Below are 57,059 nucleotides of genomic sequence, written 5' to 3' on the forward strand. Positions count from 1 at the left end.
CATGGCTGCTTTCACGGAGAAGCGAAAGCCCCACTTCTCGAACCGTTGACGCGAGTAAATCGGTGATGGGGCCGCACCCAGCGTTGACGTTCAGAAAAAGCTGCATTATAAGCCGCACCAACTCGGGCGGCCTGTGGCTGCCTATTTGTTTTGCGCTGTGCGGAATGCCGCATCCGCTTCACCATTGATACAAAAGAGAGGCACCATGGCCAACACCTCCTCGGCCAAGAAGGCAACGCGCAAGATCGCTCGTCGCGCGGCAATGAACAAGAACCGTCGTTCGCGCGTGCGCACTTATGTTCGTCAGGTCGAAGAGGCGCTTGCTGCCGGTGATAAGGCAGCGGCTCAGGCCGCCTTCCAGGCAGCGCAGCCCGAATTGATGCGCGCTGCCACCAAGGGCGTGCTGCACAGGAACACGGCATCCCGCAAAGTCTCGCGATTGGCTCAACGACTCAAGTCTCTTTCGGCCTGACACGTTACCCATCGTCGATTTTTGGAACCCGGCCGCCTGCGACCGGGTTTTTTCGTTTGCCGGCAACAGCTTGGAAAGTTCGACCGTCTCGGACTTCTGCCTGGCCGAGAAAATTTCGTCGGCATATCGTTTTTGACTTATATTTCGGATTCTCGAATCAGCTTACCGTTGACATAAATAACCGTTGTTTCCCAACGGCTTATGGGAGGTCATCCACAGGATATTCACACTACAGGCGGAACACCGAGAGCAATCGTCTGTCAAGCAAAATATTAAAAAAAATTCTCTGCCCAACGGTCAATTACAGAGCTGCCGGAAAAGGGTTTGAATCACAAAGGCTTTGCCAAACAAGACGTGCGATGCGTCCCATTTTGAGGCATAGTTGGTAACCAGATTCGTTAAAAATCGGTTAGTCTCACCCTTGCTCTTTCCACAGCGATTTCGGTAGTGTCCCTCCATCGAAGGGACGGGCGTTAGACCCTTAACCTACCACAAATCGGCAAAGCTGGGGCCGCGGAAGCAATTCCGCGCATGTGGCAGGTTTGTCCTCTCGATATGAGTAGGGGAAGCGTAGCTGTTCACAGTTGACGAGACGTGCGCCGGCAATTTTTGCCGGGCAGGATTTTTTGTCGCTTCTTTCAGAGTGGGCCGAAAAGGCGCCAAAAAGGCAACGGCGATTGACCAGCGGCGGCGATCGTTACGGGACGAACCGACCGGATACAGTCACCGTATCCGGCCGGGACAGCAGGAGGCATGAGCGAGAATGCAAAGCAGCATAGACAAGGACCCCAGCGGCGAACGCCCTTTTTCCGGTGACATGAACGGAGCAAATGCGATGGCATTGGGGGACGCCGACGCCAGATTCGAACGTGTTCGAACGCAATTGAGAGCTAGGCTCGGCGGTGAGGTCTATTCAAGTTGGTTTGGCCGCATGAAACTCGCCGAAGCCTCGAAGGGCATCGTGCGCATGTCGGTGCCGACCGCGTTCCTGCGCTCCTGGATCAACGGACACTATCTCGATCACATTGCCGAACTCTGGAAGCAAGAAGATCCAGATATTCTTCGCGTCGAGATCATCGTCCGCACGGCAACGCGTCATATGCGCAGCGCGACTGAAGTCGCGCCTGCGGGCAAGCCAATAACGCGTCAAGCACACACCGCTCTTGCTTCGGGAACGCTCGGCGTAGGGAAGATACTGGATCGTCCCTCCTCGCCTCGTGCCACCAATGGTGGCGAAGAGGCGCGTCAAAGCGTGCTCGGCTCCCCCCTGGATTCTCGCTATACGTTCTCATCCTTCATCGAAGGGCCGTCCAACCGGGTTGCTTTCGCCGCAGCACGGGCAGTGGCGGAATCGCAGTCAAGCGCCGTGCGCTTCAACCCGCTTTTTCTTCATGCCACAGTCGGGCTCGGCAAGACGCATCTCTTGCAGGCCATTGCAGCGGAGTCACTCAAGCAGAACCCGAAATCGCGCGTCGTCTATCTGACCGCCGAATATTTCATGTGGCGGTTCGCAACGGCGATCCGCGACAACAACGCGCTGACTCTCAAGGAGCAACTGCGCGACATCGACCTGCTGATCATCGACGACATGCAATTCCTGCAAGGCAAGTCAATTCAGCACGAGTTCTGCCACCTGATCAACATGCTGCTCGACAGCGCCAAGCAGGTGGTTGTGGCAGCGGATCGTCCGCCGTCTGAACTGGAGTCGCTTGAACCGCGCGTGCGCTCGCGCCTGAATGGCGGTGTCGCGCTGGGAATGTCGGCACCTGACTTTACGATGCGGCTCGAAATGCTGAAGCTGAGACTGGCGAACGCTCGGGCTGATGATGCCTCGCTCGACATTTCGGACGAGATACTGACCCACATCGCTCAGGCCGTCACAGGCAGTGGCCGTGAACTGGAAGGCGCATTCAACCAGATTCTGTTTCGCCATTCCTTCGAGCCACAGATTACTGTTGACCGCATTGATGAGATTCTTGGCCACATTTATAGATCGGGTGAGCCGAAGCGGGTCCGCATCGAGGACATTCAGCGCATCGTAGCACGCCACTATAATGTGTCGAAGACAGAACTTTTATCCAACCGGCGTACCCGGACTATCGTCAAACCGCGTCAGGTGGCGATGTATCTTTCCAAGATTATGACGCCCCGTTCGTTACCCGAAATCGGCCGGCGTTTCGGTGGACGTGATCACACGACCGTACTGCACGCCGTCCGCAAAATCGAAGGTCTTTCAGGTGCCGACAATACACTGGCACAAGAATTGGAGCTGCTGCGCAGGCTGATCAACGATCAGGCATGAGGGGCATCGGGAATGGGCTATGTCACGCCCGGATTTATCCCCAGTCTCCCACTTTCAATCATTCCGAACCGGCTGCGCGGGCTTGCTTTTCAAGGGGTTTTCCTGTCAGTTTGAATGGAACTCCGAGCATCTTCGGACCTTTCGCGGGATCCTGGTTCCGGAGACCCGCCCTTCATTCTAGCGAGCCTTCAAAGTTATGCGTGTCATCCTCGAACGGTCCAATCTTCTAAAGTCCCTCAATCACGTTCACCGGGTAGTCGAGAGGCGCAATACCATTCCGATCCTGTCGAACGTGTTGCTGGTCGCCGATGGCGCCAGCCTCGAAATGAAGGCCACCGACCTTGACCTCGAGGTCACGGAAGCCACGCCAGCGAAGGTCGAGCAGGGCGGCGCGACAACGGTTCCGGCGCATCTCCTGTATGACATCGTCCGCAAACTGGCCGATGGCGCCGAGGTGATGCTGAAGACCGACGAAGACGGAAACGCCATGACGGTGGCTTCCGGCCGATCGAGCTTCCGCCTGCAATGCCTGCCGCAATCGGATTTCCCCGAGCTTTCTGCGGGCTCGTTCTCACATATCTTTCGGCTGGATTCCACGGCGCTGAAAGGATTAATTGAAAAGACCCAGTTCGCCATTTCCACCGAGGAAACGCGCTACTATCTCAACGGTATCTTCCTGCACACGCACGAAGAAGGGGGCCGGCTCAAGCTGCGATCAGTCGCAACTGACGGCCATCGCTTGGCACGGGCAGAAATAGAAGCGCCAGCGGGGTCGGAAGGCATGCCTGGGATCATTATACCGCGCAAAACGGTCAGCGAATTGCAGAAACTGGTTGATGACCCCGACATTGCTGTGACAACCGAACTTTCCGATACTAAGATCCGCTTCACCATCGGGCCAGTTGTCCTGACCTCAAAACTGATCGATGGCACCTTCCCCGATTATCAGCGCGTCATTCCGACCGGCAACGACAAGCAGTTGGTCCTCGACAGACAAAGCTTCGCCGCGGCCGTTGACCGTGTTTCCACCATCTCGTCCGAGCGCGGGAGGGCAGTTAAGATGTCGATCGCCGACGGCCAAGTGACGCTCGCTGTCAATAACCCCGATTCCGGCAGCGCGACGGAAGAGTTGCCGGCCGACTACACGTCCGAACCACTGGAAATCGGCTTCAATGCGCGCTACCTGCTCGATGTAGCTGCCCAACTCGGAGGCAGCGAAGCAAAATTCATGCTTGCCGATGCCGGTGCACCGACCCTGATCCACGACACGGCCGACGAGAATACGCTCTACGTTCTGATGCCGATGCGGGTGTGATCCTGCAACGTAAACGAGTGCTGTGATGTCCGGCCGAGGTGGCAGCACCTATTTTCGTAAGTTAACCATTACGAATTTTCGAAATTACTCGGCATTATCGGTCGACCTCGAACCCGTCGTCATCGTGCTGACCGGCGACAATGGTGCCGGTAAGACCAATTTGCTGGAAGCTGTATCGCTATTCATGCCGGGTCGTGGTTTGCGCCGTGCCTCCTACGGCGAGATGGCACGGGAAGGTGCCACCTGCAATTTTGCCCTGCATGCGCGACTGGATGGGTCAGCGGGAATCGTCGACATCGGGACCGGTGTGTCAATCGGCGGTTCTTTGAGCGATGGCGCGCGAAAGGTGCGCATCAACGGTGCACCCGCTCGCTCGGCCGAAGCAATGTTGGAATGGCTGCGCGTCATGTGGCTGACACCGGCGATGGACGCATTATTTACCGGCCCCGCCAGTGATCGCCGGCGCTTCCTCGATCGGCTGGTGCTTGCAATCGACGCCAGCCACGGTCAGCGCGCTCTTGCTTATGAAAAGGCGATGCGAGGGCGTAACCGCTTGCTTGCGGATAATTCTCGCAACAACGCCTGGTTCGACGCAATCGAGACCCAGATGGCCGAGACCGGCGTGGCAATCGCCGCGGCAAGGGTCGAACTGGTCCGCTTGCTTGCGGGAATGATAGAGCGGCTACCCGGAGACGGCCTCTTCCCGCAGGCCGATATCGGGCTGTCGGGAGCGCTGGAAATGGAAATCGGCGCACGCCCCGCTGTCGAGGTCGAGGAAAAATTCCGCAATGCACTGGCCACCGGTCGAGAACGTGACCGGGCCGCCGGTCGCACGCTTGATGGTCCCCATCGTTCCGATCTTGTGGTTCGGCACCGTCCCAAGGCGATGCCAGCGGAACTCTGTTCGACCGGCGAGCAAAAGGCGCTTCTGGTCGGCATCATGCTTTCGCATGCGCGACTGACAGGCGAAATGTCGGGAATGACGCCCATCCTTCTGCTCGACGAGATCGCGGCACATCTGGACGCAGGTCGGCGTGCGGCCCTTTTCTCGATCCTCGACGATTTGAAATGCCAGGCTTTCATGACCGGTACCGATGCGACGTTATTTTCCAGCCTGACTGGCCGCGCGCAGTTTTTGACCGTCAATCACGGAACGATCAGTCCCACGGATAACCCCTGACAAAAATGCGGCGGCGCACTAAGCTGAAGCCATGACAAGCATGATTTTCACCGATGAAGAATTGGAACGCTATGCACGCCATATCGTGCTGCCTGAACTCGGGGGCGCGGGTCAACAGAAGTTGAAACACGCGCGGGTTCTGGTGATTGGCGCTGGTGGTCTCGGCGCACCAGTGCTGGCCTATCTGGCTGCTGCCGGTATCGGAACGCTCGGCATTATCGACGATGATTTGGTTTCTCTTTCCAATCTGCAGCGCCAAATAATCCACGACACAGCGTCCGTCGGCGTGACGAAAGGGGAAAGCGCCAAGATGGCAATCGGCAGGATCAATCCTCATGCATCGGTCGAATTGCATAGCTTTCACCTGACAGCCGAGAATGCCCCTGCCCTGGTGCGTCGCTACGATCTGGTGATTGACGGTTCGGACAATTTCGAAACGCGCTATGCGGTGGCCGACGCCTGCGCGGCAGAGAAAAAGCCACTGGTGCATGCCGCCGTCGGGCGCTTCGATGGTTCTGTTACGGTACTGAAACCTTTCGAGACGGACGACAAGGGAAAACCAAATCCTTCCTATCGTGACCTCTTCCCCGAGCAACCACCACCAGACCTCATTCCCTCTTGCGCACAGGCTGGCATACTCGGCGCGCTGACAGGCGTCATAGGCACATTGCAAGCGATGGAAGCTATCAAGCTGATTACCGGCATCGGCAAACCGTTGATCGGGCGACTCCTGCTCTATGACGCGCTCGGAGCTCGTTTCGACACAATTCGCTATGCACGGTCAGAGCGGGATTAGAAGTGGCGCTACGACTCAGCCAACAAGAGCAAGCGACCGCTGCGGGGAGCAACGGTGAAGGCGCGGCAATGGCTATGCGGATCGTCGCCGAAAGCGCGCGACTGCTCGGTGCATCCAGATTGATTCCGATTGCCTCGGCGCATATCGATGGCGCGCTTTATCATGGCGATTCCGGTACGCTATTTGCCGAAAAGCTGGTCGAGGGTAAAGCCAAAGTCGCGATCCGTTCGACACTCAATGTCGGCGCGCTGGATCTGACAGGCTGCGTAAGGATCCGGTTGGAGAAACCGCAGCGCGACATGGCGCGGCGCATGATGGAGGCCTATCGGAAACTCGGCTGTGAGACGAGTTGGACCTGTGCGCCGTATCAGGCCGGCCACCGCCCAGCCTTTGGAACCGATGTCGCATGGGGCGAGTCCAACGCCGTCGTGTTTTGCAATTCAGTGCTTGGCGCACGCACAAATCGCTATGGCGATTTTCTCGATATCGCTTGTGCGATTGCCGGCCGAGCGCCGGATTATGGACTGCATCGGCCGGAAAGCCGGCGAGCGCGACTGATATTCGATGTCACCGCGCTGCCTGCCTCTTTTCTGGCTTCGGAGGCTGCCTGGCCAATATTAGGAAGTCTGTACGGACGGGAAGTCGGCGATGCCATTGGCGTCGTCACCGGTGTGACATGTCATCCGGGTGAAGACGCATTGAAAGCCTTCGGTGCGGCAGCAGCCTCCTCCGGAGCGGTTGGCCTCTTTCATATCGCCGGCGTGACGCCGGAATCGCCGGACAGCGAAACTGCGTTAGGTGGTGCGGAGCCGGAAACAATTGTCCGCGTGACGCCGCAACTGGCGGCTGCCGCGCGTGCGCGACTGTCAACGGCCGAACATCCGAAGACCGTGGATGCCGTCGCTGTCGGCAGCCCCCATCTTTCCTCGAATGAATTCGCGGCGTTGGAACACCTGATAGCGGAGCGACATCTGGCCGTGCCGCTTTATGCCTGCACGGGGCGTCATGTACTCGGCAGGTTGGAAAGCACGGGCCGCCGCAAAGCACTGGAGGCGGCAGGTGTCGTTATCGTTGCCGATACCTGTGTGGTGGTCACGCCCATCCTGCCCGATATGGCAGGCGGCGTGCTGATGACCAATTCCGGAAAATTTGCTCACTACGCACCCGGCAACACCGGCTATTCGGTGCTCTATGGCTCACTGGCCGACTGCGTGGAAAGTGCGGTCGCTGGCAAGCCGATCTTCATGGACATCGTCGCATGAGCTTGCAAGCCGAAGTCTTAGTAGACGGTAAATGCGGGCAAGGAGCGGCTCTGACGCTGACTCAGCCAATCAGCTTCTGGGGTGGAGTTGACGCCAAAAGCGGGCGGATCGTCGATGTCCGTCATCCGCAACATGGCCAATCCGTCGCCGGCCGCGTCTTGTTCCTGCCTGGAACCATCGGCTCATCCTCGGCCTCCGCAGTGCTGCTGGAACTGGTTCATAACGGCCACGCGCCTGCTGCCATTGTACTGCACGAGCTTGACGCAATCCTGCTTCTCGGGCTGATCGTAGCGCGCGAAATGGGTTGGCGAACGCCGATGGCCCTACGCCTGGACAAAAGCCGGTTCGGACACTTCAGTGGCCGAAACGTCCAGGTCTCGCCGCAGGCGCGGCTATCCGTCTGTGCCGAAGGTATTACACCTTAAGCGGCAGCACCCGGTCAGGCGGGCGATGGCCGTCGAAGAAAGTACGTATATTGATGATCACCTTCTCGCCCATGTCGATCCGGCCCTCAAGAGTGGCCGACCCCATATGCGGCAGAAGAACCATTTTGCCTTTTGCCGCAAGTTTCAGGAGCCTCTGATTGAGCGCCGGCTCGTTCTCATAGACGTCGAGCCCGGCGCCGGCAATCTTGCCTTCCTGAATGAGTTTGGTCAGTGCATCTTCGTCGATGAGGTCGCCGCGCGCCGTATTGACGATGTAGGCGGTCGGCTGGAGCAGTGCGAGCCGACGTCCCGACAACAGATGGAATGTGGCCGGCGTGGATGGGCAATTGACGGAGATGATGTCCATTCTAGCGAGCATCTGGTCGAGGCTTTCCCAATAGGTCGCCTCCAATTCGTCCTCGAGCGATTGCAGCACGCGATGGCGATTATGATAGTGAATGGAAAGGCCGAAAGCCTTGGCACGCCGCGCGACGGCCGTTCCAATGCGCCCCATGCCGACAATGCCGAGACGCTTACCCCAAATACGCCGTCCCAGCATCCATGTCGGCGACCAGCCTGCCCATTTCCTTTCACCCGGCAGCACATTGGCGCCTTCAGCCAGCCGGCGCGGCACGGCCAGGATCAGTGCCATGGTCATGTCGGCGGTATCTTCAGTCAGCACATTGGGCGTATTGGTGACCGTAATCCCCTTTTTGGCGGCGGCCCCGACGTCGATCTTGTCAACGCCATTGCTGAAACTGGCAATCAGTTTGAGATTTTCGCCGGCCTGCGCGATGAGGGCCGCGTCGATTGTGTCGGTAATAGTCGGCACCAGCACATCCGCCTCCCTGACGGCAGCAACCAGTTCGGGCTGCGTCATCGGGCGATCCTCGACGTTGAGGCGTGCGTCGAACAGTTCGCGCATTCGCGTTTCGACCGGATCCGGCAGTTTGCGCGTGATGACAACGAGTGGCTTCTTCTTGCCGGCCATTTTATCCTCGCGCCCCCTGCCCGTTGAGACCTCTTTAACCAAGACGCGCCAAACTGGAAAGCGGTCATGGCCCTTATGATTCATCTAGCAAGTGGCGCGACCGAAAACAAAGAAAAAGGGTGCGGTACCTGGTGCCGGCACCGATTGAAAGAAGGATCGAAAGTGGCTGGTCTTATGTCGCTTCGGCTTGCATTCGGCGCAGCATTGCTCAGCGTGGCGCTCATGTCTCAGCAGGCTCTCGCCCAAAACGCGGCAGCACCGGCGCAGACGATCCGGTTGGGGCCGAGCGGCCTTCCCCTGCCCCGTTTTGTCAGTTTGAAATCAGAACGCGTCAATTCGCGTATCGGACCTGGCGTGAACTATTCCGTGAACTGGATGTACGTCAAGGAAGGCCTGCCGATGGAGATCATCCAGGAATATTACACCTGGCGGCGCGTGCGCGATGCTGAAGGCTCCGAAGGCTGGATCACCCAATCGCTGCTTTCGGGCAAGCGCACGGGCATCGTTGCGCCGTGGCAGCGCGGCAAAAGCGCACGCATAAATCTCTATTCAGATGCAAGCAAGGAGTCGCGCGTAGTCGCAATAGCCGAGCCAGGGGTGATTGGCGCAATCAAGTCCTGCACAGGCCAGTGGTGCGAAATGACGCTCGGCGGTCAGACAGGCTGGATCGAGCAGTCGCAAATCTGGGGCGCTTATCCGGGCGAGAAAATCAAGGATTGAAGAGGATCAACTGCCGCGCTTTGGGCGTAACCTTATCACGACGTCGATATTGGCAATTTCCATCCCCTCGGGCGGAATCGGCAAGTTGTCGACCGTGACAGGCCCACCGTCGATGTCGAAGACTCGATTTTCGCCCTCGATATAGAAATGGTGATGATCGGACGTATTGGTGTCGAAATAGGTCTTGGACCCCTCCACAGCCAAGATACGCAGTAGCCCCACATCCGTGAACTGGTGCAAGGCATTATAAACGGTCGCCAGTGAAACCGGTACGCCGGCAGCCAACGCCTCTTCATGCAGTTCTTCCGCAGAAAGATGACGATCGCCCTTGGCGAACAGAAGCTCGGCCAACGCTACCCGCTGCCGGGTCGGCCTCAAGCCGGCCTCGCGAACACGCTTGTCCACAGCGATCGTTTCCTCAAATTCTTGCGAACCCATCAATCCAGCAAATTCTGTCTGCCTGCACGGTGCCAATCAGGCGTATAGCATAGGTGAGATATATTCTGCCAACGGCCCGCGATCAATAGCGTGCATTGACCCGGACATTCGGTCGCGTTAGGTCGGAGCAACAAAACCCGACCCAAAAAAGGCTGTATTAGCCGGGTCAAACACGATAATTGAACGAGACGGGCGTCGGCCGCCCGCACCACGACGGGGACAATGCTGATGGCGGATCCGAAATCCAGCTATGGTTATGAGGACTTGCTCGCCTGTGCTCGCGGCGAACTGTTCGGGCCCGGCAACGCCCAACTGCCAGCCCCGCCGATGCTGATGTTCGACCGCATCACCAAGATCAGCGAAACAGGCGGCGAGTTTGACAAGGGTTTCATCCGTGCCGAATTCGATATCAAACCGGATCTGTGGTTCTTCGCCTGCCATTTTATCGGCAACCCGATCATGCCCGGCTGTCTTGGCCTGGACGCCATGTGGCAACTTACAGGATTCTTCCTCGCCTGGCTGGGTGAATCCGGCAAGGGCATGGCGCTGTCCACTGGCGAGGTAAAGTTCAAGGGAATGGTCACGCCGTCCGTCAAGAAGGTCGAGTATGGCATCGATTTCAAGCGCGTCATGCGTGGACGACTGGTACTCGGCATAGCTGACGGCTGGCTCAAGGCCGATGGCGAACCTATTTACAAGGCAACCGACCTGAAGGTCGGTCTGTCGAAGCAGGAAGCCGAGACAGCCTGACCGGCACCCCACAGTTGAGGAGCAGCCTATGAGACGCGTCGTTGTCACGGGACTGGGCATCGTGTCATCCATCGGCAATGATGCCGACGAAGTCCGTCAATCGCTGCACGATGCCAGATCCGGCATCAGCTTTTCTGAATCTTTTGCCGAACATGGCTTTCGCTCGCAGGTATGGGGAGCGCCGACGCTTGATCCAACGGAATTGGTAGATCGCCGCGCCATGCGCTTCCTGTCGCGCGGCGGTGCATGGAATCACGTTGCCATGGCCCAGGCTATTGCCGATGCCAGACTTGACGATGACGAAATTACCAATGAACGCACCGGCATCATCATGGGCTCCGGCGGCCCGTCAACCCGCGTCATTGTGGAAGCAGCCGAAACGACATTGAAGAACGGTTCGCCGAAACGCATCGGCCCCTTTGCCGTGCCGAAAGCAATGTCGTCCACCGCCTCAGCGACGCTGGCGACATGGTTTAAGATCCACGGTGTCAATTATTCGATCTCATCAGCCTGCTCGACCTCGGCACATTGCATCGGCAATGCCGCCGAACTGATCCAGTGGGGCAAGCAGGATGTGATGTTCGCCGGCGGCCATGAAGACTTGGACTGGACCATGTCCGACCTTTTCGATGCCATGGGCGCAATGTCGTCCAAGTTCAACGATCGGGCGGCGTCCGCTTCCCGCGCCTATGACGCAACGCGCGATGGTTTTGTCATTGCCGGCGGCGCCGGCGTCCTCATCTTGGAAGAACTGGAGCGCGCCAAGGCGCGGGGCGCCAAGATTTACGCCGAGATCGTTGGCTACGGAGCCACCTCGGACGGCTATGACATGGTCGCTCCTTCCGGTGAAGGGGCGGTGCGCTGCATGAGACAGGCGACCTCCACCGTTTCTGCACCTATCGACTATATCAACACGCACGGCACCTCCACGCCTGTGGGTGATGCCAAGGAAATGGGAGCTATCCGTGAGGTATTCGGCGACAAGATGCCATACATCACCTCGACAAAGTCTCTCACGGGGCATTCACTCGGAGCGGCCGGCGTTCAGGAATCGATCTATTCGATCCTGATGATGCAAGCAGGCTTCATCGGCGAAAGCGCGCATATCGCTGAACTCGACCCGGAATTTGAAGGCATGCCGATCGTGCGCAAGCGCATCGATAATGCCAAAATTGACACTGTGCTTTCGAATTCCTTTGGCTTTGGCGGCACCAATGCAACACTCGTTTTCCAGCGCTACAACGGCTGAGGGTTTCTCCTGATGGAAAATCTGATGAAGGGTAAACGCGGGCTGGTCATGGGCGTTGCCAACGACCATTCGATAGCCTGGGGGATCGCAAAAAAATTGTCACAGCATGGCGCCGAGATCGCGCTATCCTACCAAGGGGAGGCGTTCGGCCGCCGCGTCAAACCATTGGCCGAGCAACTCGGCTCCACGCTGGTGGTGCCTTGTGATGTTGAAGACAGCGCATCTGTCGCGGCCACCTTCGAGACCATTGGAAAAAGCTGGGGCGGGCTCGACTTTGTTGTCCATGCCATCGGCTTCTCCGACAAGAACGAGTTGAAGGGCCTCTACGCCGACACGACGCGCGACAACTTCGTGCGAACCATGGTGATCTCCTGCTATTCTTTCACCGAAATTGCCCGACATGCTGCTGGCCTGATGCAGAATGGCGGAGCGATGGTTACGCTGACTTATGCCGGTTCCGTACGGGTCATGCCCAACTATAATGTCATGGGTGTCGCCAAGGCCGGGCTGGAAGCCAGCGTGCGTTATCTCGCCAATGATTACGGCTCGCGCGGCATTCGGGTAAACGGCATTTCTGCCGGCCCCGTGCGCACGCTGGCGGGCGCCGGCATTTCAGACGCGCGCCATATGTTTTCCTACCAGCAGCGAAACTCGCCGCTACGCCGGAACGTCACCATCGATGAAATCGGTGGCTCCGCACTTTATTTGCTGTCGGACCTGTCTTCAGGCGTGACCGGCGAAATCCATTATGTGGATTCCGGCTATCACATCGTCTCCATGCCGACGCTGGATGAACTCAAGGCGCATGACGAACGCGAATAGTTTGGCGTTCTCACCCTCGATCAACGAATAGCAGCGGTCAAAACCTTGAATTTTCCGTCGTTGGCGAGTTCGGAATGGCTGGCGAAGGCCGACGCCAAGGTCGCTTCATAAGGAAGCTGCCGGTTTGCCACCATGAACAGCCGGCCACCGGGTCTCAGTGCCTTGGCCGCTGTGCGAATGATCGCGGCGCCGATCTTAGGCTCGGCTGCCCGACTGCGATGAAAAGGCGGGTTCATGACGATGACATCATAGCGGCGCTCGACCGGCTCGGCCGTAAGATCGATCCAGAAGAAGCCAAGCTCCGCTTTTTCCGCCCCGACATTGACCTTCGCCGCCTCCAGCGATTCGAAATCTGCCTCGTACAGATCGATACCGGTGACGGACGGAAAGCGACCAACAATCTCGGCTGAGAGATAACCCCAGCCGGCGCAGAAATCCGCCACTTGCCCGCCAAGATCGCTCGGCAGCGTTTCGGTCAAGAGTTTCGACCCCACATCGATTTTTTCGAACGAAAACATCCCCGGTGCGGTGCGGAATCGGCCCTCGACCAGCGAACTGGGGTTGTTGGCACGCAGGGCGGCAGCGGCCTGGATGTCAGACGGCCCGCGAAACCAGAACACGCCGCCATGGTATTTCGGTAGATAGCCGTCCAGCACCACATGATTTTCCGCGGCTTTCCGCAAGCTGGCAATGCCGTCATCCTTGCCACCGGCCACGACGATCAAGCCCTCCGGCGCGGTGCGCTCCAGAGCTTCGGCCACGCGCAATTCATTCTGCCCGCGGTGGCGACCGGCAAGCACGAGAGTTCCGGCATAGCCAACGCCGGAAGGCCGCGGCTCGACAGCAAAGCCCGCCGATTGGAGTACGCGGAAAGAAGGCCGGAAACCCTGCACGAGATGAAGTGTCGTGTCGAAGCCCTGAGGCGGACGGAAGCCCGGTTCAGCCCCGAGAAACAGCGTGCGCGCCCCCTTCGCGGGCAATGGAAGCGCCTGCACCTCGAAGGGGTGAAGCAGCGTTCTCAACACATCTGACGCCATGATAGTCGATCAAGCCATTTCTGTCCGCTAACGACAAGTCACCGACGTCGGTTCCGCCGCGCGGTATCCAAATGCCAAAGAAAACGGGCGCGATCCAGGACCGCGCCCGTTTGAAAATTCAGAGACTGATCAAGCCGCGTCTTCGGATTCCGCCTTCTTTTCCTTGGCAATCTCCTTACCCGTCGCCTGATCGACAACCTTCATGGAAAGGCGGACCTTGCCGCGCTCGTCAAAGCCCATCAGCTTGACCCAGACCTTGTCGCCTTCCTTAACCACATCGGAGGTCTTGGCAACACGCTCATTCGCGAGTTGGGAGATATGGACCAGTCCGTCCTTGGGGCCGAAGAAATTAACAAAAGCGCCAAAATCGGCAGTCTTGACGACCGTGCCTTCATAGATCTCGCCGACTTCCGGCTCGGCGACAATGGTATGGATCCACTTCTTCGCCGCCTCGATTTCCTTAGCGTTGGACGAAGCGATCTTGACCGTGCCGTCATCCTCAATGTTGATCTTGGCCCCCGTCTTCTCGACGATCTCGCGGATGACCTTGCCGCCGGAGCCGATCACGTCGCGGATCTTTTCGCTCGGAATGTGCATGACTTCGATGCGCGGCGCGAACTCGCCAAGCTCGGAGCGTGCACCAGAGAGCGCCTTGCCCATCTCGCCGAGAATATGCAGGCGACCATCCTTGGCCTGGCCGAGCGCGATCTTCATAATCTCCTCGGTAATGCCGTCGATCTTGATATCCATCTGCAGTGACGTGATGCCACCCGAGGTGCCGGCGACCTTGAAATCCATATCGCCGAGATGATCCTCGTCGCCAAGGATGTCGGAAAGCACCGCGAAGCGCTCGCCTTCCTTGATCAGGCCCATGGCGATACCGGCGACAGGCTTGGCCAGTGGAACACCGGCATCCATCAGAGCCAGCGAGGTGCCGCAGACAGTCGCCATCGAGGACGACCCGTTGGACTCGGTGATCTCCGAGACGACGCGCAACGTATAGGGAAACTGCTCGGCGGTGGGCAGCATCGGACGGATGGCGCGCCAGGCGAGCTTACCATGGCCGATTTCGCGGCGACCCGGCGAACCCATGCGGCCAGTCTCACCAACCGAGTAGGGTGGGAAGTTATAATGAAGGAGGAACTTCTCCTTATACATGCCAGTCAACGCATCGACATATTGCTCATCTTCGCCTGTGCCGAGGGTCGCAACGACGATTGCCTGCGTCTCACCACGGGTGAACAGCGCCGACCCATGGGTGCGCGGCAAAACGCCGACCTCGGAGTCGATAGCACGGACCGTCTTCAGGTCGCGGCCGTCGATGCGCGAACCAGTATCCAGGATGTTCCAGCGCACCACCTTGGCCTGGAGTCCCTTGAACACGCTTCCGATCTGTTCGGATGTGTATTTCGCGTCTTCGCCTTCCGCAGGCGCGAACGCAGCCTTGACCTTGACCTTCACCGCTTCTACCGCAGCATAGCGGTGCTGCTTGTCGGTGATCTTGTAAGCATCGCGCAGCTCATCTCCGACCACTTTCAGCATCTCAGCTTCGAGCGCGGACGTGTCGGGCGCAGTGAAATCACGCGGATCTTTGGCAGCAACTTCTGCCAGCTTGATGATCGCGTCGATCACCGGTTGGAAACCCTTATGGCCGAACATGACGGCGCCCAGCATCGTCTCTTCGTCCAGTTCCTTGGCTTCCGACTCGACCATCAGAACGGCATCGCTGGTGCCGGCAACGACCAAATCAAGCTTGGACTCCTGCATTTCGTCGACATGCGGATTGAGCACGTACTCACCATTGATGTAGCCGACACGCGCGCCGCCGATCGGGCCCATGAAAGGCACACCCGAAAGTGTCAGCGCGGCCGAGGTGGCAACGATAGACAGGATGTCTGGGTCGTTTTCCAGATCATGCTGGACAACCGTTACGACGATCTGGGTGTCGTTCTTGTAGCCGTCGGCGAAGAGCGGGCGGATAGGGCGATCGATGAGACGCGAGACCAGTGTCTCCTTTTCGCTCGGACGGCCCTCGCGCTTGAAGTAGCCGCCTGGGATCTTGCCGGCGGCGTAGGTCTTTTCCTGGTAGTTGACGGTCAACGGGAAGAAATCGAGACCGGGCTTCGGTTCTTTCATCGAAACGACGGTGGCCAGGACCTTGGTCTCGCCATAAGTTGCCAGCACGGCACCATCAGCCTGCCGTGCGATCTTGCCGGTCTCGAGAATGAGCGGACGACCGCCCCATTCGATTTCAACTTTGTGTTGATTGAACATGTCTTGTCCTTTGTGTGCGGGAAGAGCCGCGCCGCTCTTGGTGGCGCGCTCCTGTCCCTGGCTTGTTGCGGGCAGCCACGGGCAAGACAACGGGAAGCTCAATTTTTGATAAGGCGCGAGGCCCTCGCGCGAGCGTCCTGCAATCCTGCCCCATGACCGTCCATGGGAGGTTCCGCGCGGCCCTTTGCCGCCCTGGAACCGGCGGGCCAGATCGGCCGGCCCAAATGCGAGGCCGGCGGGTCCTTGAAGGAGCCCGCCGGCCATCAAGTCAACGACGCAGGCCGAGTTTCTCGATCAGCGTCTGGTAACGCGCGCTATCCTTGCGATTGAGGTAATCGAGGAGACTGCGGCGCTGGGAAACGAGAGCGAGCAGACCACGCCGGGAATGATTATCCTTCTTGTGGTCCTTGAAGTGCTCGGTCAGGTTCTTGATGCGTTCGGAAAGGATGGCAACCTGCACCTCCGGCGAACCGGTATCACCTTTGGCGGTGGCAAACTCGACCATCAATTCATTCTTGCGTTCGGCAGTAATCGACATCGTGCTTTTCCTTTATTCGTTGGAGGAAACGGGACGCCTTGAGCCAGGATGTCGTCCAGCAAAGGCCACTTCAGATCGCGCGTTTCTGCGCGATGCTGCGGCGCATATAGAGCAATCGGCTGTAAAAAGCCAGCCTGTTTCCGCAGACCGACCGTGTGCCCGGCTCACAGCATTTCCTGTTGAGACAGGCCTTCAGCCATCGTCAACGACTTGTCGCGTGATTTGCTATCCGCCAAATACCCGCCGGGGTTTGAACATACCCTGTTCGATAGCTCCGATAGCCACCAGTTTTCCACGCGACGTGGCGCAGGCGTCCTCAGCTTCAACCGGCGCATCACGCCCACGAACGATGATTGGATTGCCCAGCCTGAGTCGAGTCGCTGCGTCGTCGTTGATCGCCACTTGCGGAAGGCAATCGAGCGCAGCCACGGTATCGATCAGGAATGAATCAATCGCGCTGAAGTCCGGCTTTCCGTCAACCTCGGACGGAGTGTCGGTGCTTGCCTGCTCAGCCACTTGTGCAAAACGCGCAGCGTCCAGTTCGGCCACGGTCACAAAATCCTCGCCGGTAAAAGGATAAACTTCCGTGCGGCGCAACTCGGAGATATGGCCGAAGCAACCAAGGTCGCGGCCCATATCGCGCGCCAATGAGCGCACATAGGTGCCCTTGCCGCATTCGATCTCGAATAGTGTTTGCCCTTCCTTATGCGTGACGATGTCAAGACGACCGATCTCAACCTCGCGCGGCGGAATTTCGACCGCCGCACCGTCACGAGCAAGATCGTAGGCACGTTCACCGGCGATCTTGATAGCGGAGAACTGCGGCGGCGTTTGCATGACGATGCCGGTATATTGCGGCAGAAGCGCCCGAACTTCGGCCTCTGACGGCTGCTTTTCGGAGCTTTTCGTCACTGGGCCTTCAAGATCGTCTGTCGCCCGCTCCTCGCCCCATGCAACGATGAAGCGATAGATCTTGGCGCCATCCTGCACATAAGGAACAGTCTTGGTGGCGTCACCAAGCGCGATCGGCAGCATGCCGGATGCGAGGGGATCGAGCGTCCCCGCATGACCGGCCTTTTCCGCCTGGAACAGCCATTTGACCTTGGAGACAGCGTCGGTGGAGCCCATTCCAACCGGCTTGTCCAGAATGACCCACCCGGAAACAGAGCGGCCCTTTTTCTTACCCCTGCGCGCCACTAACCTTTGTCCTCATCGTCTTTGCCCAGATCGCGTGCCACCTCCGGCGAATGAAGCAGAGCATCGATCTTCTGGAAATTGTCGTAGCTGGTGTCGATCCGGAAGCGGAATTCCGGCATGTATTTCATCTGCCGCAGAGCATCCGAGACGCGCCCCCGAATAAACTTCGCATGGCGGTTGAGCGCATCGACTACCGCCTTGTCATCCAATGCGCCCAACGGGGTAACGAAGGCTGTGGCGATCTTCAAGTCCGGCGACATGCGCACCTCGGATACGGAGATTACTGCATTATCGACGAGGTCATCGCGAATCTCACTGCGCTGGAGCATTTCAGCGAGCGCATGGCGCACTTGTTCCCCAACACGCAGCATGCGCTGGGAAGGGCCGTAATTCCTGGAACTGGGCATAGCCTCATCCTGAAAGAGCGCGCAGCGGGATGGGACCGCTGCGCGTCATACACATTATAGGAGCGGTTGTGACTTTCCGCCAATCACCAGTTACGGTTCATAGCGACCGGCTGACCATCTCGACGCGGAAGCATTCGATGACATCGCCGGCCTGGATGTTTTCATAGTTCTGGAAGGCCATGCCACACTCCTGGCCGACCGGAACCTCCGCAACTTCATCCTTAAAACGCTTGAGCGTCTTCAGCGTGCCTTCATGGATGACAACATCGTCGCGGATCAGACGCACGCCCGCGCCACGCTCCACCTTGCCTTCGGTGACACGGCAGCCAGCGATCTTGCCGACCTTGGTGATGTTGAATACCTCCAGAATCTCCGCATTGCCCAAGAAGGTCTCGCGACGCTCCGGCGACAGCAATCCGGACATCGCCGCCTTAACGTCATCCACGAGATTGTAGATGATGTTGTAGTAGCGGATTTCGACGCCGGCCGCGGCGGCGGCGGCACGAGCCTGCGGGTTGGCACGTACGTTGAAGCCAATCATGGCAGCGCCGGACGTCTCGGCAAGCGAGACATCGCTTTCCGTGATACCGCCAGCGCCCGCATGGACGATACGGGCTCGCACTTCATCGGTGCCAAGCTTATCGAGCGCAGCGACAACCGCTTCGATCGACCCCTGCACATCGCCCTTGATGACCAGCGGGAACTCTTTCAGGCCGCTGTTCTGCAGTTGCGACATCATCTGCTCCAGCGAACCACGTTGGCCAGCGCTGCGAGCCACGGCCTTGTCATGGGCTATGCGCTGACGGTATTCGGTGATCTCGCGAGCACGGGCTTCGTTGTTGACGACGGCGAAGCGGTCGCCCGCATGTGGCGTGCCCTGGAGGCCAAGAATTTCCACTGGCATAGCCGGCGGGGCTTCCTGAACATGCACGCCGTGATCGTCAACGAGAGCACGCACACGGCCCCACTCGTTGCCGGCGACCAGAATGTCACCGGGCATCAGTGTTCCAGTCTGCACCAACACGGTGGCAACAGGGCCTCTACCCTTGTCAAGCTGCGCCTCGATGACCACGCCTTCCGCCGTACGATCCGGATTCGACTTAAGATCAAGGATTTCGGACTGCAGCAAGATCGCTTCGAGAAGTTTGTCGATGCCCTGGCCCGTCTTGGCCGAAACTTCGACGTCGAGTGTTTCACCGCCCATCGTTTCGACGAACACCTCATGCTGCAACAGTTCGGTACGCACCTTCTGCGCATTCGCTGCCGGCTTATCGACCTTGTTGATCGCGACGATCATCGGAACACCCGCCGCCTTGGCGTGGTTGATCGATTCGACAGTCTGCGGCATCACGCTGTCATCGGCTGCCACCACCAGAATGGCGATGTCGGTCGCCTGCGCGCCACGGGCACGCATTGCGGTGAAGGCCGCATGGCCGGGCGTATCGATGAAGGTAATCTTCTGACCATCCTTTTCCACCTGATAGGCACCGATATGCTGGGTGATTCCACCAGCCTCTCCCGATTGCACATTGGCATGGCGGATCGCATCGAGCAGTGAAGTCTTGCCATGATCTACGTGACCCATGATCGTGACCACAGGCGGACGCGATACCAAATCCTCTGGATTGTCCGCGATATTGAACAGACCTTCCTCGATATCGGACTCAGCTACACGCTTGACGGTATGACCGAATTCAGTGGCCACGAGTTCGGCCGTGTCGGCATCGATAATGTCGCCCGGCTTCATCATCTGGCCTTGCTTCATGAAGAACTTGACGACATCAACCGCCCGCTCGGACATGCGCTGGGCAAGTTCCTGAATAGTAATGGTTTCGGGCAATGTTACCTCGCGCATGACCTTCTCGCGGGGCTCATTATACATCGCACGCTTGAATTTTTCCTGGCGCCGACGCATCGACGACAATGAACGGGAGCGTGCATCGCCATCCGACAAGGCCGAATTGAGCGTCAGCTTCCCCCGGCGGCGATCCTCCTCGCCTTTTACCGGTCGTGCGGGACGAGCTTCAGGGATGGCAGCCCGCCGCACTGGAGCACTGGCTCCGGCACGCTTCGGCTTCGCCGTATCCTCCTCATCAGCCACAATATCCCCAGGCTGCGGCGCGCGACGGCGCGCTTCGTCCTCGGCGCGGCGGCGGGCTTCCATCTCTGCCTGGAGCCTGGCTTCTTCCTCGGCTTGGCGGCGGGCTGATTCCTCACGCTCGTGACGACGGCGTTCTTCTTCCTCGGCGCGCCGGCGCGCATCATCGACGGCGCGAGCACGATCCTCGGCTTCACGCGCCTGTGAGCCTTCAAGGGCACGGCGGCGGGCATCCATCTCGCTTCGTGACAGTTCGTTCAGCACCATGCCGCTGCGTTCCGGCGCGGCGGGTGCAGGCTTGCGCACTTCAGGCTGAACAACGGGGGCTGCCTTTGGAGCAGTCGGTGCCGGCTTGGGGGTAAAGACTGATGGCGCCGCCTCCGACTTTTCGCCGGGCAGCGAGAACTTGCGCTTCTTCGTTTCGACCACAACCGACTTGGTGCGGCCGTGCGAGAAATTCTGGCGCACGGTTCCCTGCTCCATGCCGGGACGCTTCAACGTCAAAGTCTTCTTAGGTGTGACGCTCAGCGTCTTATCGTCGCCCGATTTCGTATCGCTCATTCCACATCCTCTGCGGCTTCATCTTCATCGGCAATTGCCGCAAGTCTTGCCAGATCATCCGGGGGACCGCCCCGGTAACGGTCGAGCGCAACCATGCGCTTCTCGACCGCCGAACCCACGTCATCCGCGAGAACGGCAGCATGTATCACATTTGTACCCCCCAATGCCAAACCCAATTCGGCCTCGGAGAAAAGTTTGTAGGCGAGTATCGAAGGCCCGCCGAGATGAACGGTCGCTCTGCGCGCCTGGGCGATCTTGCGTACACCATCGTCCGATGCTTCGAGCGCGTGCAGAACAAGAAGGGCGGAGCCGTCTCGCACGGCAGCTTCAACCTTGGTGGCGCCCAATATGACGGCACCTGCCTTGCGGGCCAGCCCCAACATCCCAAGCACGGACTTGGCGAGCAGGCCGTCAATGAGATTTCCCAAATCGGCCGGTACGGACACCTTCGCCTTGAAGGCACGGTCGAAGAGATTCCTCGCTACCGCTTTTTCAATATGTAGGCGATTGGCCGTCACCCAGCAACCACGGCCGGGGAGCGTTCGTTTGATGTCCGGAACGACCGTCGAATCGGGACCGACGACGAAGCGGATCAGTTCATCCGGCTCGGCGGTCCTTCTGGTAACGATGCAGGTGCGATCGTTCATTTCGTCCAGGCGCGACTTGTATGCGATGGGGCTTCACCTCACGCACCAGCGGCTTCTTCGGCCGGTTCAGCCTCAGTTGCGAGTTCTTCTTCGGTAATCCAGCCTGCCTTGAGCCGAGCGGCCATGACCATCTGCTCGGCATCCAAGCGCGAGACGCCATAATTGGCCAAAACACCCGGATAAACCTTGGTCTCGCCGTCCTTGCGCTCCTTCCAGCCGACAAGATCGTCAACGGCATAGCCGGCAAAGTCTTCGATTGTCTTCACCCCGTCCTCGCCAAGTGTAACCATCATTGCTGTGGTGACACCGGGAATCTCGCGCAGCTCATCCTGAACGCCAAGCTCACCCCGCTTTGCGTCATGCTCCGCTTCGATCCGTTCAAGATATTCGCGGGCGCGCGTCTGGATCTCGCTTGCGGTGTCCTCGTCGAAACCGTCGATGGACGAGATTTCGTCGGCATCCACATAAGCCACTTCCTCGACGCTAGTGAACCCTTCGGAGGCCAGCACCTGACCGACCATCTCGTCAACGTCGAGCGCTTCCATGAACAGGTTGGAGCGTTCGACGAACTCCTTCTGGCGACGTTGCGATTCTTCTTCTTCCGTCAGGATATCAATATCCCAGCCGGTAAGTTGAGAAGCCAGCCGCACGTTCTGCCCGCGGCGACCGATGGCCAGCGACAACTGATCGTCAGGCACCACCACCTCGATACGCTCAGCCTCCTCGTCCAGCACCACCTTGGCCACCTCAGCCGGTTGCAGCGCGTTGACGATGAAGGATGCGGCCGAAGGCGACCACGGAATGATGTCTATCTTCTCGCCCTGCAATTCGCCGACGACGGCCTGCACGCGTGAACCACGCATACCGACACAGGCGCCGACCGGATCGATCGAGCTATCGCGCGAAATCACGGCGATCTTGGCGCGCGAGCCAGGATCGCGCGCTACCGACTTGATCTCGATGATGCCGTCGTAGATTTCCGGCACTTCCATCGTGAACAGCTTGGCCATGAATTGCGGATGGGTACGCGACAGGAATATCTGCGGGCCGCGCTGCTCGCGGCGCACGTCATAGACATAGGCGCGGACACGGTCACCGTATTTGTAGTTCTCGCGAGGAATCAATTCATCGCGGCGGATGATCGCTTCACCACGGCCAAGATCGACGATGACATTACCATACTCGACGCGCTTGACGGTACCATTGACGATCTCGCCAATACGATCCTTGTATTCGTCATATTGCCGATCGCGCTCGGCTTCACGCACCTTCTGCACAATGACCTGCTTGGCAGACTGGGCAGCGATACGGCCGAAATCCATCGGTGGAAGCTGCTCGGCAATGAAATCACCCACCTGGGCATCCGGGTTGCGCTCGCGCGCCGAAGAAAGCGCCATCTGGGTGGCGTAGTCCTCGACAGTTTCCACCACTTCCATCAGCCGTTGCAGCTTCATCTCACCGGTCTGCGGGTTGATGTCGGCGCGAATGTTGGTTTCCTGGCCATAGCGGGAGCGCGCGGCCTTCTGTATCGCGTCGGCCATCGCGTCGATGACGATCTGCTTGTCGATCGACTTTTCGCGCGCGACCGCATCTGCGATTTGCAAGAGTTCCAGCCTGTTGGCGCTTACAACCATTTTCATTTCTCCCGAGCATCTTCACCGGGTTCCCGGCGGCTCAATCAAATTTCCTGTTCGCCCTGCGTCTGTTCATGCGCGCCGTCATCGGGTTCCGCATGCCGCTTCCGCGCATCCTTGCGGGCACGGTTGTCCTTGGAAAGCGCATCGCGGATCAGATCGTCGGTAAGGATCAGCCGCGCCTCGGCAATCGCATCGTAAGGGACGCGCACGACCGGATCTTCACCATACGCGGCCTTGTCGCTTTCGATCACCACGCCATCTTCATCCGCCTCGGCGATCTTGCCACGAAATCGCTTGCGCTCGGAAACGAGCACCGAGGTTTCCAACTTCACCAGATGGCCGGCCCAGTCCGAAAAATCAGACTTTCGGACCAGAGGCCTGTCAATACCGGGCGACGAGACTTCGAGATGATACGCTTTCTCGATTGGATCCTCGACATCCAACGCTGGCGAGACTGCGCGGGAAACCTCCTCGCAATCCTCAACCGTCATGGTGCCGTCGTCGCGCTCGGCCATGATCTGCAATGTCAGGCCATGCTGACCGGACAACCGAACCCTGACAAGACGGAAACCGACACCGCGCAGCACAGGCTGCACAATTGACGCGATGCGCGCATCGATGCCGCTTTCGCGGATGATGCGATCGTCGCCGGTTTTCTCGTCCGTCGTCACTGTCATGCGACCTCGTTTGCGGTGGCCGGTAACAAAAAAGAGCGGGACCGGTTGGACCCACTCTTCGTCATACCGACCAAGAATTTGAGACTCACATAACCCAAAGGCCTCTCGCTTTCAAGCCCAGGCTCTCAAGCGAGTTGCAGTGACGCGCAATGTCGCAACGACATGGCTGCATTGCGTTGACCGCCCTGGCACTTCGCTCCAGCACCCCTAATTATGTTGCATTGCAACATCAAAAGGGAAATATCATGGCCGGTCATCGACAACATTCCAGGCTGGGCGGGTTTCTGGCACTGTTCGGCGACGCGATTGCAGCCGCCTCGGCCGTATCCTGCGGCCGCCAGCCGGATGCCGACAATTTGCGCGGGCTCGGCATCGACGCACGGCAGTTCCGCCGTATTCGCCATTTCTGAGAGAAAATCAGTCCTCGTCGGCGGCAAGCTGCGCAAGGACCTTGCCCTTGCCGCGTGCCCGTAGAACAAGCGGCACAACAACGGCCGCCAAGGCCAACAACAACAATACAACCGCTATCGGCGATGACACCAGCGCCATCGGGTCACCCTGATTGATCGCCATTGCCCGCCTGAGTTGCTGTTCGGCAAGAGGGCCGAGAATGAGGCCGACAACCACGGGGGCTATCGGATAGCCGAAGCGACGCAGGATATATCCCATCAGGCCGAAGGCCAGCAAGATACCGAGTTCGAAGGTGGAGGGATTGGCGCCGATCGTACCCAACGTGGCGAAAACCAGAATGCCGGCATAGAGCCAGGGCTTAGGAACCGATAGGAGCCTCACCCACAGCCCGATCAGCGGCAGATTTAAAACGAGCAGCATCAAATTGGCGACGAGGAGACTGGCGATAAGGCCCCACACCAGTTGCGGGCTGGTGGCAAACAGCAGCGGCCCCGGCTGTAATCCGAATTGCTGAAAACCGGCGAGCATGATGGCGGCGGTCGCCGTCGTCGGCAAACCGAGCGTCAGCAGTGGCACCAGCGTACCGGCAGCGGAAGCGTTGTTCGCAGCCTCCGGACCAGCGACCCCTTCGATTGCGCCATTGCCGAACTCTTCCGGCTTCTTCGTCAGTTGTTTCTCCACCGAATAAGACAGGAACGTTCCGATCTCCGCGCCGCCCGCCGGCATGGCTCCGATTGGAAAACCTATAAATGTGCCCCGCAGCCAAGGCTTCCATGAGCGTGCCCAGTCTTCCCGGCTCATCCAGACCGAACCCTTGACCGGCTCCACCTTGTCCTCACTGCTGTTTCGGGCTGCCGCCACAGACAATGTTTCGCCAATCGCGAACAGCGCCACGGCAAGAGTTGTTACTTCAATGCCGTCGAGCAGGTCGGGAATGCCGAAGGCCAGGCGCGCTTGCCCGGTCTGCAGATCTATGCCGATGAGACCGAGCGCAAGACCGATGAACAACGCTGTAAGCCCCCGTAATGTCGAATCGCCAAAGGCAGCCGACACGGTCATGAAGGCAAGCACCATCAGGGCGAAATACTCGGCCGGACCGAACGATAGTGCAAACTTCACGATGGTAGGTGCAATCAGCGCCAGGCCCATTGTGGCAATCAGGCCGGCGACGAAAGAGCCGATCGCAGCGGTTGCCAGCGCCGGCCCGCCCCGGCCTTTTCGCGCCATCTTGTTGCCCTCCAGCGCAGTCACAATCGATGCACTTTCTCCAGGCGTATTGAGCAGGATCGACGTGGTGGATCCGCCATACATGCCGCCATAATAGATACCGGAAAACATGATCAGCGAGCCCGCAGGATCAAGCTTGTAGGTGACGGGTAAAAGAAGTGCGACCGTAAGTGCCGGGCCGATGCCTGGTAAAACGCCGACCGCCGTGCCGAGTGTGACGCCAATCAGCGCATAGAACAGGTTTTGCAGTTCGAAGGCGACGAGGAATCCATGTCCGAGCAGGGCGAAGGTATCCATCGGAATTCCTAGAAGAGGTTCTCGAGCGGACCGGCCGGAAGCGAGAGTTGGAGTCCCTTCGAGAAGACAACCCAGATGACAAGTGAGATCACGATGCCGAGCGGCACAGTCATCCACAATGGTCCGCGGCCGAAACCGCGCGCCGTAAGCGCGAACAGAACTCCTGTCGCGATCGAGAATCCGGTTGTCTTGAGCAACAGCATCTGGCCGGCCAGACCAGCGACGATCCAAATGATCGGCCCGACATTCTCGGCTTCACGCTCGGGAAACTCCCCGCGCCATGCCTCGACCGCCGTCCAGATGGAAAGGACTAAAAGAACTCCCGCAATGGCGTAGGGGAAGGCATTGGGACCGATACGCGAATAGCTTGCCGAATTCCCACCGGTGGCGGTGCTCCATGCAATCACGACCGCGATAATGGCAAGCACCGCCGCGATAACGAACGCCGCCCCGTCAGGGCGGCGCTCCTTACGCTGTGGCTCTTCCGGAACAGGCTCGACGTTCATTTGACCAAGCCGATATCCTTCAGCACCACGGAGGTGGAGTCGATGTCCTTCTTCAACTCGGCGGAGAAGGCATCGCCGGAAAGAAACGTATCGGCCCAACCCTTGTCAGCAAGAACCTTTTTCCAGGCATCGGATTTGGCCATCTTCTCCATATCGGCGAGAATGGCCGCTTTCTGCTCGTCACTGATGCCGGGTGCCGCAGCGACCATGCGCCAGTTCTGAATGACGACATCGACGCCGCTATCCTTGAACGTGGCTGTGTCGATCCCCTCAATGGGAGCATCGCTCGAAACGCCGATGATGCGAAGTGATCCTGCCTTGATTTGCGATTCAAACTCGCCATAACCGGAGATCCCGGCCGTTACCTGCCCACCAAGAATGGCCGCCAAGGCTTCGCCGCCGCCACTATAAGCGATATAATTGATCTTGGTTGGATCGACGCCAACCGCCTTTGCGATCAGGCCGACGGTTATATGGTCCACGCCGCCGGCCGATCCTCCGGCCCAGGAAACCGCGCCAGGATCGGCTTTCAACTTCTCCACCAGCCCAGCCATATCCTTGATATCGGAATTGGCCGGCACGACGACGACTTCGTATTCACCCGTCAGCCGAGCGATCGGGGTGACCTGCTCGAGCGTTACCGGCGAATTGTTGGTCAGGATAGCGCCCACCATGACATAGCCGCCGACAATCAGTTGCGACGGATCGCCCTTGGCATTGTTGACAAACTGGGCGAGCCCGATCGTGCCGCCAGCGCCGGGCACGTTATAGACCTGCACATTACTGGAGATCTTTTCGTCTTGCAGCACGGTCTGCATGGCACGCGCGGTCTGGTCCCAGCCGCCGCCGGGAGACGCCGGTGCCATGATCTTGTAATCGGCGGCCGAGGCCTGTCCGGCCAGCACGACGACGGCACAGCCAAGAACGAACAATAGTTTACGCATAAATTCTCCTCTCCTGCGGCTCATGCATTGTTGCATTCATTGTTGCATCGATAGCCGCTTAATTTCCACGCATGCTGCCCATTGCCAGGGCATTTTCTCAAACAGATAAGCGTTCCCTGCGACAACTTGTCAACCGTTCAGGAAGTGCCGATGAGGTTCCTTAACCGGCAGGCTGGTTGGGCTTCCTGGTGAATGTCAGATATGCGGGGCGGCGGCCTTCGCGCAAAGCCTTTGCTTCGTAACGCGTTCCGGGCCATCCAGGGTAAGCATCGCGCCAGTCGCTGGCGTCCCTCGCCAGCCAGTCAAAAGCCTCATGCTCGCGGCAGTGGAGAAGCGTCCAGTTTACGTAGGTGTCAATGTCGGACGCGAATCGGAAAACGGCTCCCGGTTTCAAAACACGCGCAAAGCGGTCGAGATTGATCCTGGAAACGAAACGCCGCTTCCAATGCTTCTTCTTCGGCCACGGGTCGGGGTAAAGAAGGTCGATACCGTCGAGCGAGGCTGGCGGCAGCCAGTCAAGTAGTTGCGTCGCATCGTCGTCATAAACGCGCAGATTGGCCAGAGGCTCCTTCTCGGCCGCGGCCATCATCTTGGCCATGCCATTGACGAACGGCTCTACCCCGATAAAGCCGCATGCCGGATTGGCCCGCGCCTCATGGCATAGATGCTCACCACCGCCGAAGCCGATTTCAAGGCGTACGGCTGAAACCGGCGCCTTGAAAAGCTCCGTCAAGTCACGCGGCGATGGGACAGCAAGGTCGAGCCCGTATTGTTCAAGGCCGTGTTCCAATGCCAGCGCCTGGAGGGGGCGCATGGCCTTGCCACGGCGCCGGCCAAAAAACGCTTCACTCGACCGGCTTGGCCGCTCACCAGACATCTGCGTCCTCAAAGCGTGATCAGGCAGCCAGGGTTTCCTTTTGGGAAACCGCTCCCTTCAGCGCCTTGACCAGATCCGTCTTCTCCCAGGAAAACGAACCGTCACGCCCCGGCTTGCGACCGAAATGTCCATAAGAGGACGTCTTGGCATAGATCGGGCGGTTCAGGTCAAGATGCCTGCGGATGCCGCTGGGCGACAGGTCCATCACATCGCGCAACGCCTCCTCCAGCACGGTTTCGTCCACCTTTCCAGTGCCATGCAGATCGACATAGACCGACAGCGGCTGGGCAACGCCGATGGCGTAGGAAAGCTGGATCGTGCAGCGCTCCGCGAGCTTGGCGGCCACGACATTCTTGGCCAGATAGCGGGCCGCATAGGCTGCCGACCGGTCGACCTTGGTCGTGTCCTTGCCGGAAAACGCACCGCCACCATGCGGAGCTGCACCGCCATAGGTGTCGACGATGATCTTGCGCCCGGTGAGACCGGCATCGCCATCGGGGCCGCCGATCTCGAATTTGCCGGTTGGATTGATGTACCAGTTGCAATCGTCAGCGATCCTGAGATCGCCCAACGCCTCTCGAATATAAGGTTCGACAACGCTGCGGACCTTGCGGGAATCCCAGCTTCCATCGAGGTGCTGCGTCGAGAGCACGATCTGCGTGGCCTCGGCGGCCTTGCCGTCGGCATATCTCACCGTGACCTGGCTCTTGGCATCAGGACCGAGCTTGCCCGCCTCGCCTTTGCCTTCATGGCGGGCAGCAGCAAGCAGTTCCAGAATCTTGTGACTGTAATAGATCGGCGCGGGCATCAGGTCCGGCGTTTCGCGGCACGCATAGCCAAACATGATGCCCTGATCGCCGGCGCCCTCTTCGCCCTGACGGTCGGACGCGTTATCGACGCCCTGCCCGATATCCGGCGACTGTCCATGGAGCAGGACATCGATCTTTGCAGTTTTCCAATGAAAACCCGCCTGCTCGTAGCCGATGTCGCGGATAGCCCGCCTCGCGACCGACTTGAATTTCGAAGGATTGACCAGAGGATGTCCAGCCGCATCCTTGAGAATACCGCCTTGCTTGTCTTTCTTCAAAAGCGTGTCCGGCACACGCACTTCACCGGCAATGATCACGCGGTTGGTCGTTGCCAGTGTTTCACAAGCAACACGTACCTTCCAAGGATCCATGCCGGTCTTCCTCGCTTCGCGATAGACCAGATCGACTATCTCGTCGGAAATGCGATCACAGACCTTATCGGGATGGCCTTCAGCTACGGATTCAGATGTGAAGAAGTAATTGTGCCGCGTCACGGGTGTCCCCTCTCGAAAAAATCAGCGCATTGCCGATTGGGCGGCCCGTGTTAGCGGCAGGAGATGCGGGGCGTCAAGCAAACTCGTTCTCTTGAACACCAGCAAGATACAACTGCAGAGCAGCACTCAGAGAGAATCGTCGGAAAGGGTTTTGACGAGATCGATGATCCGCCGCCGAACTTTAGGGTCCGTGATCCTGACGAACGCTCGATTAAGTTGAATACCCTCGGGAGATGCGCAGAAACCGATAATCGATCCCTCGGTATCGCTCTCCGCGAAACCTTGATGGCCGGCAATTTCCTGGCCCGGCGCACCTTCGAAGAAAAACGCGACAGGAGCACCGAGAATGGAAGCGATCGCCTGAAGCCGGCTGGCGCCCACCCGATTGGTGCCCTTTTCGTATTTCTGGATCTGCTGGAAGGTTATGCCAAGGCTCTCTCCCAGTTTCTCCTGGCTCATGCCCAACATATTGCGGCGCAATCTGATGCGGCTGCCAACATGAACATCCGTCGGGTTCGGCTTCTTCTTGTTTTGCTCGACCATATGTTCCTCGCCGAATTCCTTTCGGCTTTCCGGTATTGTGCCTGACGCGGCAAACTATCCCAACCAAATTTGGCTGCATGCCGGCGCAAATATTCGACGACGCATATGATTTCCCAATATATCAATTGTCAATTCGTCCGTAGCTTTCGTCTTACGTTCATGACCCACGCCGCTACGGCGAACAGTAGCATGATCACGAACCCGTTAACGCGCCGTTGGTATGCCGAAACAGTATGCACGCGATCCACCGGCACCGTCGCGTCCAAGACGCCACGGGCGTTGATCGCCAGAGCATCGACGATCCTGCCGCGTGCATCAACGGTGGCCGAAATGCCGTTGTTGGCAGCACGCAACAAAGGTAAGCCGTTCTCGACCGCACGAACCTGCGCCTGCCTCAGATGCTGGTATGGACCGGGTGTATCTCCAAACCATGCATCATTCGTAACATTCACAATAAGCTGTGCTGACGTAACGTCAACAGCTACTAAATCGGGAAAGATCACCTCATAACAGATGAACGGCATGACCCGAACACCACCCGGTGCGATAATGACGTGACGGCTGGCACCGGCCGAAAACATAAGCGGTCCAGCCACGATCTGCTCGAGGCCAATACTCCGCAGAAAGTCTGCGAATGGCAGGTATTCTCCGAAAGGTACAAGGTGGACCTTGTCCACCGCGTCAACGATCTCGCCCCGATCATTAATGGCAACGACAGAGTTATAATAACGAGGCGGCGTTCCGCCATTGGCCGCCTCTTCTTCTCGCACCGCGCCGGCGATCAGCATCTGGCCTTCCCCCAGCATATCGCCCAGCGCGGTCAATGCATCGGGCCGCTCGGTGAACAGGAACGGCACCGAGGTTTCCGGCCACAGGATCAGTTGCGGCTTCTCCTGCCCCGCCTGCGGCGGCTGCGAGGACATGGCTATCATGGTGGCGAAGATGCGATCGCGAACGCTGGCGTTCCACTTTTCGCTGAGATCGACTGAAGGCTGCACAATCCGTACAGAAAGACTTTGCGGCGAAGGTGACGGTTTCTCGGTAAGCCGGATATAGCCATAGGTGAGATCGCCGGCCACCAGCAGGACGAAGACGAGCACTCCGGCGCGCCGATGGATCGGCTGGGCCAATAATGCCGGCAGCGCGAAAACGAAGACGGCGAGCGCGTTCATGCCGATCATGCCGATAACGGAAACGCTCTGCATCAACAGCGGCACCGGCATCGCCGCGTAACCAACCGCATTCCAGGGAAAGCCGGTGAACAGGAATTCGCGCAGCCACTCGGCCAGTGCGAAGCCAAAGGCGATCGCTGCAATGCGCCAGATGCCGTCGCTCCACAGAGCCTTGGCTACCGCAGCAGCGAAGCCGTAGAAGAACGCCAACACGAACGGGATGCCCAGCACGGCAAAAGGCAGCGCCCAGGCAAACTGGTCCGCCTCAACCAGCAAGGCACCGCCGATCCACCACAACCCTGCAAGAAAATAGCCGAAGCCAAACCACCATCCGATTGCGAAAGCCGGCTGCAAACGGCGAAGCCAACCGTCGGACGGATCGCCGGTGGCGCCATCGAGCAGCCAAACGAGAACCGGAAAAGAGACGAAACAGGCAGCGAAGAAATCATACGGCGCCTGGCCGAGGACCGCGAAGGCACCAGCCGCAAAGGCCACCAGGGCGCGCCGCCAGCCCCAAAGCAGAATTATGCGGCCAGAAAGGCGCTCCATCCCGTCCCCACCTTGCGCGAATCAGGCGGAAACCGTTCTAGCAGCATGGAACCTCGCGTCCAAACACTGACGGGTGAAAACTCTTTGCCGTCCGTCAGGATCATAGGTCTATGGCGCGCTCTGCTCCGCCTTGGCCACGCGACGGCGGCCACCCTTCTGCCCTTGAACAATACGCACGCGCTTGACCCGGCGGGGGTCGGCATCGAGCACATGGAACTCATAGCCAGGTATCGCCTGCACCACTTCGCCGCGTGCCGGCACACGACCAAGCGTGTTGAAGATCATGCCGCCGATCGTATCGACAGACTCGCCGTGCTCTCCTGCGGCGAAGTCGTTGCCGATCATTTTCTCGACGTCCTCGATCTCGGCCTTGCCATCGACGATAAAAGCGCCGTCGCCGGTCTGCGTAATCAGCGGTTCGTCATCGTCGTGCTCGTCCTCGATGTCGCCGACGACCATTTCGACGATATCCTCAAGCGAAACCAGTCCGTCGGTGCCGCCATATTCATCGATGACCAGTGCCATCTGGGTACGCATGGCCTGCATGCGCCCCATCAATTCGGACGCGAGCATGGACGGCGGCACAAACAGGACGGGACGGATCAGGCTAAGATCGCCGATCGTGCGGCCAAGATCGACCTGTCCAAGATCCAGAACGTTCGAGACGGGCGCCTTGCGGCTCGCACGCCCCTTCTTCACCCGTGACACGCGCGTGATGTGGCCAAGCAGATCGCGGATATGAACCATGCCGCGCGGATCATCGAGCGTCTCGGCATAGACGGGCATGCGCGAATGGCCGGATTGCTCGAACAGGCCGAGCAAATCGCCCAGATTCGTGCCGATCTCGACCGCTTCGATATCGGCGCGCGGCACCATGACGTCCTCGACGCGCACTTCGCGCAGCCGCAAGATATTGTTGAGCATGGCGCGCTCGCCGGGCGAAAAGGAACCGGCATCGCTGGCCGTCTCGGCCAGGGCATCGGCGATTTCCTCACGCAGATCGGTGCCGTTGCGCTGCCTGAACAGACCCATCAGGCGTTCGAACAGGGAAGAACCGGCGGGCTCGGCATCAGGCACGCCGCCGGCGATGGTACTCGGACTTTGGACGTCTTCCGTTTTTTCGGAAACCGGGAGCAAGTCTCCGGAATCCGGGCGAGCGGCAGTTGCTGGCTTTTCGTTCATTGTCGTCCGACTGATTGTTCCTCGGTGTTACGCGTAGGGATCGGGAATGGCAAGCCTTGCCAGCACGGCGCGCTCTGCCGCTTCCATCGCTTCGGCGTCTGCATCGGTCTCGTGGTCGTAACCCAGAAGATGCAGCAGCCCATGGATCACCAAGTGACTGATATGGTTGCCGAGCGGCTTGTCTTCCAGTGCCGCCTCGCGCGAAACCGTTTCGGCAGCCAGCACTATGTCGCCGAGCATCGGCGGCAACGATCCGCCGCCCGATGCCGGAAATGCAGGGAAGGACAATACATTGGTCGGTTTGTCCTTGCCGCGCCAGGCCGCGTTCAATTCCCTGATATGAGCGTCATCGGTGAAAACGACGCTCAGTTCGCAATCGCCTGTGTATTTTTCGGCGAGTTCCTCGAACGCGGCAACCGCAGCCTTGCCCACCAGTTCATCAAGCGCCGCCTGAGACGGCCAAGCACCCGCCTCGATGGCCAGGTCGATGTCGAGCGAGACAGTTGAAGGCAAAGCGGGCATGGGGCTATTTCGCGTTCCGGCGGGCCGGCCTCAATCCTGCACGCCGAGCCCGCGCGCCACTTTGCCGTCGCGGTCATAGGCTTTGACGATCTCGGCGACCAGGGAATGCCGCACCACATCGCCTTCATTGAAGCGCACCGTCACTATGCCCGGAACGCCGTCGAGAACCCGCAGCGCCTCGACCAGACCCGACCTCGTGTTCTGTGGCAGGTCGATCTGACTGGGATCACCGGTGACGATCATGCGCGAGTTCTCGCCCAGCCGGGTCAGGAACATCTTCATCTGCATCGGCGTGGTGTTCTGCGCCTCATCCAGGATAACGGCGGCATGCGCCAGCGTGCGGCCGCGCATAAACGCGAGCGGCGCAATTTCAATGACGCCCGCGCCAATGGCGCGCTCGACCTTGTCAGCCGGCATCATGTCGTAAAGCGCGTCGTAGAGCGGGCGAAGGTAAGGATCGACCTTGTCCTTCATGTCGCCCGGCAGGAAGCCGAGCCTCTCGCCGGCCTCGACCGCCGGTCGCGACAGGATAATGCGCTCGACCATGCCGCGTTCGAGCAGCATGGCGGCATGGGCAACCGCCAGATAGGTCTTGCCGGTGCCGGCGGGGCCGATGCCGAAAACCAGTTCGGAACGCTCCAGCGCCCGCATATAGGCGTCCTGATTGAGCGAGCGGGCATAGATGGTCTTTTTCCGGGTCGAAATCTGCGCGGCCGAGACCTTGCCCTTGCGCTCCAGTGTCGGCAAGGTGAGTTGGTCGTCTGCCGCGACCGCCATGCGCACAGCCCCGTCCACGTCGGACTGATCGATCTCGGCACCCTTCTGGAGAATGGCGTAGAGACTGTCCAGAGCGCGACGCGCCTGCTCGGCCGCGACGGCGTCGCCCTTGATAGTCAACTGATTGCCCCGCGAGCGGATATCGACTCCGAGTTTCTGTTCCAGCCGCGCGAGATTTTCATCGAACTGGCCGTAAAGCGCGCCCGCAAGCCTGTTGTCGTCGAAGGTCAAAACAATATGCGCCATATCGGAGGCCCCGGTAGGTGCGGCGGCAGGGGCGTTCTTCAACTCGGTTGCGTTCAACCGTCTCTCCTTTTCGGCCGCGCCTCAGACAGGTTCGGCATGCAGGCTATTGTAGCCCGCGCTCATGATTCGCACCTCGATAATTTCACCGATTCCGCCGGCCTTTTCATCAACAATAACCGGCTGGAGCCACGGCGAGCGGCCAACACGCTGACCCGCCTGCCGGCCTGCCTTCTCGATCAGGGTCGGCATGGTGCGGCCAACCATCGAGCCGGTGAAAGCCTGCTGCTGCTCCACGAGCAGCGCCTGCAAGCGCTGCAAGCGTTCGTCCTTCACCTGCTCCGGTACATGGCCGTCCATTTCGGCGCCGGGCGTGCCGGGGCGGGGCGAATATTTGAACGAGAAGGCAGAAGCATAGTTCACCTCGCGCACCAGCCGCATCGTCGCTTCAAAGTCTTCACCCGTCTCGCCGGGGAAGCCGACGATAAAATCGCCGGAGATAGCGATATCCGGGCGAGCGGCGCGGACGCGTTCGATCAATCTCAGATAATCCTCGGCCTTGTGCCTGCGGTTCATCGCTTTCAATATGCGATCTGACCCCGACTGCACCGGCAGATGGAGATAGGGCATCAGGGATTCAAGATCGCGGTGCGCAGCAATCAGCTCGTCGTCCATGTCGCGCGGATGGCTGGTCGTGTAACGCAGTCGCGCAAGGCCGGGAATTTCCGCCAGCCGGAACAGAAGCCGGCCGAGACCCCACTCCGTGCTCTGTCCTTCCAGATCGAGTCCCTCGCCATGCCAGGCGTTCACATTCTGGCCAAGCAGCGTCACCTCGCGCACGCCGGCTTCGACGAGCCTCTCGGCCTCGGCGACGATCTGCGCCACCGGCCGCGAAACCTCCGAGCCGCGCGTATAAGGCACGACGCAGAAGGTGCAGAACTTGTCGCACCCTTCCTGAACCGTCAGGAATGCCGTGACGCCGCGCCGGGCCAGTTCGGCCCGCTTCGGCTGCGGCAAATGCTCGAACTTGTCGTCCAGAGCGTAGTCGGTTTCGACCACCTTCCCGCCGCTCCGCACCTTTTCCAAAACGGCAGGCAGGCGATGATAGGTCTGCGGACCGACGACCAGATCGACAGCCGGCGCGCGGCGCATGATCTCGGCGCCTTCGGCCTGCGCCACGCAACCGGTCACGCCGATCACGGTCTCGCGTCCCAGCGCGGCGCGCTCCTTCTTCATTTCGCGGATGCGGCCGATCTCGGAATAGACCTTCTCGGCCGCCTTCTCGCGAATATGACAAGTGTTCAGCAAAACCAGATCGGCGTCGGCCATATCGTCGGTCGCGGCATAGCCATCAGCAACCAGCGCATCGGTCATGCGCTGTGAATCATAAACGTTCATCTGGCAGCCATAGGTCTTGACAAAGACCTTCTTGCCCGCCGCCTGCCCGGATGCGGTGCCAGCCGCATCGCTTTTCAGTTTCGTATCCAGTTCCATACCGGGCTTCTAACGCCTTTTCCGTTCGAAAAACAGCCGCTTCCACTCACGACCGTGGACGGCTGGGTTGAGGATCCTGCAATGCTCCCTGCATCATGGCGCGCACATGCTGCTCGACCAGCCTCGCTATCTCCTTGCGGTTGGAACCTTTCGAGAACGCTATTGGCTCGCCGAAATGCACCTCCACATCGAGCCCGCCGCGCGCCAGCAACACCTTCAGATGGGGCATCAGGTCTTCGTCGCCAATCCATGCAGCAATATGACGGTGCCTGCGCCCCAGAGGCACGCCTTGTAAACGGGTATAGGCGATGGCCACGGGCTGGATGAACACCTCCCCCATGGTGCCGTCGGCAACGGCCATGGAGGCCGCCCCGAACAATGTGGTCTTGAAGGGCAGGATCCGGTTGCCGTCGCCCGTCGTGCCTTCGGGAAACAACACCATGGCATCGCCATTGGCCAGGCAGCGCGCGATCTCGCCGGCCTGATCGCCCGACGTGCGCTTGCGCTCGCGCTCGATGAAGACGGTGCGCTGAAGCTTGGACAGGCTGCCGATCAGCGGCCAGCCTTCCATGTCGGCGCGTGCGATGAACCGGACGTCGGCGAGCGAGCCGAGAACCATGATGTCGGTCCATGAAATATGGTTCGAGGCGACGAGCAGCGGTCGCTTGGCGGAAAGCCGACCGATGGAATGGACGCGGATGCCAAGCGCCCGCACCATGCAACGGTGCCACAGTTTCAGGATCGCCGTCTCCGGCCAAAGACCGGTCTTCATCGCAAAGAATTGCAGCGGAGCCAGCACAAGCGTGCTCAGCGCGATCATGACAAGAGCGAGAATGCTTCGAAGTTTGCCGATCATGCGGGCCGGCTAACGCAGATCGCGGCGCATGACCAGCGCACCTGTCGGCCCACGCTCCGTCGAGCGATAATAGTTCGGCCGCTTGCCGACCTCGCGAAAGCCGAGGCGACGATAAAGCGCAATGGCTGGCAAATTGGTCTCATCCACTTCCAGAAACAGCGCCTCGGCACGCCTGCCATGCAATTCGCGCAGGATCGCATCCATCAATTGCCAGCCGATGCCCTGGCGGCGATGACTGCGGGAAACCGCAACGGTGAGGATCTCGCCTTCCTCGGCTGCGTGCCGGGCAAGGACGAAACCGACCGGCGCCGCACCGCCACGGCCGATTTCGCGGGCGGCATAGCCGAACACCGTGTCCTGCTCCAACAGCGTCGAGAACTCGACATCGCTCCACGGCCGCACGAAATCCTCGCGATGCAGTTCCATGAGCGCGGCACTATCCGCTACTTCCAGGGGTAGGAGCGCGTAGTCGCGCCGGCGCGGTGTCAGAAACGGAATACGCATCGTCATCGCCTCGGCAACACGAAACCTGCCTGCGGCTTGGCATCGGCCTCGCGCAGATAGACCGGACGCGGCTTTTCGCCGTCGCTTCCCTTGCCGGCCGCAACACGGGCATAGACGGCAATGTCGGCGGTGGCCGCTTGTGAGGCGATATCCAAATCGACAACCGCGGCTTCGGCAATCGCCTGTGCGGCGGTTCCCACAAGAACCGGCGACAGATCGCCGGCGGCGGCAATTGCGTCGTCCAGCGTGAGAACGGCAGGCGCGACGCGCTCGCTTCCGTTTGCGTCATAGAGCGCCGCATGGATTTCGCCGCGTCCGCCATCCATGGCCGCAAGCACTGCGCGGCCCGCAAAGCTCTCGCGCGCCTCTGAGGCCAGCGCTTCCAGCGTGGTCACGCCGATGGCGGGGATATTCAGGGCCAGCGCCAGGCCGCGCGCGGTGGCCACGCCGACCCGAACGCCGGTGAAGGAACCGGGACCGACGGAGACGGCGATGGCGGAAAGATCGGCATAAGCGATGCCGGCAGCCGTCAGTGCCTCGGCGATCACCACCAGCAGGTGTTCGGCGTGCCCCTTGCCGAGATCGAGGACATTGCGGCCAAGTTCCCTGCCCGCCCGCTCGTCATAGATGCAGGCGGCGCACAGGCTGGCGGAACAATCGATGGCTAGGATCATGGCGCCGCTAGCATGGCCGTCAGCTACTCCTCCGCCGCGCCTTGAGTTCCAGCCTCCTGCCATGCAGCACAGGCTCGGTATAGCCATTGGGCTGCTCGCGCCCCTTGAAGACAAGGTCGCAGGCCGCTTGGAAGGCAATCGAGTTCTCGAAATCCGGCGCCATTGGCTGGTATAGCGGGTCACCGACATTCTGGCGGTCGACGATTGCCGCCATGCGTTCCAGCGAATCCGTCACCTGGATGCGCGTACACACGCCATGATGCAGCCAGTTGGCGATGTGCTGCGAGGAAATGCGCAGCGTGGCGCGGTCTTCCATCAAGCCGACATCGTTGATGTCGGGCACCTTGGAGCAGCCGACGCCCTGATCGATCCAGCGCACGACATAGCCGAGAATGCCCTGTGCATTGTTATCCAGTTCGCGCTGGATCTCGTCCGGTGTCCAGTTTGGGCGTGTCGCCACCGGCACCGACAATATATCGTCCAGCTTCGCGCGCGGCCGGTTTTTCAGCTTCTCCTGCACCGCCTTCACATCGACCTTGTGGTAGTGCGTGGCGTGGAGGGTCGCCGCCGTCGGCGACGGCACCCAGGCGGTATTGGCGCCGGCCTTCGGATGCGCGATCTTCTCGACCAGCATCGCCGCCATCAGATCGGGCATCGCCCACATGCCCTTGCCGATCTGGGCATGACCGGAAAGCCCGCAATCCAGGCCGATATCGACATTCCATGCCTCATAAGCGGAAATCCAGGCCGCCTGCTTCATGTCGCCCTTGCGGATCATCGGGCCGGCTTCCATCGAGGTATGTATCTCGTCGCCGGTACGGTCGAGGAAGCCGGTATTGATGAACACCACACGCTCCTTCGCCGCGCGGATCGCCTCCTTGAGATTGACGGTGGTGCGCCGCTCCTCGTCCATGATGCCCATCTTCATCGTGTTGGGCTTCATGCCGACGAGCCGTTCCACGCGCGCAAATATCTCCGACGCGAAGGCGACCTCCTCCGGTCCGTGCATCTTGGGCTTGACCACATACATGGAGCCGGCGCGGGAATTCCTGCGCCCTCCATTCGGGCCGACGTCGTGCAAGGCGATCAGCCCCGTGATCGCCGCATCCATGATGCCTTCCGGGATTTCCGAGCCATCGGCCAGCAGGATCGCCGGATTGGTCATCAGATGGCCGACATTGCGCACCAGCATCAACGAGCGGCCGGGCAGGACGAGTTCGCCACCATCCGGCGCGTTATAGACGCGGTCAGGGGCCAGCCTGCGTGTAACCTGTCGCCCGCCCTTGTCGAAAGTATCAGTGAGATCGCCCTTCATCAGGCCCAGCCAATTGCGATAGACGACGACCTTGTCCTCGGCATCCACGGCGGCGACCGAATCCTCGCAATCCTGGATCGTCGTCATCGCGGCTTCGAGCACGACATCGGCGATGCCGGCCGGATCGTCCTTGCCGATCCGGTTGCTGCGGTCGATGACGATCTCGGCATGCAGCCCGTTCCTGACCAGCAGCACCGCATCGGGGCTCGACGCCTCGCCGCGATAGCCGGCAAGTTGCCTCAAATCCTTCAGGCCGGTCGCGCCCTTGCCTGTGGTTACCGCCAGTCTGCCGCCGGCGATTGCCAACCCGGTGACGTCGGCCCAGTTCGCGCTTGACAGCGGCGCGCTCTCATCGAGGAAATTTCGCGCCCAGGCGATGACCTTTTCGCCGCGCTTCGGATTGAACGCCTTGCCCTTTTCGGCACCGTCGGTCTCGGGAATGGCGTCGGTGCCGTAAAGCGCATCGTAAAGCGAACCCCAGCGCGCATTGGCAGCGTTGAGGGCATAACGCGCATTCATTACCGGCACGACCAGTTGCGGCCCGGCCACTACGGCGATTTCGGGATCGACGTTTTCGGTGGTGACGGTAAAGTCCGGGCCTTCCGGCAGCAGATAGCCGATATCGCCGAGGAAGGTCTTGTAGACCTCCATGTCGACCGGAGCGCCGTTTTCGCGATACCAGCGGTCGAGCTTTTCCTGCAAATCGTCGCGCTTTGCCAGCAGCGCCCGATTCTTCGGCGCAAGCTCATTTGCGATGGCCGCGAAGCCTTCCCAGAACGCCTCTTCGCTTACGCCAGTCCCTGGCAGCGCCTCTTTCGCGATGAAATCGTGAAGCTCGCGGGCAATCTGCAACCCCGCCACCGCGATACGATCAGTCATCGGCCGTTCTCCAAAGAAATACCCGCCGGCCCGTGACCGGCGCGGTTGGGCTTTGACATGCCAGACAGGAAGGGTCAATTCCATCCAGGGTCAGGCCAACCGTTCACAACGCATCACCACATGCCTGCGACGGCCCGTGGGAAACCCGTCCGCTCACATGGCGATGCGCGGACGCCCTGAAGCGGTGGCCACGATGTGCGCTTCGACGAACATGCGCCTGTCCTGCACCACCGAGACGCGATAGTCGGTATGGACGTCGATCTCGGCTTCGTCGGTACCAGCCTCGGCGGCGCGGTCGGCCACAGTGGCGCGGGCCTCGGCCTGGGCGGCGGCGATAGCCGGCTCTTCGGCGTCGAAATCCTGCAAGCCTGCGGGTGACGAGACGCGGAACAGCCCCTCCTCCGGCTGGCTGACGCTGACCTCCGCCGTCACCCGAACCTGACCGACGACCGCGCCCAGCGCATTGGCGACATCGGTGTCTTCCGGCACGATGCACTCATTGGCAAGCAGTGCCGGCAGGCCGGTATAATGCAGCGGCGCGGACGCCCCCAGCCCGATCACCGGGCGGTCGAGCGCCATCGACAGCCGCACGATGCCGGGATACGAATCCACCGCACGCTGCACAAGGGCATGCGCCACCGTCGAGGCGCCGTCCAGCCCGTCCTCGGCAAAGGCGGTTTCCAGTATGTATTCGGCCGACCAGCGGGTGAGCGAGCGCAGGACCCGCTCGCAGAACGCTTCCGGTGAATCCGCCAGTTCCTTGCCTTTCGGATCGCGCTTGCGGGCGAAAAGTTCGGCGCCAAGCCGCCCCGCCTCGGCGTTCCAGTTCGACTGGCGGCCCAGAGCATGCGCGGCATCGGAAGGCGTGAAGCCGGAAACATGCACCAGCCCGCGCGCCACCAGCCGTTTCAGCGTGGCGTTCTGGGCGCTGGAGGCGAGCAGCCGGTCGAGCGGCTGCGGCGTGGCGGTGATGTCGGCGTAAAGCCTTGCCTCGGATTTGCCGAGCCCGGCGGCGAGCCGTTCCGGCACGCCGGTGCGAAAGGCGAAGCGGCCATCCATGCGGCCGGCATTGGGGGCGCGCAACTGCCGCTCCAGTTCCTTTATCACAACCTCGCCATGTTGCGCGGCGGCGAGCGACAGCGGCACCAGCCGGCGCGGCCCGAGGATCAGGCGCGGGTTCAGCACGCCTTCCTGCAAGGCGACTTCCGAATCCCCGCCAAGACCGAAGGTGCGCATGGCAACCGCTTCGACCATGGTGCGGAAGCCACCGACGGTGGCGCCTTCCGGGTCGAGCCGCGGCCGGCCATGATCGAGCACCGCGACGTCGGTGGTGGTGCCGCCGATGTCGGACACCACGGCATTATCCAGCCCGGTCATGTGACGGGCGCCGACGAGGCTGGCAGCCGGGCCGGACAGGATCGTCTCGATCGGCCGCTGGCGGGCGAAGGCCGCCGAGATCAGCGCGCCATCGCCACGCACTACCATCAGCGGGGCTTCGATGCCGCGCTCGGCCAAAAACCCTTCGGTCGCCGCCACCAGCCGGTCGATCATGGCGATCAGCCTGGCGTTGAGCAGCGTGGTCAGTGCGCGACGCGGCCCGCCAAGCCTTGCCGAAAGCTCGTGGCTGGCGGTGACCGGCAGGCCGGTCTTCTCGCGGATCAGATCACGGGCAGCGATTTCATGCTCGGGATTGCGGGTGGCGAAATAGGCGCAGACCGCGAAGCCCGACACCGTCTCGGCCAGTTCCGGCAGCGCCGCCTCCAGCGCCGAAAGGTCGAGATCGGCGGCATTGCCATGGACATCGTGGCCACCGGGGCAAAATACCACCGGATCGGTGCCGAGCGCCTTGGCCAGCCCGTCGCGGGCCATATCGTCTGTGCCGAAGCCGATCATCACGAGGCCGACGCGTCCGCCCTGCCCCTCGACCAGCGCATTGGTGGCGAGCGTGGTGGACATCGACACAAGCTTGATATCGGCCGGATCGACCGCCGCGTGCTCCAGCACATTGCCGACCGCACCCGATATGCCGACGGCGAGATCGTGACGGGTGGTCAGCGCCTTGGCCTTGGCGTGCACGGTGCCTTTTTCCCCGCCGCCCTCCGACCACAACACGCAGTCGGTATAGGTGCCGCCTGTGTCGATACCGAGGAAAAGAGGGCCGTTTGAAGGGGTGGCAGTCATGGCGAAATCCGGGACAGGCGATAATCTTGCCCGGCTTTAGACCAAATGCAGGGCGGGCGGAACACGCCAAGCGACGGAAACAGGCGTGGCAGCGCCGCAATCAGGCATATTCGTTGCCACGCTGCCTTTCGGCCCTGTTTGTTCATGCCCCGCCCTTAAGCTCGCTCGCTGCGCTCGTCGCTGGCGGGGACCCCGTATGGCCAGACGCTGGCTTGAGGCCGCACTTCACCGTTGCCACGCCCGGCTTTCGCCGTCTGGCCATTTCAAAGAACTGACCTTTCAAGGGTGAAAGGTCGGGAGACGGCGCATGGCATTGCGCCTGATGATTTAAGTAGTGACGCTCCGCCATGCGCCGCCGGCGTTTCTACCCTTGCCTTTCCCGGCCCATCGCCCATTTGCGGACGCGAGCAACACAGGTCCGGTTCGGGCCGGGGGGTTCCGTTCACTGTTACGGATAACACACCCGGCGCCACACTTGCCTGGATGCTCGAGTGTGCACACCCGTTCCCGCTGGCAAGCTGCTGAGGCGGATTATGGGGGAGAGATGACGGGTGTGGACAAAGCGGGAGAAGGAAACCGTCGTTAACGGGGCAAGCGCCTGATTGGCAACGGATTTATTCTTATCGATTACGGCAGGCGATAAATTTCCATCCACGCGAACTGGAGCCGCCCTCGTCCTTCGAGGCTCGCCCCTTCGACAAGCTCAGGAGCTCGCACCTCAGGATGAGGGCGGGGGTAGCGCATATTTGCCTTAAGGCGGCGCACTCACCTCCCTCATCGTGAGGAGGCAGCGTAGCTGCCGTCTCGAACGACGCACTGTTCCAACTGCAATCGTCCTTACCCTAAAATAAGGGCGAGGTGGTGCCGGGCTCTCCAAGCTCAGAAGATGCAGCCGCACCCACCTTCCTCATGCTGAGGAGCCGGCCACGCCGGCGTCACGCTCGCATAGGCCCACCGGGGTCCAAGCGTTCGGCCCCAAAGGGCCGAACCGCTCAGTCCCCCATTTTCAGGGCCTGGATGAACGCTTCCTGCGGGATGTCGACCTTACCGAACTGCCGCATGCGCTTCTTGCCCTCTTTCTGCTTGTCGAGCAGCTTGCGCTTGCGGGAAACGTCGCCGCCATAACATTTGGCCGTCACGTCCTTGCGCAGCGCCGAAATCGTTTCGCGGGCGATGATCTTGCCGCCGATGGCCGCTTGGATCGGAATCTTGAACATGTGCTGCGGGATCAGTTCCTTCAGTTTTTCCACCATGGCGCGGCCGCGCTTTTCTGCCGCCGTGCGGTGCACCAGCATCGACAGCGCGTCGACCGGTTCGTCATTGACGAGGATCGACATCTTGACGAGATCACCCTGTCGATAGTCGGTCAGATGATAATCGAAGGAGGCGTAGCCCTTGGAGATGGATTTCAGCCGGTCGTAGAAGTCGAACACAACCTCGTTGAGCGGCAGGTCGTAAACCAGCATGGCGCGCTTGCCGACATAGGAAAGGTCGGCCTGGATGCCGCGTCTTTCCTGGCAAAGCTTCAAAATGCTGCCGAGATAGTCGTCCGGCGTCAGGATGGTGGCGCGGATCCACGGCTCCTCGATATGGTCGATGCGCACGATATCCGGCATGTCGGCCGGGTTGTGCAGTTCCTTCATCGTGCCGTCGCTGAGATGCATCTGGTAAACGACGCTCGGCGCGGTGGCGATGAGGTCGAGATTGAACTCGCGCTCGAGCCGCTCCTGGATGATTTCCAGATGCAGCAGGCCGAGGAAGCCGCAGCGGAAGCCGAAGCCGAGCGCGGCGGACGTTTCCATTTCATAGGAGAAGGACGCGTCGTTGAGGCGAAGCCTGCCGACGGCGGCGCGCAGATCCTCGAAATCGGCGGCATCGACCGGAAACAGGCCGCAGAACACCACCGGCTGCGCTTCCTTGAAGCCGGGCAGCGCCTTTTCGGTGGGGCGCTTGTCCTCGGTGATGGTATCGCCGACGCGGGTGTCGGCCACTTCCTTGATGGACGCCGTGATGAAACCGAACTCGCCGGGGCCGATTTCCTCGACATTGAGCATCTTGGGCGTATACATGCCGGTGCGCTCCACCGGATATTTCGCGCCGGTGCCCATCATGCGGATGGTCTGACCCTTCTTCATGACGCCGTCGATGACGCGCACCAGGACGATGACGCCGAGATAGGCGTCGTACCAGCTATCGACCAGCATCGCCTTGAGCGGTTTCGAGGCATCGCCCTCGCGCGGCGGCGGCAATTGGTGGACGATGGCCTCCAGCACGTCCGGGATACCGATGCCGGACTTGGCCGAGATCATCACGGCCTGGCTGGCATCGATGCCGACGACCTCCTCGACCTGTTCACGGATGCGCTCGGGCTCGGCGGCGGGAAGGTCGATCTTGTTCAGGACGACGACGATTTCGTGGTCGTTGTCGATGGCCTGATAGACATTGGCCAGCGTCTGCGCTTCGACGCCCTGGCTGGCATCAACCACCAGCAGCGAGCCTTCGCAGGCGGCGAGCGAGCGTGAGACCTCATAGGCGAAGTCGACATGGCCGGGCGTGTCGATCAGGTTGAGGATGTAATCCTCGCCGTTCTGCGCGCGGTATTTCAGGCGCACGGTCTGCGCCTTGATGGTGATGCCGCGCTCCTTCTCGATGTCCATATTATCGAGAACCTGCTCCTTGCCGGCCATTTCACGCGCGTCCATGCCGCCGGTCAACTGGATCAGCCTGTCGGCGAGCGTGGATTTGCCATGGTCGATATGGGCGACGATGGAGAAGTTGCGGATATGCGAAATCGGTGTGCTCATGCGCGCGGCCTATAAAGCATTCGCGCGAAAAGTGGAAACCGGATTTCGGTTGGCCGATGCGGCAAAAATAACAGTGAGCTGGAGGATGGCTTGCGGCCCTGCATTGGCGCGGCTTTCGGCATCATATTCGGGTGATGCGCGTAACGGACCGGATGTGGCGGGCGAACCGGCACAGTCAGCCGCCCATATCAGAGCGGCCAGCCCATAGGAGACACCGCCATGCCTGCCCACCGAATGACGCTTCCCTCGCTTGCCTTCGCCCTGGCCTCTGCTGCCGTCTTTGCCGCGCCACCTGCTTTCGCCGATTCCATGAAGACGGATTCGATGAAATCCACCGACACGATGCAGACGCAGAAGATGAAGAACGACGACTGCATGGGCAAGGCGATGACGAAAAAGGAAAAGGCCGATTGCGAGAAATCGATGAAGACGGGAGATATGATGAAAACGGATGACTCGACGATGAAGACCGATTCGATGAAGCCGGCAGAACCCACGAACAACTGAAATCGTTTCCAGCTTCGCGACGGCCATCGTGCTGGTGCGGCCCGTCCCTGCCGGCGGGTCGCTAAAGTTTTATCCATCCGGTTAGCGGCTCTTTTTCTTCCCTTTGCTAATGTATGCGCAGTTGTTGCCGAACGAGGGAACCATGCGCAACGCCTGCCGCCGCTTTCTCCGCTGCAAAAGCGGTTCATTCGCTCCCATCATGGCCATCACCGCCGTGCCGCTGCTGCTGGCTGTCGGCCTTGTGACGGATTACTCCTCGGCGGTTTCCACACATTCGACCATGCAGAACGCGCTGGACGCGGCAACCCTTTCGCTGATCGGCATGCCGCGTACGGCAACCGACGACGATCGGCAGGTAAAGCTTCAGGCAAACTACGCGGCCAATGGCGGTAGGGGAACGGCCGAACTGGCCTCTGCCGTGTTCGATGCCGACGGCACGCTGCGCATCAGCGCCTCGGCAGGCTACGCGATGCCGACACAATTCATGAGCATGGCGATGATCCATGACGTGCCGATCGACGTGACGTCAAAACTGGTCAAGAAGCCGAGGCTCATCGAGGCAACGTTCAAGATCGACAAGGCTTCCGGCTACTGGAACAAGACCATCACGCTTTACGGCTCGAAGCCGGATGAGAAAAATTCCAATGGGCTGATGCAGATCAAATACGAATATAATGGAAAAGGTGGCGACAAGGGCTATGGCACGACGACCGTGTACACGCCTGACGAAGACGGCAAGTTCAACGTCATCAGGCAGCAGGAAATCTGCACGTCATCCAGCAACAATAAAAACTCCACCGCCAACACGTTCAGGGATGGCAGCCTCTACACCACCTGCAAGTTCGATTCAAAATATGGAAGCGGCGCGACAATCGACGTCAGCAAGATGCAATCTCTTTATCTGCAAATGGATGTCACCAGCGGGGACAAGGCGACCAGAAAATCGGATGATCCGAAAACGTCGAATTTCATGTATCTGGACGGCGTCCAGGTGAGGAAGAACGAGGCCGTGGACATCTTCACCGCCGTGCCGTGCGGCCAGACGAGTTCGCAGGCGTGGGAGGACGGCGGCAACAATCCGCCATCGCTGGACGTGAAGAACGCCGACTTCTTCTACAAGGTCACCGGCAAGTGCGATTTCAGCCAGATGGGCTCGGACACGCGCCTGACGCAATAGTCACGCGGACGTGTCCATGCGCCAGGTATCCCGCACGCCATTGTGACGAGCATATGCCGCCCGTCCGGTCTATTATCGTTGCAGTGAATATCCCAGAGCAGGAAGCCATTGCAGCCATGACGGACCTGACGAATACCATCTCTTGCCGGTCGGGCAGGCCGATCCGGGCCATGCTTGCAGCGTTTGCGCTCGCGGCCGTCTCACTGTGCACCATGCCGGCCTTCGCCGCCGAGGATGCGGTGAAAATCCCACCGCCCGCGATCGACGAAAAGCCCGCCGCCGGCACCGAGACCGCTGTTCTGGCGGGCGGCTGTTTCTGGGGCGTGCAGGGCGTGTTCCAGCACGTCAAGGGCGTGACCAGGGCGGTTTCCGGCTATGCGGGCGGCAGCAAGGACAGTGCCGTTTATGAGACGGTGAGTTCAGGCCGTACCGGCCATGCCGAATCGGTCGAGATCACCTATGATCCGTCGAAGATCACCTATGGCCGGCTGTTGCAGATCTATTTCTCCGTCGCCCATAACCCGACCGAACTGAACTATCAGGGGCCGGATCGCGGCACGCAGTATCGCTCGACGATCTTCGCCGAGACGCCGGCGCAAAAGAAAGTGGCGAAAGCCTATATCGCGCAGCTCGGCAAGACCGGGGCATTTGGCAGGCCGATCGTCACCACGGTCGAAACGGGCAAGACTTTCTATCCGGCGGAAGCCTATCACCAGGATTTCCTGGAGCGGAACCCGACCTATCCCTATATCGTTTATAACGACCTGCCGAAGATCGGAAACCTGAAAAGCACCTTCCCCGATCTTTTCCGCGAAAAGCCGATTCTGGTGATGGCCCAGGCGGCAGATTGAGCGGAATTGCCGCCCCGGCGCTTCCCGTCAGCGCAGCGTTTTCGGCTCGCCCGTCACCGGATCGAACTTCATTTCGACCTTGGCGTGATCGGTCGTGTAATAGGTGACCTCATAGGCGCCGTCCTCCCAATCGACCTCGCCGACATATTGAAAATCCTGCCGCTGCTCGACCTTGGCGATGATCTCGGAAAGCTTCTTGGCATTTTGCGGCGGCACACGCGCTTCGGCGGCATAAGCGCCGCCCGCCATGACCAAGACAAGAAAGGACGCCACGGCGCCGGCGGACAATCTTTTCAACATGGCTCTTTCAAATCCCTCAAAACGTTTCTGAATCCCGCCGCCGCATAGTGTTGCCGCCAGCGTGCCGGATTTCAACTCACTGGATGCCGCAATAGTTCCGGCATCACTTGCGGAACCATTCGTGGCGGGGCGGCTTAGGTTCACAATGCGTGCTGAAGGATGAGACCATGAGAGCCAAACTGACAGGCGTGCTGATGCTGGCGCTGGCAATTCCCGCGGTGGCCTTGGCCGCCGAAGAGACGGCGCCCGGTCAAACGGAGCCACAGGCCGAGAAATGCAAGGTTCAGCCGGAATCGGAAAGCCAAGAACCCGTCGAAAACGGCAAGGCCGGCGACGGCGAAAGCCTGACCGGCAAGCTCGATCCATGCAACGGCGTGCTCAAGCCGCCGGCCACGGGCGACACCGGCATGACCAAGCCCGCGCCGGACCAGGGCAAGACACCCGTCATCAAGCCCGGCGAGATACCGGCCCAACCACCAAAGCAATGAGGTTGCACGCAGGTTCCGGTTTGAAAATATGACCTGTGAGGTAATCGATCGAACGAATTCACCGCGGCATGGTTGCGCCCACACCCGCAACAAGGAGAACATCATGTGCGGTTATGCAATCGGTCATCTTCGCAACGTTAATGTCGGCAACGAGATCGTCGAATATCTGGAACGTATCGACGCCACGCTGGAGCCTTTCGGCGGCGTCTTCCTGATCCACGGCGCAACGGCGCAATGTGTCGAGGGCAAATGGAGCGGAGACCTGATCGTCATTGCCTTTCCGAGCCTCAAGGCCGCCCGGAACTGGTACAATTCGCCAGCCTATCGGGCGATTGCGCCGCTGAGGGCACGCAATGCCGATGGCGAAATCCTGCTGATCGAGGGTGTCGAGGAACCGCATCGCGCAACCGATGTGCTGAAAGCCTTGTTGCCGGCATAACAGCCCGGTTAACGGCGTTTGGCTGGAAATGTCAGGAGCGGTATTGCAATCCGGTTGTGCGCACCGACATAGAGCGGCTACAAGCACACCCCATTTTCAGCCCGCCAGCGGGAAATTTCATCTATGCCTTCTATCATCTCGATTTCCGGGGTCAACAAGACCTATGCCAGCGGTTTCACCGCGCTCAACAACATCAATCTCGACATCCGCCGGGGCGAAATCTTCGCCCTGCTCGGTCCCAACGGCGCCGGCAAGACGACGCTGATCTCGATCGTATGCGGCATCGTCAACCGCACGGGCGGCACCGTCACGGTGGACGGCCACGACATTTCCAGCGACTATCGCGCCGCGCGCAGCCTGATCGGCCTCGTGCCGCAGGAACTGACCGTGGAAGCCTTCGAGACGGTGCGCAACGCCTTTGCCTTCAGCCGCGGCCTGTTCGGCAAGCCGGCCAATCCGGCCTTCATCGACAAGATCCTGAAAGACCTGTCCTTGTGGGACAAGCGCGACGCCAAGATCATCACGCTTTCAGGCGGCATGAAGCGCCGCGTCATGATCGGCAAGGCGCTGGCGCATGAGCCGAAAATCCTGTTCCTCGACGAGCCGACGGCCGGCGTCGATGTCGAATTGCGCAAGGATATGTGGCAGATGGTGCGCAGCCTGCGCGACAGCGGCGTGACCGTCATTCTGACCACGCATTACATCGAGGAGGCCGAGGAAATGGCCGACCGCGTCGGCGTCATCAATCACGGCGAGATCGTCCTGGTGGAAGAAAAGACCGAATTGATGCGCAAGCTCGGTCGCAAGCAGATGAAGCTCGAACTGCGCGAACCGATCAGCACTGTTCCGGCCGCGCTGAACGGCTACGAACTCGACCTTTCGCCCGAGGGCACGACACTGACCTATACCTATGACAACCAGGCCGAACGGCCGGGCGTCGCCTCGCTGCTCGGCGATCTCGGCAAGGCCGGCATCCAGTTTCGCGACCTCGACACCGAAAACAGCTCACTGGAGGAGATTTTCGTCAACCTCGTGAGGAAAACGCAATGAACTATCGCGCCGTATGGGCGATCTACAAGGTCGAGATGCTGCGGTCGCTGCGCACCATCCTGCAAAGCGTGGTGTCGCCTGTAATTTCCACCTCGCTCTATTTCGTGGTGTTCGGCGCGGCCATCGGCTCGCGCATTTCCGAGGTCAACGGGGTGAGCTACGGCGCTTTCATCGTGCCGGGGCTGATCATGCTGTCATTGCTCACCCAGTCCGTCTCAAATGCCGCCTTTGGCATTTATTTTCCGAAGTTCGTCGGCACCATATTCGAACTGCTCTCCGCGCCCATCTCCTATCTCGAGATCGTGACGGCGTTTGTCGGCGCGGCCGCGACTAAGTCGATTGTGATCGGGCTCATCATCCTGGCCACGGCGGCGCTGTTCGTGCCACTGCATATCGAACATCCTGTCTGGATGGTCGCCTTCCTGGTGCTTACCGCCGTCACCTTTTCGCTGTTCGGCTTCATCATCGGTATCTGGGCGGGCAGCTTCGAGCAATTGCAGCTCGTGCCACTCCTGATCGTCACGCCGCTGACCTTCCTCGGCGGCTCGTTCTATTCGATCGACATGCTGCCGGGCATCTGGCGCACCATCACCCTGTTCAACCCGGTGGTCTATCTGGTGAGCGGCTTCCGCTGGGCCTTCTTCGGCACCGCCGATGTCTCGATCGGCATCAGCCTCGGCATGACACTGACCTTCCTGGTCGCCTGCATTGCCGTCATCGCCTGGATCTTCAAGACCGGCTACCGGCTGCGCACCTGATTTTCAGATCGCCTTGAGCAAGCGCAGCAACGCCAGCATGTCCATTGGGCCGGCCTTGGGAAAGGCGATATAGACCGGCTCCTCCTGCCCATGGAAACGACGCTTGAAGGCGGCCTGCCCCTGCAAATTGAAACGATGGCGATTGATGAGCCGGGAATCGTAGGCACGGCGGAAGGCCTCGCGCCAGAACGCACTCTCGGCAAAGCCGCTCGGCTCGATCGCGGCCAATGGCGACAGGCCGAGCGTCACCACCGCGCGGCCTTCGGCACGAAAGCGATCGACGGCGAATTTCGTCAGCCCGACCTCCGAATGCGGGCTGGCATCGGCCCGTTTGCGCTTGAACGCCGTGGTGTAGCCGATTGCCTTGCCGCCGCTATACAGCGGGTCGAAATCGAGCAGCGCCACCAGTCTGCGGTCGGGACCGAGAAGTATGAAGCGGCGCATGCCCTCGCCGGGCACCGCCGAGAAGGCACGATTGAGGAATGCCATTTCGCGGCGGCGCACAATGCGCCCCTCCCGCCATTCCACTGAAAGCTGCTCGACCTCCGACACCGGCACGGCAGTTCCGTCGTCCTCGATCAGTTCATAGCCGTTCCTGCCCAGCCAGCGCTCGGAATAGCGCACCGTCTCGTTGCGCTTGCCGGAAAAATCGTGCGCCGGCAGGACGAGCCTGGTGTCGATACCGAGTTTTCCGACCTGGTAGCCGAGGCTGGAAAGGATGCGCGCGGTACGCTCGCCGACCTGCACGAACCATGGCCGCCCGGCCGCTTCGATCAAGCGGCGAATATAATCCGCATGCGCGTCAGGTTCCGCCATCGGGTCGGCCAGCGCGAAATGGCGACCCATCTTGGTCTGAAACGCGATGTAGCCCCGAGCATCGCCGAAATAGGATGTGCCGTCTTGCGTGGCCGTGGAATAGGCCAGCGAAAAATCGCCATGCTGCGCTATGAGATCGAGGCGCTGCCGCAACGACAGGTCCGCCTCCGGGACCCGAACGGCGCGCCCGTCGAGAAGGCTGTCGATGTAGCGGCGCAAGGAAGGCATGAAAACTCACCGGGAGCGAAATCTACGTTGCGACGCCGAATCGGCTGCCGCCGTATTGCCGCCCGAACCCTTGTCATAATCGCCCGCCGCGCCCATAGATGCAACCTTCATTGAGCAACGAGCGCCAAGGGATTTATTCGAGGCATGACAGCAACAATCGGAGCGGCGCTGGATGCCCCGGTGATCGTGGTCGGCGCGGGCGCGGCCGGCCTGGCCATGGCCGACACGCTGGCGAGACATGGCATCGCCTATACGGTTCTCGAAAAAGAACCGCGCCTGGCCGAGCCATGGCGGCAGCGGCACGCGCATCTGACTCTGAACACGCATCGCAACCTTTCCACCCTGCCCGGCTTCAAATATCCGGCGGGAACCGTCGCCTATCCGCACAAGGACGTCATTGTCGGCTATCTGGAGGCGTTTGCCGCCGAGCGCGATCTCACCGTCGAATTCGGCACCGCCGTCACGCGCATCGAGCGCGGCGCTGACGGAAACTGGACCGTCCACACCAGCGCCGGCCCGCGCCAGGCGTCCAATGTCATCATCGCCACCGGGCGCGACCGCATTCCATGGCTGCCGGACTGGGCGGGCAAGGCGACATTTGCCGGCCGCATCATCCATGCCGCCGATTTCGGCACGGCGGCAGCCTTTGCCGGCAAGAGCATATTGGTGATCGGCGCAGGCAATTCCGGGTTCGACGTGCTTAACCATCTGGCCAGGGTCGACACCGGGCCGATGTGGCTCGCCGTGCGCAGCGGGCCGGCCGTCCTGCCGAAACGCATCGGCAATATCGCGGTGAACCGTTTCGGCACCGTCATGGCGCGGCTGCCTCTATGGTTGGCCGATGCCGTGATCGGTGCCACCCAGCGCTTCGCTTTCGGCGATCTCAGGCGCTACGGCCTGCCCAGACCCGCCCAGGGCGGAGCGACCCGCCTGCAGAAAAACCAGATCGCTTTATCGGTGGACGAAGGCGCGGTTGCCGCCATCAAGGCCGGGCGCATCAAGCTTGTTGGCGCGGCTGAACGCTTCGAAGGCACGGCGGTGGTGCTGGCGGACGGCACGCGCATCGAACCGGAGATCGTCATCGCCGCCACCGGCTACCGCACCGGGCTGGAAGAGATGGTCGGCGCGCTTGGCGTGCTCGACGAAAACGGCGTGCCTAAAGCAACCGGCGCAGAGCCGACAGGCCAGAAGGGCCTGTGGTTCATCGGCATGCGGCCCAGCATCATCAGCAACTTCCACGCCGCAACGCAGCAGGCCGGGGCCATTGTCGCGCGCATCCAGAAGGACGCCAGACGTTCATGAAAACTACCTTCGGCAAGGTCGAACCGAACGTGCTGATCGCCTGGGCTGTCGTGGCAGGCGGCTTGCTGGGGTTTGTGGCGTGCATGCAGATCGCCGGGCATACCATTCCTCCGGCGTTCGACAGCCGGATCCTGCTCGCCTTGCGCGTCGCCGGACAGCCCGACCAGCCGCTCGGGCCGTTTTGGCTGCCAAGTGCGGTGCGCGACATAACCAGCCTTGGCAGCACCATCGTGCTGATGCTGGCCATGCTTTCGGTCGTGGCCTATCTGCTGCTCATCCGACGGGGCGCGTCCGCGGTGTTCGTTTTCGTGGCGATCGTCAGCGGGCAGATGCTGGCAAGTCTGCTCAAATACGGCGTCGGCCGGCCACGGCCAGAGATCGTTTCACATCTGGTCGCGGTCCACACGCCGTCCTTCCCGAGCGGCCACGCCATGGTGTCGGCGGTGACCTATCTGACGCTAGGCGCGCTCGCCGCGCATTTCCTGCCGCACCGCCTCGCCAAGGTCTATGTCATGGGGCTGGCCCTGCTGACGACACTTCTGGTCGGGTTGAGCCGCCTCTATCTCGGTGTGCATTGGCCATCCGACGTGCTGGGCGGCTGGTGCGCGGGCTTCGCATGGGCGATGCTGTGCTGGCTGGCCGCGCGCTGGCTTCAGGAAAAAGGCCGGAAAGATGCATAGCGGCATATGCGTAATTTATGCATACTAATGTTTGACACATCACAATGACTGTATCATATATTGACATTGCAGACTCAAACAGGAGGTCTGGCCAATGATCACAACAGCGCAGATGCGCGCCGCGCGGGCATTGGCCGGCATCGACCAGAAGACGCTTGCCGAACGGGCCGGCGTCTCGCTTCCCACCATCCAGCGAATGGAAGCGAGCGACGGCGTGGTGCGGGGCGTGGTCGATACGCTGATGAAGGTCATCCAGGCGCTCGACGGGGCCGGGGTGGAACTGATCGGCGAGAACCAGGCGAGCGAACGCGGCGGCAGGGGCGTGCGCCTCAAAGGCTCCGCGCCGCAATAGCCACGCGGCCTCCCGCAAAAGGGTCGGCATGATTTCGCGACGGCGACCGCCGACATACAAGCAGCAGTCGATGTGGCAGCGGCCATCGAAAAAGCTGTTTCGGCCGACGATGCCGCCGCCCTGAGGCAGCGGAGACAGTCTTGCCATGAACCAGAACCGGCCGCGGAGCCATGAAACCGGGCGAGAGGCGAAGCCGAGCTTTGCGGAACTGTTCACGCCCAAGCTGGTGACGGTGCTGCGCGAGGGCTATCACGCCGCCCAACTCAAGGCCGACATCATAGCCGGCCTGACCGTCGCCATCGTGGCGCTGCCATTGTCCATGGCCATCGCCATCGCTTCGCATGTTCCGCCTGAATACGGCCTGTTCACCGCCATCATCGGCGGCACGATCGTCGGCCTTCTGGGCGGCAGCCGCTTCCAGATCGGTGGACCTGCCGGCGCCTTCATCGTGCTGGTCGCTTCGACCGTCGACCGGCATGGCATCGACGGACTTATCCTGGCAACGCTGATGGCCGGCATTTTGATGATCGCCGCCGGCTATCTCAGGCTGGGCGCCTATGTGAAATTCATCCCCTATCCGGTTACGGTCGGCTTCACCGCCGGCATCGCGGTCATCATCCTGTCCAGCCAGATACACGACCTCTTCGGACTGACGCTGCCGGGCAAGGAGCCGGGCGAGTTCCTTGCCCGGCTGGCGGCGCTCGCCAGGGCGGCAGGCACGACCAACCCCGCGGCGGTGGCGGTCGCGGTTCTCACCATCGGCCTCATCGTCGGGTTGAAGCGCTGGCGCCCCTCCTGGCCGGGCCTGCTGATCGCAGTTGCCGCCGCTTCTCTGGCAACGGCGGTGTTCGGCCTGCCGGTGGCGACGATCGGGACGCAATTCGGCGGCATACCGCGCATGCTGCCCGAGCCCTCGCTGCCGGCCTTGAGCGTAGACAGGATCATCGACCTTTTGCCCGATGCCGCCTCGTTCGCCCTGCTCGGCGCCATTGAATCTCTGCTTTCAGCGGTGGTGGCCGACGGCATGACGGGGCGGCGCCATCGTTCCAATTGCGAATTGGTGGCGCAAGGTGCCGCCAATATCGGCTCGGCGCTGTTCGGCGGGTTTTGCGTAACCGGGCTGATCGCGCGCACCGCGACCAATATTCGCGCCGGCGCGCACGGACCGGCCTCCGGCATCTTCCATTCGCTCTTTCTGCTCGCCTTCATGCTGGTGGCGGCCCCGCTCGCCAGCTACATTCCGCTCGCCGCCCTTGCCGCGGTTTTGGCAACGGTTGCCTGGAACATGGTGGAAAAGCCGGCCTTCGCGGCGCTTATCCGCTCCTCGCGCGGCGACGCGGCGGTGCTCATCGTTACCTTCGCGCTGGTCGTCCTGCGTGACCTCACCACCGGCATCGTCGTCGGCTTCGCGCTCGGCGCGCTGCTGTTCATCGGCCGCATGGCGCGCTCGGTCGCGGTCGAGGCACATGCGCCTCCGGCCATCGACGATCTCGCCGACACGCAAAACGGCGATCGCGTCGCCTACGACCCGGCCACCGCCACCGATCCCGACACCGTGATCTACCGGATTTCGGGGGCGTTCTTCTTCGGCGCGGCAGCCACCGTCGCCACGGTTCTGGACCGCATTGCCGACCAGCGCCGGAATTTCATTCTCGACTGCTCGGCGGTGCCGTTTCTCGATTCCACCGCTGCCAATGTCATTGCCGGCGCGGCACGCAAGGCGCACCGTGCCGGCGTGCACTTCGTCATTTCAGGCACAACGGCGCAGACACGACGCATGCTGACCAGCCACGGCGTCAAGGCGCCGCTCGCCACCTACGCCGCGACCATCGAAGAGGCGCGAGCCAGCCTGGCAACGGCGCAACCGGCGTGAATGGCGAAGGTCAATGCACCGGTTCGGGGAAACCATTGAGCGCAAGCGACGCGTTTGAATAGCGCAACTGGCCGGTCACCTCGGGGCCGAGCCAGGCGGGCAAAAGCTCGTCCGGTACGCGGTCCGGAGTCTCCAGTTCGGCCACGGTCAGGCCCTCCAGTTCGGCGCCGAAAACATCAACCTCGTAGAGATAGCCCTCATGGCGCACATGATGGCGTGTCTTGCGAATGATCCGCCCGATGGCGAAGGCCTCCATCTCGGCGGCGTCGCCCAGCGGCACTGGATATTCGAACTCGTCACGCTCGGCGAGATCGCTGCCGAATTTGAGCGTGAGCTTGGCTTTGCGGCCGTCGCTGACGCGAATGCGCATCGAACGCTCGGCCGAAATCGCCAGATAAAACTGAACAATGGCGATGCGCTTGTGCACTGCCTCGCGCCACGTATTGTCCCTGACCAGAAACTTGCGCTCGATTTCCTTCACCATCATGGGCGAATAAAGCGCGGCGGCAGCGGCAAATCAACCTTCGCCACGCCGGCCGGAACAACGCGTCCAATTCTATGAGCGTCCGGAATCATTGCTTGCTCGCAACGTGAATCCTAATCGGCTCCGAATATATCCATTGACATTTAATCAATCGATTGATTAAATTCTGTTATGAGCAAGGCACCGATCGTTCGCGGCAAGACCCCACCCTCGCAAGCGGAGGCGACCCGCGCGGCGCTCGTCATCGCCGCGCTCGACCTGTTCGGCAGGCAGGGCTTCGACGGCACCTCGACGCGCGAGATCGCAGCATCGGCAAAGGCCAATATCGGCTCCATCGCCTATCATTTCGGCAGCAAGGACGGTTTGCGGATCGCCGCGGCCGATCATATCGTGCAAACCGTCCAGGCGGTCGCCGATCAGGCCCTCAACCAGTCGCCGGATGTGTCGCTTGGCCCGGAAGTGGCGCGGGCGCAATTGCGCAACATGCTGGAAAAGATGGTGGGCTTCATTGTCGCGAGCCCGGAGGCCGGCGAGATCGTGCAGTTCATCCTGCGCGAAATGGCGCAGCCGAGCCCGGCGCTCGACCGGATCTATGACGGTGTGTTCGAACCCATGCACCGGCGGCTGTGCATGATGTGGGAAAGCGCCACCGGGGAACCGGCCGAAAGCGAGCGCGCGCGGCTCACCGTGTTCACCCTC

56 protein-coding genes (2 of these 56 only partly in view) are annotated in these 57,059 nt (G+C 60.6%); 25 read left to right on the forward strand and 31 right to left on the reverse strand.

From position 1 onward, the window contains the following. From BFN67_RS14845 to BFN67_RS14880, 8 genes are all read left to right on the forward strand, one after another. Positions 1-49 carry the 3' portion of an enoyl-CoA hydratase gene (locus BFN67_RS14845; RefSeq protein ID WP_080920334.1) on the forward strand. It extends 725 nt beyond the left edge of the window, so only the last 49 of its 774 coding nucleotides appear in the window; the start codon falls outside the window, past its left edge; the stop codon is at positions 47-49. A gap of 156 nt (positions 50-205) precedes the next feature. Next, entirely contained in the window at positions 206-472 is a 267-nt protein-coding gene (gene rpsT / locus BFN67_RS14850; RefSeq protein ID WP_080920335.1) for a 30S ribosomal protein S20, read from the forward strand. 763 nt (positions 473-1,235) lie between these two features. Then, on the forward strand, positions 1,236-2,774 hold the full coding sequence (gene dnaA / locus BFN67_RS14855; RefSeq protein ID WP_080920336.1) for a chromosomal replication initiator protein DnaA: 1,539 nt from the start codon (positions 1,236-1,238) through the stop codon (positions 2,772-2,774). A gap of 196 nt (positions 2,775-2,970) precedes the next feature. Further along, positions 2,971-4,089, forward strand: a complete 1,119-nt coding sequence (gene dnaN / locus BFN67_RS14860; RefSeq protein WP_080920337.1) for a DNA polymerase III subunit beta — start codon at positions 2,971-2,973, stop codon at positions 4,087-4,089. Between the two features lie 25 nt (positions 4,090-4,114). Beyond that, complete coding sequence (gene recF, locus BFN67_RS14865) at positions 4,115-5,269, forward strand: DNA replication/repair protein RecF (protein ID WP_080920338.1); 1,155 nt, start codon at positions 4,115-4,117, stop codon at positions 5,267-5,269. A gap of 31 nt (positions 5,270-5,300) precedes the next feature. Then, positions 5,301-6,065 carry a molybdopterin-synthase adenylyltransferase MoeB gene (locus BFN67_RS14870; protein WP_080920339.1) on the forward strand — a complete coding sequence of 255 codons (765 nt, stop codon included), beginning with the start codon at positions 5,301-5,303 and terminating at the stop codon, positions 6,063-6,065. Positions 6,066-6,067: 2 nt separating this feature from the next. Beyond that, entirely contained in the window at positions 6,068-7,327 is a 1,260-nt protein-coding gene (locus BFN67_RS14875) for an aconitase X (protein WP_080920340.1), read from the forward strand. Further along, on the forward strand, positions 7,324-7,752 hold the full coding sequence (locus BFN67_RS14880; protein WP_080920341.1) for an aconitase X swivel domain-containing protein: 429 nt from the start codon (positions 7,324-7,326) through the stop codon (positions 7,750-7,752). The genes BFN67_RS14875 and BFN67_RS14880 overlap by 4 nt, the downstream gene beginning before the upstream one ends. Here the strand turns inward: BFN67_RS14880 and BFN67_RS14885 are convergent. Continuing rightward, on the reverse strand, positions 7,742-8,743 hold the full coding sequence (locus tag BFN67_RS14885; protein WP_080920497.1) for a 2-hydroxyacid dehydrogenase: 1,002 nt from the start codon (positions 8,741-8,743) through the stop codon (positions 7,742-7,744). The genes BFN67_RS14880 and BFN67_RS14885 overlap by 11 nt on opposite strands. A gap of 162 nt (positions 8,744-8,905) precedes the next feature. On the opposite strand from BFN67_RS14885, the gene BFN67_RS14890 reads away from it, so the two are divergent. Next, positions 8,906-9,463 carry an SH3 domain-containing protein gene (locus BFN67_RS14890; RefSeq protein ID WP_080920342.1) on the forward strand — a complete coding sequence of 186 codons (558 nt, stop codon included), beginning with the start codon at positions 8,906-8,908 and terminating at the stop codon, positions 9,461-9,463. 6 nt (positions 9,464-9,469) lie between these two features. Here the strand turns inward: BFN67_RS14890 and irrA are convergent, their stop codons facing one another. Continuing rightward, a complete protein-coding gene (gene irrA, locus BFN67_RS14895) occupies positions 9,470-9,901 on the reverse strand; it encodes an iron response transcriptional regulator IrrA (protein ID WP_080920343.1) in 432 nt (143 codons plus the stop codon). A 228-nt stretch (positions 9,902-10,129) separates the two neighbouring features. Here irrA and fabA point away from each other — a divergent pair, with 228 nt between their 5' ends. From fabA to fabI, 3 genes are read left to right on the forward strand one after another with little or no spacing between them, the layout of a single operon-like run. Continuing rightward, complete coding sequence (gene fabA, locus BFN67_RS14900; RefSeq protein ID WP_080920344.1) at positions 10,130-10,651, forward strand: 3-hydroxyacyl-[acyl-carrier-protein] dehydratase FabA; 522 nt, start codon at positions 10,130-10,132, stop codon at positions 10,649-10,651. A gap of 28 nt (positions 10,652-10,679) precedes the next feature. After that, positions 10,680-11,900 carry a beta-ketoacyl-ACP synthase I gene (fabB, locus tag BFN67_RS14905; protein ID WP_080920345.1) on the forward strand — a complete coding sequence of 407 codons (1,221 nt, stop codon included), beginning with the start codon at positions 10,680-10,682 and terminating at the stop codon, positions 11,898-11,900. Between the two features lie 12 nt (positions 11,901-11,912). Continuing rightward, positions 11,913-12,722, forward strand: a complete 810-nt coding sequence (fabI, locus tag BFN67_RS14910; RefSeq protein WP_080920346.1) for an enoyl-ACP reductase FabI — start codon at positions 11,913-11,915, stop codon at positions 12,720-12,722. A gap of 20 nt (positions 12,723-12,742) precedes the next feature. Here fabI and BFN67_RS14915 read toward each other — a convergent pair whose 3' ends face one another. The 9 genes from BFN67_RS14915 to rimP form a co-directional block, all read right to left on the reverse strand. Next, positions 12,743-13,759 carry a class I SAM-dependent methyltransferase gene (locus tag BFN67_RS14915; protein ID WP_080920347.1) on the reverse strand — a complete coding sequence of 339 codons (1,017 nt, stop codon included), beginning with the start codon at positions 13,757-13,759 and terminating at the stop codon, positions 12,743-12,745. A gap of 129 nt (positions 13,760-13,888) precedes the next feature. Next, on the reverse strand, positions 13,889-16,033 hold the full coding sequence (gene pnp, locus BFN67_RS14920; RefSeq protein WP_080920348.1) for a polyribonucleotide nucleotidyltransferase: 2,145 nt from the start codon (positions 16,031-16,033) through the stop codon (positions 13,889-13,891). Between the two features lie 268 nt (positions 16,034-16,301). Next, complete coding sequence (gene rpsO / locus BFN67_RS14925; protein WP_080920349.1) at positions 16,302-16,571, reverse strand: 30S ribosomal protein S15; 270 nt, start codon at positions 16,569-16,571, stop codon at positions 16,302-16,304. A gap of 225 nt (positions 16,572-16,796) precedes the next feature. Next, a complete protein-coding gene (gene truB, locus BFN67_RS14930) occupies positions 16,797-17,768 on the reverse strand; it encodes a tRNA pseudouridine(55) synthase TruB (RefSeq protein ID WP_080920350.1) in 972 nt (323 codons plus the stop codon). Next, positions 17,768-18,175: a 30S ribosome-binding factor RbfA gene (gene rbfA, locus BFN67_RS14935; RefSeq protein ID WP_080920351.1), complete on the reverse strand. Its 408-nt coding sequence runs from the start codon at positions 18,173-18,175 to the stop codon at positions 17,768-17,770. Before rbfA ends, truB begins: the two co-directional genes overlap by 1 nt. Before the next feature lie 97 nt (positions 18,176-18,272). After that, positions 18,273-20,834, reverse strand: a complete 2,562-nt coding sequence (gene infB / locus BFN67_RS14940) for a translation initiation factor IF-2 (RefSeq protein ID WP_080920352.1) — start codon at positions 20,832-20,834, stop codon at positions 18,273-18,275. After that, positions 20,831-21,481 carry an RNA-binding protein gene (locus tag BFN67_RS14945; RefSeq protein WP_139789192.1) on the reverse strand — a complete coding sequence of 217 codons (651 nt, stop codon included), beginning with the start codon at positions 21,479-21,481 and terminating at the stop codon, positions 20,831-20,833. The genes infB and BFN67_RS14945 overlap by 4 nt, the downstream gene beginning before the upstream one ends. A gap of 38 nt (positions 21,482-21,519) precedes the next feature. Further along, complete coding sequence (gene nusA / locus BFN67_RS14950; protein ID WP_080920354.1) at positions 21,520-23,115, reverse strand: transcription termination factor NusA; 1,596 nt, start codon at positions 23,113-23,115, stop codon at positions 21,520-21,522. A gap of 44 nt (positions 23,116-23,159) precedes the next feature. Beyond that, entirely contained in the window at positions 23,160-23,795 is a 636-nt protein-coding gene (gene rimP, locus BFN67_RS14955; RefSeq protein WP_080920355.1) for a ribosome maturation factor RimP, read from the reverse strand. Between the two features lie 245 nt (positions 23,796-24,040). On the opposite strand from rimP, the gene BFN67_RS24570 reads away from it, so the two are divergent. Further along, positions 24,041-24,205: a hypothetical protein gene (locus tag BFN67_RS24570; RefSeq protein ID WP_192856847.1), complete on the forward strand. Its 165-nt coding sequence runs from the start codon at positions 24,041-24,043 to the stop codon at positions 24,203-24,205. A gap of 7 nt (positions 24,206-24,212) precedes the next feature. Here BFN67_RS24570 and BFN67_RS14960 read toward each other — a convergent pair whose 3' ends face one another. From BFN67_RS14960 to lepA, 17 genes are all read right to left on the reverse strand, one after another. Then, positions 24,213-25,730: a tripartite tricarboxylate transporter permease gene (locus BFN67_RS14960; protein ID WP_080920356.1), complete on the reverse strand. Its 1,518-nt coding sequence runs from the start codon at positions 25,728-25,730 to the stop codon at positions 24,213-24,215. An 8-nt stretch (positions 25,731-25,738) separates the two neighbouring features. Continuing rightward, positions 25,739-26,236, reverse strand: a complete 498-nt coding sequence (locus tag BFN67_RS14965) for a tripartite tricarboxylate transporter TctB family protein (RefSeq protein WP_080920357.1) — start codon at positions 26,234-26,236, stop codon at positions 25,739-25,741. Next, the gene (locus tag BFN67_RS14970) at positions 26,233-27,180 is read right to left on the reverse strand and encodes a Bug family tripartite tricarboxylate transporter substrate binding protein (protein WP_080920358.1); all 948 of its coding nucleotides are present in this window, start codon (positions 27,178-27,180) and stop codon (positions 26,233-26,235) included. Before BFN67_RS14970 ends, BFN67_RS14965 begins: the two co-directional genes overlap by 4 nt. Before the next feature lie 160 nt (positions 27,181-27,340). Then, the gene (gene trmB / locus BFN67_RS14975; RefSeq protein ID WP_080920359.1) at positions 27,341-28,057 is read right to left on the reverse strand and encodes a tRNA (guanine(46)-N(7))-methyltransferase TrmB; all 717 of its coding nucleotides are present in this window, start codon (positions 28,055-28,057) and stop codon (positions 27,341-27,343) included. 19 nt (positions 28,058-28,076) lie between these two features. Further along, positions 28,077-29,360 carry a methionine adenosyltransferase gene (gene metK / locus BFN67_RS14980; protein WP_080920360.1) on the reverse strand — a complete coding sequence of 428 codons (1,284 nt, stop codon included), beginning with the start codon at positions 29,358-29,360 and terminating at the stop codon, positions 28,077-28,079. Between the two features lie 126 nt (positions 29,361-29,486). Continuing rightward, positions 29,487-29,903, reverse strand: a complete 417-nt coding sequence (locus tag BFN67_RS14985; RefSeq protein ID WP_080920361.1) for a helix-turn-helix domain-containing protein — start codon at positions 29,901-29,903, stop codon at positions 29,487-29,489. 128 nt (positions 29,904-30,031) lie between these two features. Further along, positions 30,032-31,624, reverse strand: a complete 1,593-nt coding sequence (gene lnt / locus BFN67_RS14990) for an apolipoprotein N-acyltransferase (RefSeq protein ID WP_080920362.1) — start codon at positions 31,622-31,624, stop codon at positions 30,032-30,034. Between the two features lie 108 nt (positions 31,625-31,732). Then, complete coding sequence (locus BFN67_RS14995) at positions 31,733-32,806, reverse strand: hemolysin family protein (protein ID WP_080920363.1); 1,074 nt, start codon at positions 32,804-32,806, stop codon at positions 31,733-31,735. A 27-nt stretch (positions 32,807-32,833) separates the two neighbouring features. Next, positions 32,834-33,328 (reverse strand): rRNA maturation RNase YbeY, encoded by a 495-nt coding sequence (ybeY, locus tag BFN67_RS15000; RefSeq protein WP_080920364.1) that lies wholly within the window; start codon positions 33,326-33,328, stop codon positions 32,834-32,836. Positions 33,329-33,358: 30 nt separating this feature from the next. Then, positions 33,359-34,351 carry a PhoH family protein gene (locus BFN67_RS15005; protein ID WP_139789209.1) on the reverse strand — a complete coding sequence of 331 codons (993 nt, stop codon included), beginning with the start codon at positions 34,349-34,351 and terminating at the stop codon, positions 33,359-33,361. An 81-nt stretch (positions 34,352-34,432) separates the two neighbouring features. Then, complete coding sequence (gene miaB, locus BFN67_RS15010) at positions 34,433-35,842, reverse strand: tRNA (N6-isopentenyl adenosine(37)-C2)-methylthiotransferase MiaB (RefSeq protein ID WP_080920366.1); 1,410 nt, start codon at positions 35,840-35,842, stop codon at positions 34,433-34,435. A gap of 46 nt (positions 35,843-35,888) precedes the next feature. After that, on the reverse strand, positions 35,889-36,698 hold the full coding sequence (olsA, locus tag BFN67_RS15015) for a lyso-ornithine lipid O-acyltransferase (RefSeq protein ID WP_080920367.1): 810 nt from the start codon (positions 36,696-36,698) through the stop codon (positions 35,889-35,891). 9 nt (positions 36,699-36,707) lie between these two features. Then, on the reverse strand, positions 36,708-37,202 hold the full coding sequence (gene rimI, locus BFN67_RS15020; RefSeq protein ID WP_080920498.1) for a ribosomal protein S18-alanine N-acetyltransferase: 495 nt from the start codon (positions 37,200-37,202) through the stop codon (positions 36,708-36,710). Between the two features lie 2 nt (positions 37,203-37,204). Further along, positions 37,205-37,876, reverse strand: a complete 672-nt coding sequence (gene tsaB / locus BFN67_RS15025) for a tRNA (adenosine(37)-N6)-threonylcarbamoyltransferase complex dimerization subunit type 1 TsaB (RefSeq protein WP_080920368.1) — start codon at positions 37,874-37,876, stop codon at positions 37,205-37,207. A 19-nt stretch (positions 37,877-37,895) separates the two neighbouring features. Next, positions 37,896-40,070 (reverse strand): malate synthase G, encoded by a 2,175-nt coding sequence (locus BFN67_RS15030; RefSeq protein WP_080920369.1) that lies wholly within the window; start codon positions 40,068-40,070, stop codon positions 37,896-37,898. A 153-nt stretch (positions 40,071-40,223) separates the two neighbouring features. Continuing rightward, a complete protein-coding gene (locus BFN67_RS15035) occupies positions 40,224-42,251 on the reverse strand; it encodes a hydantoinase/oxoprolinase family protein (RefSeq protein WP_080920370.1) in 2,028 nt (675 codons plus the stop codon). Positions 42,252-43,243: 992 nt separating this feature from the next. Continuing rightward, positions 43,244-45,055 carry a translation elongation factor 4 gene (gene lepA / locus BFN67_RS15040; protein ID WP_080920371.1) on the reverse strand — a complete coding sequence of 604 codons (1,812 nt, stop codon included), beginning with the start codon at positions 45,053-45,055 and terminating at the stop codon, positions 43,244-43,246. A gap of 219 nt (positions 45,056-45,274) precedes the next feature. On the opposite strand from lepA, the gene BFN67_RS15045 reads away from it, so the two are divergent. The 3 genes from BFN67_RS15045 to msrA all read left to right on the forward strand — a co-directional run bounded on the left by BFN67_RS15045 (position 45,275) and on the right by msrA (position 47,590). Beyond that, on the forward strand, positions 45,275-45,562 hold the full coding sequence (locus BFN67_RS15045) for a hypothetical protein (protein WP_139789193.1): 288 nt from the start codon (positions 45,275-45,277) through the stop codon (positions 45,560-45,562). A 142-nt stretch (positions 45,563-45,704) separates the two neighbouring features. Then, positions 45,705-46,739: a TadE/TadG family type IV pilus assembly protein gene (locus BFN67_RS15050; RefSeq protein WP_080920499.1), complete on the forward strand. Its 1,035-nt coding sequence runs from the start codon at positions 45,705-45,707 to the stop codon at positions 46,737-46,739. 116 nt (positions 46,740-46,855) lie between these two features. Then, positions 46,856-47,590: a peptide-methionine (S)-S-oxide reductase MsrA gene (gene msrA, locus BFN67_RS15055; protein WP_139789194.1), complete on the forward strand. Its 735-nt coding sequence runs from the start codon at positions 46,856-46,858 to the stop codon at positions 47,588-47,590. Positions 47,591-47,617: 27 nt separating this feature from the next. Here msrA and BFN67_RS15060 read toward each other — a convergent pair whose 3' ends face one another. Further along, on the reverse strand, positions 47,618-47,890 hold the full coding sequence (locus BFN67_RS15060; protein ID WP_139789195.1) for a PepSY domain-containing protein: 273 nt from the start codon (positions 47,888-47,890) through the stop codon (positions 47,618-47,620). Between the two features lie 167 nt (positions 47,891-48,057). Here BFN67_RS15060 and BFN67_RS15065 point away from each other — a divergent pair, with 167 nt between their 5' ends. The 4 genes from BFN67_RS15065 (at position 48,058) to BFN67_RS15080 (ending at position 50,625) form a co-directional block, all read left to right on the forward strand. Continuing rightward, the gene (locus BFN67_RS15065) at positions 48,058-48,378 is read left to right on the forward strand and encodes a hypothetical protein (protein WP_080920502.1); all 321 of its coding nucleotides are present in this window, start codon (positions 48,058-48,060) and stop codon (positions 48,376-48,378) included. 103 nt (positions 48,379-48,481) lie between these two features. Then, a complete protein-coding gene (locus BFN67_RS15070) occupies positions 48,482-48,817 on the forward strand; it encodes a DUF1330 domain-containing protein (RefSeq protein WP_080920503.1) in 336 nt (111 codons plus the stop codon). Positions 48,818-48,940: 123 nt separating this feature from the next. Beyond that, positions 48,941-49,867 carry an ABC transporter ATP-binding protein gene (locus BFN67_RS15075; RefSeq protein WP_080920373.1) on the forward strand — a complete coding sequence of 309 codons (927 nt, stop codon included), beginning with the start codon at positions 48,941-48,943 and terminating at the stop codon, positions 49,865-49,867. Continuing rightward, positions 49,864-50,625: an ABC transporter permease gene (locus BFN67_RS15080; protein ID WP_080920374.1), complete on the forward strand. Its 762-nt coding sequence runs from the start codon at positions 49,864-49,866 to the stop codon at positions 50,623-50,625. The genes BFN67_RS15075 and BFN67_RS15080 overlap by 4 nt, the downstream gene beginning before the upstream one ends. 3 nt (positions 50,626-50,628) lie before the next feature. On the opposite strand, the gene BFN67_RS15085 is transcribed toward BFN67_RS15080, so the two are convergent. Continuing rightward, positions 50,629-51,669, reverse strand: a complete 1,041-nt coding sequence (locus BFN67_RS15085) for a phosphatidylglycerol lysyltransferase domain-containing protein (protein WP_080920375.1) — start codon at positions 51,667-51,669, stop codon at positions 50,629-50,631. Positions 51,670-51,813: 144 nt separating this feature from the next. Between BFN67_RS15085 and BFN67_RS15090 the strand changes: the two genes are divergently transcribed. From BFN67_RS15090 to BFN67_RS15105, 4 genes are all read left to right on the forward strand, one after another. Further along, on the forward strand, positions 51,814-52,971 hold the full coding sequence (locus BFN67_RS15090; RefSeq protein ID WP_080920376.1) for a flavin-containing monooxygenase: 1,158 nt from the start codon (positions 51,814-51,816) through the stop codon (positions 52,969-52,971). Next, positions 52,968-53,651: a phosphatase PAP2 family protein gene (locus BFN67_RS15095; RefSeq protein ID WP_080920377.1), complete on the forward strand. Its 684-nt coding sequence runs from the start codon at positions 52,968-52,970 to the stop codon at positions 53,649-53,651. The genes BFN67_RS15090 and BFN67_RS15095 overlap by 4 nt, the downstream gene beginning before the upstream one ends. 94 nt (positions 53,652-53,745) lie before the next feature. Continuing rightward, entirely contained in the window at positions 53,746-54,003 is a 258-nt protein-coding gene (locus BFN67_RS15100; protein ID WP_080920378.1) for a helix-turn-helix domain-containing protein, read from the forward strand. A 145-nt stretch (positions 54,004-54,148) separates the two neighbouring features. Further along, positions 54,149-55,876, forward strand: coding sequence for a SulP family inorganic anion transporter (locus tag BFN67_RS15105; protein ID WP_080920379.1), 1,728 nt, complete (start codon positions 54,149-54,151; stop codon positions 55,874-55,876). A gap of 10 nt (positions 55,877-55,886) precedes the next feature. Here BFN67_RS15105 and BFN67_RS15110 read toward each other — a convergent pair whose 3' ends face one another. Next, entirely contained in the window at positions 55,887-56,360 is a 474-nt protein-coding gene (locus BFN67_RS15110) for a CYTH domain-containing protein (protein WP_080920504.1), read from the reverse strand. 171 nt (positions 56,361-56,531) lie between these two features. Between BFN67_RS15110 and BFN67_RS15115 the strand changes: the two genes are divergently transcribed. Then, a protein-coding gene (locus BFN67_RS15115; RefSeq protein WP_080920380.1) for a CerR family C-terminal domain-containing protein crosses the window boundary here: on the forward strand, positions 56,532-57,059 show its 5' portion. 156 nt of this gene lie beyond the right edge of the window; 528 of the gene's 684 nt are visible here — the first part of the coding sequence; its start codon is at positions 56,532-56,534; the stop codon falls past the right edge of the window.

Origin of the sequence: Manganibacter manganicus (genome assembly GCF_002075885.1) — a bacterium.
GTDB lineage: Bacteria > Pseudomonadota > Alphaproteobacteria > Rhizobiales > Rhizobiaceae > Mesorhizobium > Mesorhizobium manganicum.

Coding starts and splice junctions, on each gene's coding strand:
- rpsT (WP_080920335.1), top strand. CDS start 206: ATGGCCAACACCTCCTCGGCCAAGAAGGCAACGCGCAAGATCGCTCGT.
- dnaA (WP_080920336.1), top strand. CDS start 1,236: ATGCAAAGCAGCATAGACAAGGACCCCAGCGGCGAACGCCCTTTTTCC.
- dnaN (WP_080920337.1), top strand. CDS start 2,971: ATGCGTGTCATCCTCGAACGGTCCAATCTTCTAAAGTCCCTCAATCAC.
- recF (WP_080920338.1), top strand. CDS start 4,115: ATGTCCGGCCGAGGTGGCAGCACCTATTTTCGTAAGTTAACCATTACG.
- BFN67_RS14870 (WP_080920339.1), top strand. CDS start 5,301: ATGACAAGCATGATTTTCACCGATGAAGAATTGGAACGCTATGCACGC.
- BFN67_RS14880 (WP_080920341.1), top strand. CDS start 7,324: ATGAGCTTGCAAGCCGAAGTCTTAGTAGACGGTAAATGCGGGCAAGGA.
- BFN67_RS14885 (WP_080920497.1), bottom strand. CDS start 8,743: ATGGCCGGCAAGAAGAAGCCACTCGTTGTCATCACGCGCAAACTGCCG.
- irrA (WP_080920343.1), bottom strand. CDS start 9,901: ATGGGTTCGCAAGAATTTGAGGAAACGATCGCTGTGGACAAGCGTGTT.
- fabA (WP_080920344.1), top strand. CDS start 10,130: ATGGCGGATCCGAAATCCAGCTATGGTTATGAGGACTTGCTCGCCTGT.
- fabB (WP_080920345.1), top strand. CDS start 10,680: ATGAGACGCGTCGTTGTCACGGGACTGGGCATCGTGTCATCCATCGGC.
- fabI (WP_080920346.1), top strand. CDS start 11,913: ATGGAAAATCTGATGAAGGGTAAACGCGGGCTGGTCATGGGCGTTGCC.
- BFN67_RS14915 (WP_080920347.1), bottom strand. CDS start 13,759: ATGGCGTCAGATGTGTTGAGAACGCTGCTTCACCCCTTCGAGGTGCAG.
- pnp (WP_080920348.1), bottom strand. CDS start 16,033: ATGTTCAATCAACACAAAGTTGAAATCGAATGGGGCGGTCGTCCGCTC.
- rpsO (WP_080920349.1), bottom strand. CDS start 16,571: ATGTCGATTACTGCCGAACGCAAGAATGAATTGATGGTCGAGTTTGCC.
- rbfA (WP_080920351.1), bottom strand. CDS start 18,175: ATGCCCAGTTCCAGGAATTACGGCCCTTCCCAGCGCATGCTGCGTGTT.
- infB (WP_080920352.1), bottom strand. CDS start 20,834: ATGAGCGATACGAAATCGGGCGACGATAAGACGCTGAGCGTCACACCT.
- BFN67_RS14945 (WP_139789192.1), bottom strand. CDS start 21,481: ATGAACGATCGCACCTGCATCGTTACCAGAAGGACCGCCGAGCCGGAT.
- nusA (WP_080920354.1), bottom strand. CDS start 23,115: ATGGTTGTAAGCGCCAACAGGCTGGAACTCTTGCAAATCGCAGATGCG.
- rimP (WP_080920355.1), bottom strand. CDS start 23,795: ATGACAGTGACGACGGACGAGAAAACCGGCGACGATCGCATCATCCGC.
- BFN67_RS24570 (WP_192856847.1), top strand. CDS start 24,041: ATGGCCGGTCATCGACAACATTCCAGGCTGGGCGGGTTTCTGGCACTG.
- BFN67_RS14960 (WP_080920356.1), bottom strand. CDS start 25,730: ATGGATACCTTCGCCCTGCTCGGACATGGATTCCTCGTCGCCTTCGAA.
- BFN67_RS14965 (WP_080920357.1), bottom strand. CDS start 26,236: ATGAACGTCGAGCCTGTTCCGGAAGAGCCACAGCGTAAGGAGCGCCGC.
- BFN67_RS14970 (WP_080920358.1), bottom strand. CDS start 27,180: ATGCGTAAACTATTGTTCGTTCTTGGCTGTGCCGTCGTCGTGCTGGCC.
- trmB (WP_080920359.1), bottom strand. CDS start 28,057: ATGTCTGGTGAGCGGCCAAGCCGGTCGAGTGAAGCGTTTTTTGGCCGG.
- BFN67_RS14985 (WP_080920361.1), bottom strand. CDS start 29,903: ATGGTCGAGCAAAACAAGAAGAAGCCGAACCCGACGGATGTTCATGTT.
- lnt (WP_080920362.1), bottom strand. CDS start 31,624: ATGGAGCGCCTTTCTGGCCGCATAATTCTGCTTTGGGGCTGGCGGCGC.
- BFN67_RS14995 (WP_080920363.1), bottom strand. CDS start 32,806: ATGAACGAAAAGCCAGCAACTGCCGCTCGCCCGGATTCCGGAGACTTG.
- ybeY (WP_080920364.1), bottom strand. CDS start 33,328: ATGCCCGCTTTGCCTTCAACTGTCTCGCTCGACATCGACCTGGCCATC.
- BFN67_RS15005 (WP_139789209.1), bottom strand. CDS start 34,351: ATGGCGCATATTGTTTTGACCTTCGACGACAACAGGCTTGCGGGCGCG.
- miaB (WP_080920366.1), bottom strand. CDS start 35,842: ATGGAACTGGATACGAAACTGAAAAGCGATGCGGCTGGCACCGCATCC.
- olsA (WP_080920367.1), bottom strand. CDS start 36,698: ATGATCGGCAAACTTCGAAGCATTCTCGCTCTTGTCATGATCGCGCTG.
- rimI (WP_080920498.1), bottom strand. CDS start 37,202: ATGCGTATTCCGTTTCTGACACCGCGCCGGCGCGACTACGCGCTCCTA.
- tsaB (WP_080920368.1), bottom strand. CDS start 37,876: ATGATCCTAGCCATCGATTGTTCCGCCAGCCTGTGCGCCGCCTGCATC.
- BFN67_RS15030 (WP_080920369.1), bottom strand. CDS start 40,070: ATGACTGATCGTATCGCGGTGGCGGGGTTGCAGATTGCCCGCGAGCTT.
- BFN67_RS15035 (WP_080920370.1), bottom strand. CDS start 42,251: ATGACTGCCACCCCTTCAAACGGCCCTCTTTTCCTCGGTATCGACACA.
- lepA (WP_080920371.1), bottom strand. CDS start 45,055: ATGAGCACACCGATTTCGCATATCCGCAACTTCTCCATCGTCGCCCAT.
- BFN67_RS15045 (WP_139789193.1), top strand. CDS start 45,275: ATGCCTGCCCACCGAATGACGCTTCCCTCGCTTGCCTTCGCCCTGGCC.
- BFN67_RS15050 (WP_080920499.1), top strand. CDS start 45,705: ATGCGCAACGCCTGCCGCCGCTTTCTCCGCTGCAAAAGCGGTTCATTC.
- msrA (WP_139789194.1), top strand. CDS start 46,856: ATGACGGACCTGACGAATACCATCTCTTGCCGGTCGGGCAGGCCGATC.
- BFN67_RS15060 (WP_139789195.1), bottom strand. CDS start 47,890: ATGTTGAAAAGATTGTCCGCCGGCGCCGTGGCGTCCTTTCTTGTCTTG.
- BFN67_RS15065 (WP_080920502.1), top strand. CDS start 48,058: ATGAGAGCCAAACTGACAGGCGTGCTGATGCTGGCGCTGGCAATTCCC.
- BFN67_RS15070 (WP_080920503.1), top strand. CDS start 48,482: ATGTGCGGTTATGCAATCGGTCATCTTCGCAACGTTAATGTCGGCAAC.
- BFN67_RS15075 (WP_080920373.1), top strand. CDS start 48,941: ATGCCTTCTATCATCTCGATTTCCGGGGTCAACAAGACCTATGCCAGC.
- BFN67_RS15080 (WP_080920374.1), top strand. CDS start 49,864: ATGAACTATCGCGCCGTATGGGCGATCTACAAGGTCGAGATGCTGCGG.
- BFN67_RS15085 (WP_080920375.1), bottom strand. CDS start 51,669: ATGCCTTCCTTGCGCCGCTACATCGACAGCCTTCTCGACGGGCGCGCC.
- BFN67_RS15090 (WP_080920376.1), top strand. CDS start 51,814: ATGACAGCAACAATCGGAGCGGCGCTGGATGCCCCGGTGATCGTGGTC.
- BFN67_RS15095 (WP_080920377.1), top strand. CDS start 52,968: ATGAAAACTACCTTCGGCAAGGTCGAACCGAACGTGCTGATCGCCTGG.
- BFN67_RS15100 (WP_080920378.1), top strand. CDS start 53,746: ATGATCACAACAGCGCAGATGCGCGCCGCGCGGGCATTGGCCGGCATC.
- BFN67_RS15105 (WP_080920379.1), top strand. CDS start 54,149: ATGAACCAGAACCGGCCGCGGAGCCATGAAACCGGGCGAGAGGCGAAG.
- BFN67_RS15110 (WP_080920504.1), bottom strand. CDS start 56,360: ATGGTGAAGGAAATCGAGCGCAAGTTTCTGGTCAGGGACAATACGTGG.